Here is a 57,671-nt window from a genome sequence, read left to right as displayed (position 1 = left end):
CAGCCGGGTGTAGCCGCGGGCGGCAGCCAGGGCTTCCAGCTCGGCCAGCACCAGCCTGCCCAGACCACGACGGCGGTGGGCCGAGTGCGTCCAGATCCGCTTCAGTTCCGCGGTGGTTTCGTCATACCGGCGGAACGCGCCGCCGGCGATCGACTTGCCGTCCTCCTGGATGACCAGGAGGGCTCCGTGCGGTCCCTCGAATTCCGCGGCGGTGTAGCGGTTCAGTTCCTCTGCGGCAGCCGTGCGGCCGAACAGGTCCCCGTAGCGGGTGTCGTATTCGACGGCGAGCTCGTCCAGGAGCGGCCGGACGCGCGGATCGTGCATGGGCAGGTTGAGGACCACCAGGCTGGCGGGATCAAGCGGCCTGGGACGAAGGTGTGGTTCTGCGGTCACTGGTTATTCCTTGTCACTGGTCGTTATTGTTGCCGGTCAGTTCTGTCCGGCGGCGGCTGGTTCCGGAGTCATGGCGGCCGGGGCAGACACATCCCCGGCAGCCACGCCGCGGGCAATGCGGAGGATGGTCCGGGCCAGGGCATCGTTCTCGCGGAACGGCGCGGCGTTCGTGTTGGGCCGGGCAAAGGCGCCCGCGCCCCAGCCCGATGTTCCCGGGCCGACGCCGAAAAGGGTGGTGTGCGGCTTGCCGCCGGCCCCCACCAGCTGGTGCTGCGGGGACACCAGGAGTTTCCCGGTGGAGTGGATGCCGTCGGAGGTCAGCAGCTGCTGCTCGCTGCCCAGGCCGCTCCCGTGCAGGGAGGCGAGCACGGGGTTCAGCGAGCGGGCCACGGACGTGGCCGGCAGCCGCGCCTCGATCAGGGCCTTCGCCGTGACGGTCACCCCGGACTGGGCGGACGAAGCAACAAAAAGCCCGGTGGCCTCATCGGCGGAGACCTGGAGGCCGGGACCCAGGAACTGCAGCAGGCCGGCCCGGTGCAGCGCCAGGACCTGGCGGAGCCGGTGCGGCGGCGGACCGGAGTCCACGAAGCTGAAGAAGCCGTGCCACCAGCCGTGGATGACCTGCTGCGAGCGTGCGTTCAGCCGCTCGGGCGGGACTACGCGCCCCACCTCCATATAGACGTGCAGCAGGGCCAGGAACAGGGCAAGGGTTTCGGGGTGGTCAGGGCTGTCCCGCAGAGCCAGGTCCTGCTCGATGTATCCGGCCACCGCGTCCTGGACTTCCGCGTGATCGCTGAAGCGGCGGCCGTCGAAGGGGCGGTCCAGCCGCTCCAGGTCCAGGTGCAGGCCGGCGTCAGGGACCGCTGCGGCCACCAGGTCTTTCCGCCCGGGGCTGTACCAGTCCAGTCCCGCATAGGCGGAGGTGAACCCGTCCCAGCCCATGGCGGCGCGTTCAGGGCTTCCGGTCAGAAGCTCGCGGTAATAGTAGTAGCCGGCTTCCTTGGCGATCAGGGGCCAGAGATGCCGGTGGAAGTCCAGCTCGCCATGCTGCTGCAGCAGCGCATCCACGGCGGCGGCCGTAAAGAACCGCAACGGCCCGGGAGCCTGCCCCCGGAGGGCAGCGGAAATCTTGGAGTGGTACGGCACTCCCCGCCGGGAGCCGGCCCACAGCACCGGTTCCCGTCCGGACGGAAGGTAGCGCAGCCCGCCGTCGGACGTTTCCTGGAACCTGCCGCCGCGCCCTTCCATCAGGAGGACCAGCAGGTCCACGAACGCCAGGCCCATCCCGGCGACGATGACGTCCTGTCCGGGGGCAATGGGGGAGTAGTCGACGTCGGTGGTGTAGCTGGGTGCCGCGTGGCAGCCGCCGTGCCGGGCGGCGAAGTCCGTGAAGCCGGCGGACACGGCGTCCGGGAGGGAATCGGTGTGGCCCAGGGCGGTCACCACGATGTCCGCGTGCAGGGTCCGGCCGTTGGCCAGCCCAACCTGGTGGCCGCCGCCTTTCAGTTCCGTAATGCCCACTGCGGTGGTCCGGTGGACCGTGACGCTGCGGCCCAGGGACCTGGCGGCGCGGCGGAAGAACCACTCCAGGTACTGGCTCTGCAGCTGGCGGGTGGGAAAGGTGGTGCCGGTCAGGGACCGCAGCTGGTCCCACAGCGGCTGGGGAAAATCCGGGACGTCGATGATGGAGGCGTCCAGGACGCCGGCGGCCCATTCGGCCAGCGCCGGGCCCGGTGCGGCGGGGCCCTGGCAGTCCACCGACTGGTCCGTGAACATGGTGATGTCCGCGGCCATGGAGTTGAGGAGGAGCCCGGGGTCCTGGTCGTACCGCCAGATGCGGCCCGAGCCCGGGATGTGCGGCTCCACCACGTGGATCTGCAGCGGCCCGGCGAAGACGTCCGGCCGGTTGGCGGCGATCCGTTCCAGCACACCCGCCGTGCGCGGCCCGCCGCCGATGAAGACGATGGCCGGGATGGTGGCTGGCATGGGCTCTCCTGACGGCAAGTGGGTGCGGGGACGGCGCGGAAGTGGCCGTCGGAGTGCCCATGCTAGGCAGCCGTGACGACGGCGGTCGAGCACCTGGTCACGGCCGTTAACTCCGCGTCACGGCGCGTTAAGGGACGCAAAAAACCGACTCATGACGCCGTGCGAAGCCCCGTGAAGTATTGCAACCATGCGCCTTGCTGGCCCGTTTCGGCCGGTCCTAGATTTGCAGCCAGCACCCCGGGGCGAGCCGCCCCGACGCCGGGCAGTCCGGCTCCAGTCCAGGAATGAGAAGTGAGGTGGCCCCGTGAGTTCAGCAACCAGGGTGGCGCAGTCAAAGCAGCCGCAACCGGCACAGCCGCAGCCGGCACAGCCCGCGGCAGCGTCACCGGCAGCGCCACCGGGCAGGGCCGGCGTCCCGGAACGGGTCCCCGCGGACTATTCGTCGTACCGCGTGGTGGCCGCCAAGCATCCGTGGCGCTGGGTGGGGACTGCCGTCGTCGCCCTGGGTGTCCTGGCCGTGGCCTGGTCGCTGGCCACCAACCCGCGCTGGGAGTGGGGCGTGGTGGCGCAGTGGTTCACGGCCCAGTCCGTGGTCAACGGCCTGGTGGAAACGCTGAAGCTGACCGCCATCTCCGGCGTCCTCGGATTTGTGCTCGGCTTCATCCTGGCGCTGATGCGGCTCTCGGCGTCGCCGCTGCTGGTCTCCGTGTCCTGGACGTTCTCCTGGATCTTCCGGTCCACGCCGCTGCTGGTGCAGATGCTCCTTTGGTACAACCTGGGCTACTTGTACGAGAAAATCAGCCTGGGGATCCCGTTCACGGACGTCCGGTTCTTCGAGGTCCAGACCACCACACTGATCAGCCAGTTTGCGGCAGCAGTGCTGGGCCTGACCCTGAACCAGGCCGCCTACTCGGCCGAAATCATCCGCGGCGGCATCCTGTCCGTGGACCAGGGACAGCTGGAGGCCGCGGCCGCCCTGGGCATCCCGGCCTGGCGTCGCTCCACGCGGATCGTGCTGCCGCAGGCCATGCGCGCCATCCTGCCCACCGCGTTCAACGAGATCATCGGCCTGGTCAAGGGCACCTCGATCGTCTACGTGCTGGCCTACTCGGAGCTGTTCTACACCGTCCAGGTCATCTACAACCGCACCCAGCAGGTCCTGCCGCTGCTGCTGGTGGCCACGCTCTGGTACATCGTGATCACCTCCGTGCTGAGCGTCTTCCAGTACTACATCGAACGGCACTACTCCAGGGGCGCGGTGCGGAGCCTGCCGCTGACGCCCCTGCAGAAGGCCCGTAAATTCTTCGCCACCCACGCGGCGGTGCCCAACCGGAGGAACCCCTGATGACTGAGACCCTTACCGCCCCCACAGCCACCCGCGGCCTGGTGGAAATCACCGGCGTCCGCAAATCCTTCGGCGCCACCGAAGTCCTCAAAGGCGTCAGCCTCACCGTGGAACCGGGCGGGGTGGCCGTGATCGTAGGCCCCTCCGGCTCCGGAAAATCCACCCTGCTGCGCACCATAAACCACCTGGAAAAGGTGGACGGCGGCCACATCACCATCGACGGACAGCTGGTGGGCTACAGACTCCGCGGCGACCGCCTGCACGAGCTGCGGGAAAAGGAGATCCTGAAACAGCGCACCGACATCGGCATGGTGTTCCAGAACTTCAACTTGTTCCCGCACCTCACCGCCCTGGAGAACGTGGCGGAAGCACCCGTCGTGGCGCAGGGGCGGTCCAGGGAGGAGGCCCGCCGCCGCGGCCTGGAACTCCTGGACCGGGTGGGGCTCAAGGACCGGGCCGACGCCTACCCCCGCCAGCTCTCCGGTGGCCAGCAGCAGCGCGTGGCCATCGCCCGGGCCCTGGCCCTGGACCCCAAGATCCTGCTGTTCGACGAGCCCACCTCCGCCCTGGATCCCGAGCTGGTCAACGAAGTGCTGGACGTCATCCGCGAACTGGCCACCTCCGGCACCACGCTGATCATCGTCACGCACGAGATGGGCTTTGCCCGCGACGTGGCGGACACCGTGGTGTTCATGGACCAGGGCCAGATCGTGGAACAGGGCACCCCCAAGGAAATTTTCAGCAACCCCCAGGAACCGCGCACCCGGAGCTTCTTCTCCAAGGTGCTGGAACCGGCCTTCAACATCTAAGGACCACCCCATGGCTTTCCCCACCCGCGGCCTCCGCCGCAGCCGCGCCCTTGCGGCGCGTCCCGCCGTCATACTCCTCGGCACCGCACTCCTTGGCGCCGCCGCGCTCGCCGGCTGCGCCGACCCCGGCGCCTCCGCCGCCGGCAACGCCAGCGGTGGAGCGCAGACGACGGCGGCACGCAACGGCGTGGTCTACAACACCTCACCGGACCAGCAGCGGATCCGGGGCGAGAAGGACGCGGCGCTCGCCGCCAAGGTCCCCGGGCTGATCGGCAAGGACGGCAAGCTGACGGTGGCCACCACCGCCGGGTCCATCCCGCTGTCCTTCCACGCCACCGACGACAAGACGCCGATCGGCTCCGAACTGGACATCGCCCAGCTGGTGGCGGACAAGCTGGGCCTGGAGCTGGACGTGCAGGTGACGTCCTGGGAGAACTGGCCGCTGAAGACCCAGTCCGGCGACTTTGAGGCTGTGTTCTCCAACGTGGGCGTGAACAAGGACCGGGTGAAGCTGTTCGACTTCGCCAGCTACCGGGCCGCGTACATGGGTTTCGAGGCCAAAAAGTCCTCCACCTATGACATCAAGGGCGCGGACGACATCTCCGGCCTGAAGATCTCCGTGGGGTCCGGGACCAACCAGGAGAAGATCCTGCTGGCGTGGAACAAGGAGCTCGAGGGCAAAGGCAAGGCGCCGGCCACGCTGCAGTACTACTCCTCCGACGCGGACACCATCCTGGCGCTGTCCTCCGGCCGGACGGACCTGAACATCGCCCCCTACCCGTCCACCGTGTACCGCGAGAACACCCGGGACGACCTGAAGGTGGTGGGCAAGGTCAACGCCGGCTGGCCCTCTGAGACCCTGGTGGCCGCCACCACCCTGCGCGGCAACGGGCTGGCACCGGTCATTTCCGAGGCCCTCAATGCCGTCATCAAGGACGGCTCCTACGGCAAGGTGCTGGAGCGCTGGGGCCTGTCCGAGGAAGCGCTGCCGGAATCCAAGACCATCACCGAAGAGAACTTCGCGGCCACGCAGGCATCGGCCGGCGCGGCCCCGTCAGGGAAGGCATCATGACCGCACAATCCACCGGAACCGCCCTCGAATCCTTCGACGCCGACTGGCAGGAATGGCACGCCGCCCACGAACAGCACCGCGCCCACCCGCACGGCTTCCTGGCGGTGACCCACCTGCACTGGCTGGGCAGCGAACCCGCCCGGCTGGAAGGCGCCCCGGGCACCTGGAGCGTGGCGGCCGACGCCGTCCGCGTCCTTTTGGAGCCGGGCGACAGCCTGCAGCAGGACGGCAGGGAGCTGAACACTGCGTCCGGGGCCACCGTTGAGCTTGGCCCCATCGAGGAGCGCGGCGGCATCAACCTGGTGTCCGGCGAGACCGTCATTGAGCTGGCCAAGCGCGGCGGCGAATACATCGTCCGGCCCCGTCATCCGGAAAACCCGCTGTTGCAGGCCTACCAGGGCACGCCCGCCTACTCGCCCGATGCCGCGTATGCCGTGCGCGGAACCTATGTGCCGTTCGAGGCGCCGAGGTCCACCACGGTGGGCGCCGCCGTCGAGGGCATCCAGCATGTGTATGAGGCGCCGGGCGAGATCCGCTTCAAGCTGGCCGGCCGGGAGCTGGCGCTGACCGCATTCAACGGCCACGCCCCCGGCGCCCTGTCCGTGCTGTTCACAGACCTGACCTCCGGCAAGACCACTTATGCCGCCAACCGCTCGCTGTCCGTGGTGCCGGCCGCAGACGGGTCCGTGCTGCTGGACTTCAACCGGGCCGTGAACCTGCCGTGCGCGTACACGGACCTGGCCACCTGCCCGCTGCCGCCGGCGGAAAACCGGCTGCCGGTGGCCATCGAGGCCGGCGAAAAGATTCCCTACGAACGTCAGGACCAGCAGTGAGCATCTCTTCAACCCGCCAGGGAGGGTTCCTTGCCCTTGAGCTCGACGGCGCCGGCTGGGACGGCGCGCACCTCACCCGGGCCGTGCTGGCAGCAGAGTCCGCGGGCTTCCATGCAGCAACCTTCACCGACGCACCCGCTCCGGGCCGCGCCAACGCGCTGCAGCGGGCGGCCCTCGCCGGGCCCGCCACCCGGACCATCGCGCTGGTACCCGAGGTGGACACCGTCTACACCGAGCCGTTCCACATCTCCACCCAGCTGGCCAGCCTGGACTACGTGTCCGGCGGCCGGGCCGGGTGGATCGTGACGGCAGCCGAATCGCCGGAGGCTGCTGCCGCCGTCGGACGCCCGTCCGTGACCGGCGCTGCACTGGGTCAGGAGGCCGCGGCGTCCATCGAGGTGTCCCGGCGGCTGTGGGATTCGTGGGAGGACGACGCCGTGATCCGCGACGTGGCCACCGGCCGGTACATCGACGTGGACAAGCTGCACTATGTCGATTTTGATACTGCGGTCGATTTCGAGACTCGTGCCAATTTTGCCGGCGCCGGCTATTCCGTCAAGGGACCGTCCATCATTCCGCGGCCGCTCCAGGGGCAGCTGCCCGTGCTGGCGCCCGCGTCCCTGCTGGGGGAGGTTCCCGCGGACGCCGTGGATGCCGTGCTGGTGTCCGCACCTGCCGCCGAACTGCTGGCGGCAGAGGTCCGCGATGTGCGGTCCCGGGTGGCTGCCGGCGTTGCAGTGGTCGCCGAGCTCGACGTCGTCCTGGACTCCCGCGGGCAGGCCGCGGCGGGGCGGGTGGCTGGCTTTGGCTCCGGCCGTGCTAACTACGCCGGTTCCGCCGCCGGTCTCACGGACTTCCTCACGGAACTCCTGAAGGAGGCCGACGGCGTGCGCCTGCACCCGGCGTCGCTCTTTGTCGACCTGGAGGAACTGGGCCGCCTGGTCCTGCCGGAACTGCGCCGCCGCGGAGTCCTCCGCCCGGTGGTGCAGGACGGCACCTTCCGCGACCTGCTGGGGCTTTCACGCCCGGTGAGCCGCTACGCCACCGCCGCATCCAACGCCGCTGCGCCCGCCGGCGCGGGAAAGTAAGGGGAACCACCGTGACACAGCACAACCGTGCTAAATCCGACGTCTTTGTGCCGTCGGGCCAGATCCAGTTTGGGGTCTTCTTCCAGGGCGTGAACTCCGGCACCATCTGGAAGGCCGCCGGATCGGGGTCGCAGACGGACTTCGAATCGTTCCGCCGCATCGCCCAGACCGCCGAGCGGGGGCTGTTCGCCGCGTTCTTCCTGGGCGAGGGGCTCCGCCTCCGTGAACACCTGGGCCGCCCGCACGCGCTGGACGTGGTGGGCCGGCCGGACGCGCAGACCATGCTGGCCGCACTGGCCTCGGTGACCCGGAACATCGGGCTGGTGGCCACCCAGAACACCACGTACAACGATCCCGCCGACCTGGCGCACCGGCTCGCGTCGCTGGACCTGATCTCGGGCGGGCGTGCCGCGTGGAACATCGTGACCACTGACAACGCCTGGACCGGGGCCAACTTCCGCCGCGGGGGATACCTGGACCACGCTGACCGGTACAAGCACGCCGAAGCGTTCGTGGAGACGGCCAAGCGGATCTGGGATTCGTGGGAAACCCCGGACGGTCCTGCCCGGCGGGTGGTGCACCAGGGCCAGCACTACACGGTGGACGTGACGCCGCGGCTGCCGCGCAGCGCCCAGTACCGCCCGGTGCTGTTCCAGGCCGGCGACTCGCCCGAGGGCCGCAACTTTGCCGCCCGGCAGGCTGATGTGATTTTCTCCGCGCACCCCAAGTTCGACGACGCCGTGGAGTTCCGCAAGGACCTCGTGGAGCGGTCCCTGGCCGCTGGCCGGGGTGCCAACGCCGTGCAGATCATGCCGGCCAGTGAGTTCATCCTGGCGCCCACCGCTGCGGAGGCGGCGGAGAAGAAGGAGTGGGTGCGGAGCCTGCAGATCGGCCCGCAGCAGGCCATCGCCTACCTGGAGCAGTTCTGGGGCCGCGAGCTGTCGTCGTACGATCCGGACGGACCGCTGCCGGAGATCGATCCGGTGGTGGAGGAAACGTCCGAGACCCGCGGCAGCGGCTTCCACGGCGCCAAGGCGCGGCAGCTGGCGGACCAGTGGCGGGCCGAGGCCAAGGACAAGGGGCTGTCCATCCGGCAGTTCGTCACCTCCCGCACTGCACGGGTGGATTCCACCTTCACGGGTTCGTACGTTGAGGTGGCGGACCAGCTGGCCGAGTTCGCGCGGGTGGGGGCGGTGGACGGATTCAACATCTCGCCGTGGCTCATTCCCTCCGGCCTGGACGACATCGTCAACCACCTGGTGCCGGAGCTGCAGGAACGCGGGGTGTACCCCACGGAGTACCGCGGGAACACCCTGCGGGAAAACCTTGGGCTGGAGACGCCGGTGCGTTCTTCGGATGCGGCTGCTGAGGCGGTCCGGGCGTGATGCGGCTGATGCGGCTGGCTGTTTTGGCTGGAAGGGACGACGACGGCGGCAACGTGGGTGCCGTCGTCGACCCTTCCGCGGGGGCCGGTTCCGTTGTGGCTGGTTCGTCCGGGACCGTCAGCCTGCAGCTGACGCTGTGGGAGCAGTGGATCTAGGGCCTGTTGCCGCCCTGCCTCGCAATGCCCGGGCTGACGGCGTGGCCCCAGGGCTGGGGCGCTAGTCGGTTTCCGGGCTCTGGCAGTAGAAGCAGGTGCCGGCGTCGCAGTCTTCCGCTGTGTCCTGTTCCGTTTGGCGCTCACTCATTCCGGGTCCTTTCCGTAAGGGTTGTGAAGTAGTCCCCCTTGCAAGGGTTTGCCCGGGACCCCTGCCGGGATCCCGGGCAAACACCGGGGGTGGTGGCCTGCCGGCCGGGTCAGTGTGCCAGGGCCGGTTCGGCCAGCTGCACCTTTTCCGCTTCGGTGGGCACGAAGCCCGCCTGGAGCTCGGAGCGGAGCTTGCCCATGTCCAGCTCACCCTGCCACTTGGCGATGGCCACGCAGGAGACGATGTTGCAGACCGTGCTGGTGAGGGCGCGGGCCTCGCTCATGAAGCGGTCGATGCCAACGATGAGGGCCACGCCGGCCACCGGGAGGGTGGGCATGACCGTCAGGGTCGCCACCAGGGCCACGAAACCACTGCCGGTGACGCCGGCCGCACCCTTGGAGGTCAGCAGCATCATGCCGAGCATCAGCAGGATCTGGCCCCAGCTGAGGTGGATGTCGCAGGCCTGGGCGATGAACATCGAGGCCAGGGTGAGGTAGATGGCCGTTCCGGTCAGGTTGAAGGAGTAGCCGGTGGGGACCACCAGGCCCACAACGCTGCGGTCACAGCCGATCCGCTCGAGCTTGGACAGCAGGCGCGGCAGGACCGGTTCGCTGGAGGACGTGGCCAGGACGATCAGGAACTCATCCTTGAAGTAGCGCAGGATCTGCCACAGGCTGAAGCCGGTCACCTTGGCCAGGATGCCCAGGCCGACCACCACGAAGACGATGCAGGCGGCGTAGAAGGCAAGGATCAGCATGCCGAGGTTTCCGATGGAGTGGGCGCCGTACTTGCCAACGGTGAAGGCCATGGCCCCGAAGGCTCCCAGCGGAGCCACCTTCATGATGTAGCCGAACATGATGAAGAGCAGCTTGTTGAAGCTGTTGACCACGTTCAGGGCCAGCTGGCCCGGTGCGCCGAGCTTGCTGAAGGCAAAGCCGCACAGCATTGCAATGACCAGCACGGGCAGGACCTCACCGTCGGCGAAGGCGCCAACGAAGGTGGTGGGGATGATGCTGAGGATGAAGTCCACGGGGTTGCTGCTGGGCAGTTGCGTGGTGTACTTCTGCGCCACCGAGGAGTCCAGGTGCGTGGGATCGATGTGCATCCCGGCGCCGGGCTGGAACAGCGTCACCGCGGCCAGGCCCAGGGCCAGGGCGAGTGCCGTCAGCGCGTAGAAGAGGCCAAGCGAACGGATCAGGGTGGGGCCCACCTTCTTGGTGTCCCGCAGCGAGGTGATGCCTCCGACGATGGTGCAGAACACGATGGGGGCGATCATGAACTTCACGAGTTTCACGAAGCCGTCGCCGATGGGCTTGAGCGATGCACCGAGGTCGGGCCACAGTGCGCCCACAACGACGCCGAGGGCGACTCCGATGAGTACCTGGACATACAGGTGTCCGAGGATGGATTTGATCTTCATTGAACAACTTCCTGGTTGGTGCGGCCCCTTAATGATGGGGCAAAGAGATAGGGGTGTTAGGCAGACAGCTCGGCGGCCGGGGCCACGTCGATATCTGCGGTGGCGATGTGGCGGGCTGCCCGGTGGAGGGCCACTTCGCTGACGGCGCCGGTGTCATCGGTGATGATTTCGGCGGTGATCACGCCGGCGGGCGTCCCGACCCGCAGCAAGCGGGGAGTTCCGGTGCCGGTGGAGGGTGATTGGCCTGCTGCGTTGGCTACGACCGATGACTGCAGCGAGGATGCAAGGGCAACTGCCACGGCTGAGGTCAGGCCGATGGCCGGGTGGGGTGCGAGCATGGACAGCATCCGCACCCGCACGTCGTGGCTGCCGGCGGTGATGGTTGTTCCGTCCGCGGCGATGTAGTCGCCGGCTGGCGCCACAACCCCGACTTTCGGAACAGCGTTCTGCGGCGGATCCTCAGGCTTCCGCAGCCCCATGATGAGGCCGGCTGATGCCCGTGCCGCGATGAGGTCCGGCAGCTGGGCGGTGAGGTTGTCCGTCATTGAGGAAAGATCGACGCCGGCCTGGTCGGCTGCGAGGAGCACGGCAGGGGCGCCGGCGTCCACCATCGTTGCGCCCAGGGTCCTGCCGTTGACCTGGAGTTGGTCCACGGTGTTGCCGGTAGGCAGGAGTGCACCGGTGTTCTGGCCCCAGGGGCCGTGGAACGAGAGGCTGACGGGAACACCGGCGGCGCTGCTGCCCGGAACCCGTGCCAGTCCGGACTTGGGAATGTGGCCGCCGGGAGTTGGAACCGCTCCGCTGAGCACGGCGCCGGAAGTGACGTGGCGCATGCGGACCTTGGTCATGCCGTCCCGGGCGGGAACGATGCCGGTCTGGACGGCGAACAGGGCAATGGCGGTGGCGCAGTTGCCGCAGTTGGAACCCAGCTCAACGGTGGGGTCACCGATCCCCACCTGGGCGAAAAGGTAGTCGAGGTCTGCCTCGGCACCAGGGGTTGCCCAGATGACTGCAGCCTTTGACGTGGTGGACGTTCCGCCCCCGACGCCGTCCAGCTGCCGCGCATCCGCCGCGCCGAAAGCGGCTGACAGCAGTGCGGGGATTTCCTCGCGGGTGGGGGCGTGGAGGGCCACGTCCCTGGCATCGAAGAGCCAGCACTTGCTGGTGCCGCCCCGGTACCAATGTCCTTTGAGTCCCACTGTATTTCTCCCTCGTAACTTGCAGGTGCTCTACTTCACAGCACCTTGTACTTCTACGATCCGGGATGGGAGCCTTCAGCACAATCGCAAATAAATGGACGACTATCTACTTTTGCTAAACTCAGTGCATGGCAATCCTCGATCTCCACCGGCTCCATGTGCTCCGTGAGGTGGGCCGTTCCGGCTCCCTGACCTCGGCTGCTGCCGCCCTTTCCTTCACCACCTCGGCGGTGTCGCAGCAGATAGCCAAACTCGAGCAGGAGATGGGCGTGGTCCTCATCGAGCGCCATCCCCGGGGCGTGGTCCTGACCGAGGCGGGGCACGCCCTGCTGCACTACGCCGACGACATCGACAGGACCGTTGAAGCCGCCCGCGCCGAAATGGGGGAGTTCGCGGGCCTTCGGCGGGGCCAGCTCCGGCTTGGGACCTTTCCCACCGGCGGGGCCTCCCTGATGCCCGACGTTGTGCTGGCGTTCCGCGCCCGCCACCCGGAGGTTGCAGTGACGGTTGTCAGTGCCCGCCGGGACGGCCTGCTGGAACGGCTGCGGCGGCGGGAAATCGAACTGACGCTGCTGTGGGACTATCCCTGGCAGCAGATCGAGGACCCTGACCTGGCCCTGGTCAGGCTGATGAACGATCCAACAGTGCTGCTGGTACCGCGGGAGCACCCCATTGCCAAACTGGGCTCGGTCCGCATCGGCGCCTTGAGCGACCAGGAATGGGTGGTGCGCGACGAGCACCCCGTGGCCGATGTCCTCAGCCGGGTATGCCGCGACGCCGGGTTCGAACCGCGGATCGCCTTCGCCGCCAACGATTACCAGGAGACACAGGGCATGGTGGCGGCCGGTATCGGGATCGCCCTGGCACCCAGGCTGGCGCTGACGGCCCTGCGCCCCGACGTCGTGGCGGTCCCGCTCGCCGGATCGCCGAAGCGCCGGATCCTCCTGGCCCACCTGGCAAACCGGCGGCTCAGCCCCGCGGCGCAGCAGGCAACCAAGGTGTTCCGTTCCATCGCCAAGGGCGCGGCTTCCTGACAAAGGAGGGTGCCGCCGTCGTACGGTGCCTTTCCTGACGCCTACCGGGCCAGGGGCCCGGCAACCAGCGCCCGGGCAAGGTCCATGAATTCGGCGTGGGTCACCGGAGCGGGGCCTGCCGTCGAGGCAGCTGCCGTGTGGGTGTTCCGGGCGACGGCGAAGCTGTCGCTGACGAAGCGCCGGTGCACAATGACGCTCCCGATCGCCGGCAGGACCAGCAGGAACTGGCCGTAGTTGCCCGCGGCCAGGAAAGCCCCCTGCCACTGTGGGCCGGATTCCCGGGGGAGCCACCACAGGTAGCCGTAGTCGCAGGTGCCAAAACCGGTGGCCGGCGCCATGTCTGCGCGCCTGACATGGGTGGCCACGCTGTCCCTGACCCACTCCCGGGGGACATGCTGCCGTCCCTCCCACTGGCCGCCGGCAGCCATCAGCATCCCGATCTTGGCCAGGTCCCGAGCGGAGAGGAAGAGGTGGTAGGCAGGGAAGGCGGACTTTCGGGCGTCCCCGAGCATTCGCTGGCGTGTGGGGTCGTAGTCGTCGAACCCCAGCGGACCGGCCAGGTGCTTCTGGAACGCTTCGAAGACGGTCAGGCCGCTGGCCTTCTCGAAGATCGCGCCGGCGGCGTTGAAGTCCCAGTTGTTGTAGAGGAAATACTGCCCCGGTGCTTTTGTGCCACGTGAAGGGAAGACATCCTCGTCACTGCCCGGGCTGGAGGGCGGATGGTAGACGCCCGAACGCGACGTCAACAGGTCACGGAGCCGGGCCGTCCGCTCGATGGGCAGCAGGCCGCCAATATCATCAACACCGAACTCATCGAGTGTGGCGTCGAGGCTGACCGTGCCGGCGTCCACCTGGATTCCGAAAAGGATCGAGAGCAGGCTTTTGCGCACGGAGGCGACGTAACTGGCGCGGGTGGTGTCGCCGAGTTCAAGGATGGTCCTGCCGTCCTGGCGGACCAGCAGGGACGAGGTGTTCCGGGGCACCGGAAGTGCGGGGACGTGGACGGCGGTCACGGGGCTCCTGGTGGTGGGTGAATGAAAAAAGCCCGGGGACCCGGCGGAGGCCGGGTCCCCGGGCACGGGATTGCGGGGTTACTTGGTGTAGCCGAAGACCTGGTTCCACTTGGCAAGGTCGTCCTTGCCGTAGGTCACGGCGTCGGTGTTCTGCATGCGGTAGACCTTGCCGGAATCGACGGCGGGGAGCGTCACGCCCATGATGGTAGGCGGTGCCACGTCGGTGCGGACCGGGTATTCACCGATCTGCGCAAAGACCTGCTGGCCCTGCTTGGAAAGGTTGTAGTTCATGAAGACCTTCGCGGCTTCCACGTTCGTGGCGGTGCCCGTCATGCCCAGGTAATAGTCGTACGAGACGAGTCCTTCCTCGGGGACGATGAACTTGACCGGGGCCTTGTCCTGGACGGCCGAGATGTTGGTGCCGCTGATGGTGACCGTGCCCACGGCAACTTCACCGCGGGCCAGCGCCGTGGCTTCAGCACCCAGGGAGTCGTAGATCTTGGGCTTCTGCGCAGCGTACTTGGCGAAGTAGTCGCCGCCCATCTTGGTTTCCATGAACCTGTTCAGCGCAGCGGTGCTGCCGCCCGAGCCGCCCTGGACGATGCCCAGCTTGCCCTGCCACTTGCCGCCGACGGCATCCGCCCAGGACTTGGGGGCATCGGCTTCCTTCACCAGCTGGGTGTTGTAGCCCAGGGTGTAGACGGAGTTGAACATGCGGGTGAACTGGCCGCCGTCCACGGAAACGTCCTTGAGGGCCGAGGCGCCGGGTACGTCATAGGCCTTCCAGACCTTGGCGTCCTCCATGGACTTGGCAATCCGGTAGTCGGAGGTGCGGATGACGTCGGCGCTGAGCTTGCCGGCGCCCTGTTCGGAGAGAACGCGTTCGGAGAGCTTGTTCGGGGTGAGCCGGACGACGTTGACCTTGATGCCGGTGTCCTTGGTGAAGGCGTCAACCAGCGCGCTTTCAGAGGAATCGGTGTAGCCGGAGTAGAGGGACAGGGTCTGGGTCTTGGCCTTCTCGTAGGTGTCCTTGTCCGCGATGGATTCGCCGTTGATCACCAGTCCGTTATCGGTGTTCACAGCTGCGGTGGCAGTGACCACGCCGGCACTCTGGGCGGGGCTTCCGCACCCGGCCAGGCTGAGGGCGAGCAGCACTCCGGCTGCAGTGAAGGCGGGAAGTTTGGACGCTAACTTCATTGTGGGTGTCCCTTTCAAAGGTGGGTGAGGTCAGTTCTTGGTCTTGCGTTCGCCGCCGACTTTTTGGGCGATGACGGCGAGGATTCCGATGACGAGGCAGTACAGGACGCTGACGGCGGCAGCTGCCTGGCTCTGGCCGTTGTCGAAGTTGTCGAACACGAGGATGGACAGGATCCGGGTGTTCGAGGTGAAGAGGAAGATGGAGGCGCTGAGCTCACGCATGGACAGCATGAGGAACAGCAGGAACGAGGACATGATGCCGACGCGCATCAGGGGCAGGGTGACGTCCAGGACGGACCTGGTCCGTCCGGCGCCGAGCATGACCGCGCTGTCCTCGAGGTCCTGGTCCATCTGGAGCATCGATGCGGAGACGCCGCGGTAGCCCTGGGGCATGAACACTGCAACGCAGGCGACGGCGAGGATCGCCAGGGTGCCGTAGATGGGCAGGGGCAGCAGCAGCCAGGTCCAGAGCAGTCCGATGCCCATCACGATGGCGGGGACGGCAAGGGGGGTCATGGCGACCAGTTCGATCAGCCGTCCCACCTTGGACTTGGTGCGGTAGCGGATGTACGAGGCGATGAAGCTGAGGGTGGTGCCGGCGAATGCCGCGATCAGGGCCACCAGGACGCTGTTCTTGAGGGCGAGCTGGAAATCGTTGGATCCGAGGACTTCGATCAGCTTGGCGAAGCTGAGGGAATTGGCCTCCAGCAGCTGCGACATCGAGGACACGAAGGGGGTGGCCTGCATGGACGCGGCGAGCAGTGCGAGCATGGGCAGGACGACGGACACGGCGAAGTAGGCCAGGGCCAGGATGGTGAAGGGCCAGCGCATCTTGCGCAGCGGCACCTGCCGGGGACGGTTGCCCTTGCCGGTCATGGTGGTGAATTTGCGCTTGTTGATGATGCGCTGCTGGATGAGGGTCACGGCCATCAGCGCAACGGTCAGGATCACGGCGACGCTGGCAGCCTGGTTGCTCTTGGCCGGAGTGGCACTCATGAGGCGGTAGATATAGGTGGGCAGCGTGTCCACGCCGGCGGGGTTGCCGATGACCTGGGCCACGGGGAAGTTCTCCATGGTCAGGGCGAAGACCAGGACGGCGGAGCCCAGGATGGCCGGCAGGGCCAGGGGCAGGGTGACGGTCCGCAGCATGGTGCGCAGCGGAGCCCCGTGGACGGTCGCTGCCTCTTCGAGGTCGGCGTTCATCATCGACAGCGAGCTGTGCAGCAGCAGGAAGGCGTACGGGGCGTAGAAGATTCCCAGCACGAACACCAGGCCCGGGAGGCTGTAGATGTTGATGGCGGCGTCAATGCCCAGGTCGCGGAGGAAGATGTTGATGTAGCCGGCGCTGGGCGAGCAGAGCAGGGACCAGGCCAGGGCGCCCACCAGGGCGGGGATGAACATCGGCGCCATGCCGATAAAGAAGATGAACTTCCGCCACGGTGCATCGGAGCGGGCGCACACGAAGGCCAGGAATGCGCCGATCAGCAGGGCGATAAGTGCCGAGCCTGCGCCGACCATGAGCGAGTTGACCAGGGCCCCGAGTGCTTCCGGGGTGGCCAGCAGCGCCAGGTTGGACAGCGTCAGGCCGCCCAGGGAGATGCTGCCCGGCCGGGGAACGCTGTCCGAGAACGCGGCGAGCAGGACCAGGGCAAGGGGGAGGACGATGAGGACGCCGAGGATCACCAGGACGATCAGGCCCGGCGTGTTCTTCCGGAGGCCGGCAAGGGTCCGGGCAGAGCGGTAGTTCCGGGGTTCGGGCTTCGGCGCCAGGCGGGCCTCGACGCGGCTGGCCGCCTCGGTGGTCTTGAGGCTCATGCGAGGACCTCAGCCGGCAAGATCTGGACTTCGCGGGGGTTGACGGTGACCCACACGCGGTCCCCCACCTTGTGCTGTTCGCCGCGCCTCAGCCCGCCCAGTGCGTCCAGTTCGGGCCCGGATTCCAGCTGGATCGCGTACCGGATGTCGTTCCCCTGGAAGCCCGCCACGCGTACCGTCCCCGGCCACGAGTTGGGGTGTTCGGTGGGCATGGCGGTGATCTGCAGGTCCTCGGCCCGGATGCAGACCTTGGGGGATGCGCCCGCATCACTGGCCTGCTGCGCCGACTGAATGGTGAGCTCACTGTTGGCGATGCGTGCCGTGGTGGCGCCGGTGGCCGTGCCCTCCGGGGTGCAGTCCATGATGTTGGAAACACCCAGGAAGTGGGCGATCGAGGCGCTGGCGGGTGCCTCGTACATGTGCTGCGGGGCGCCCATCTGCACAATCCGGCCGCCCTGGAGCAGGGCGATGCGGTCTGCCAGGGCGAAGGCTTCGTGCTGGTCGTGGGTGACGTACACGCAGGTGAGCCCCAACTGGAGCTGGATCTCACGCAGTTCAACCCGGAGCCGGTCACGCAGGCGGGCGTCAAGGTTGGAGAGCGGTTCGTCGAGCATGAGCACGCTGGGCCGCATGACCAGGCTGCGTGCCAGGGCCACGCGCTGCATCTGGCCACCGCTGAGCAGGCTGGCGCCGCGGTCGGCGTAGGGCTCCAGGCCGACCAGCGTGAGCGCCTCCCTGACGCGCTCATCGATTTCGCTCTTGGAGAGCTTCTTCTGCTTGAGCGAATAGGCAACGTTCTGGGCAACCGTCATGTGCGGCCATACCGCGTAGGACTGGAAGACCATGCCGACGTTGCGCTTGTTCGGGGGCAGGTTGATGCCCTTTTCGGAGTCGAAGACCACAACGTCGTCGATGATGATCCGCCCCGAGGTGGGCTCCTCCAGGCCGGCGATGCAGCGCATCGTGCTGGTCTTGCCGCAGCCCGACTGGCCCAGGAGGACCAGTGCCTCGCCGTCTTCAATGTCGAGGTTGAGGTTTTCGATGGCAGTGAAGCTTCCGTACTTCAGCTGCAGGTTTTGAATGCTGATTTTCATGGCTGATTCCTTGGGCTGGGTTTTTCCTGTAGGGGTTTCTTCAGTCACTTGGCACCAGGATGGTGCTTTCGCTGATGACGCGGGCCGAGCGTTGAAAGGAGACTTCAGCGGGATCGGCGGCATCCAATGCCAGCGCCGTCTTGCCTTTCAGTAAGTGGATAAAGAGTCCGGCCTCCGCCGCCGGAACCACGTTGCGCTGCACCACGCTGCCTGCGGTCCCCGAAGCAGCCGCGACGGCGACCGCGCTGGTGAGGCCGATGGCGGGGTGCAGCGCGCTCATCGAGATCATCCGGGCCGAAACGCCGGTTGCGCCTGCGGGCGGAGGGCCCACGACGCCAACCTTCGGAATGGAGCTGAGGTTCTGCGGCAGCCCCATCCTGCGGGCGGCCGCAGCGCGCAACTGCGGAGCGATCCGGACCAGCGCCTCCAAGGCTTCCTCGCTGGCGGTTGCGTCCAGCCCCAGGTCCTGTGCGGCAAAGAGTGCAGCCGGGGCGCCCGCGTCGATCAGTGTCGCCTGGTACCGCTTCCCGTCGACCTCGATGTCATCCGTGGCGTTGCCTGTGGGGAACTGTGCACCGTAGCTGGACCAGGAGGACTTCTGGAAGATGACGTCGATGGGGACGCCGGGGTAGTGCTGGCCGTCGAGGCGCCGCCCGCCGTAGGCCGGTACCTGCGCCCCCGGTGTGGGGATCTCGCAGACGAGGCGCAGCCCGGTCACGGTGTTCAGGATGGGGACCCGGGTGACTTCCCCGGTGGGAGCGACCAGCCCGGCATGGAGCGCGTAGAGGCCCAGCGCTGTTGCGCAGTTGCCGCAGTTGCTGGCCCACTCGACTGCCGGCTTGTCGATGGCCACCTGGGCGAACCGGTAGCGGACCGTTCCGTCCCGGTCGGTGCCGGCCACGGTAATCGCCTTGCTGGTGGTCGACGAGGCGCCGCCTACTCCGTCGATCTGGCGGAGATCCGGCGAACCGAAGGTGCGGATGAGGAGACGGTCCGTCTCCAGGGCGTCAGCCGGAAGGTCCTCGTCCCGGAATATCCAGCACTTGCTGGTGCCGCCACGGACGAGGGTGGCCGGCACCGGGGTGACCGGGAGGGTGCCGGCGTGCGGCTCTTCCCTGAATAGAAGCGTCATTGGTTCTCCTGAAAAACCCCGGGCTACCGTGTGCAGCCGCCGGATGAATGTTCAAAGCTGAGCAAACCAGAATCCGGTAATTACCCTGCTGTATGGCGTTGGTCACAAACGGTATACCGTTCATATAACTTAAGCAACAGTCTTCAAAAGATGAATACCGAAAGGGGAGTGTGGGTGCCTGGTGCTTTTGGGGAGAGTGTGCGAAATATCGCCACGGTGTTCACAGCCCGCCGGAACGGTATGCAGTGCGCTAGAATTGCGGCTAAAGGTATGGCGCCGGCGCGTCCTGCCGCTTGTTTGCCTGAAGACCGGAGGCCGCCCGTGGCGTCGCAACCAGAGACAAGCCCCTACCTGATGATCAGGAACGCCATCATCTCGCAGGAGCTGCCTCCCCGTGCCCAGCTCGTTGAAAGCGCCCTGGCTAAGAAGTACAACGTCTCCCGGACGCCCATCAGGGAAGCCTTGCGGCGCCTCGAAACCGAGGGGCTCGTGGAGCGCTACGGTTCACGCATGCAGGTGCGGGAGTACCGCCCGGAGGAGATGCTGGACCTCTATGAGGTGCGGACCTTCCTGGAGGAGGCGGCCGCAAAAACTGCGGCTCTCCGGCACACGGACATGGACCTGATGCTGATCGACCGCGCGCACCAGGCCATGGTCACCCTTGATTTCGATGCTGCCACTCCGGCTGAACTGGCCGCCGCCAACCGCACCTTCCATGAGCGCATCTGGGCCGCCAGCCACAGCGCCGCCCTCCTTGACCTGCTCGACCGGATCCTGGTCCACTTCATCCGCTACCCCGGCACCACGCTCTCCACCAAGGAGCGCTGGGACCGCGTGCTGAAGGAGCACGAGGAGCTGCTGGTTGCCATCCGCGCACGGAACGCGGAGGAAGCCGGCCGCATCGCCAGCGCCCACATGGACGAAGCAAAGAACATCCGCATCCAGATGTACATCGACGCCCAGGAAATCAGCCACCCGCGCCTGGGGTAGCCACCACCTCCGGCACTCACCCTCTCCTGCCATGCCCCCAAGCATGTGCCGCCAGCCCATTGCATGCGACGGCATACTTATGTATACAATCGTGTACAGCGATGGAGCTGAGGAGATTGATGATGATCAAGAGCGACGTTTTGGTAGTGGGCGGCGGCAACGCCGGATTTGCGGCAGCACTTGCAGCCGCCGAGCGTGGACGCAAAGTTGTCCTGCTGGAAAAGGCGCGGGAAGCCGCCTCGGGCGGCAACAGCTTCTACACCGCCGGTGCCACGCGCATCTCCCACGACGGGCTCCAGGAGCTCATCGAATTCGTGGAACCGGATGAGCGGCACGCCGCCAGCGAAGTCCCCGCGTACACCGCTGCCGAATACCTTGCCGATCTGTCCAAGGTCTCTGAAGGGCGCAACGACCCCGAACTGTCCGCGGTCCTGGTCAACGAAAGCAACCCGACCTTGCGCTGGCTTCAGGGCATGGGACTCAAATACCGCCTGATGTACGAACGCCAGGCGTACCGGACCCAGGACGGCGGGTATCTGTTCTGGGGCGGACTGCACGTGGGCAACGTGGGCGGCGGCAAGGGACTCATGGCCGACCACCGCGCCGCCGCGGAGCGCATGGGCGTGGAGGTCATCTACGACTGCGCAGCCACCGGCCTCATCCAGGAGGACGGCCGCGTGCGCGGCGTCCGGTACCGCACGTCAACCGGGGAAGGCGAGCTCCGGGCCGAGTCGGTCATCCTCGCCTCGGGAGGTTTTGAAGCCTCACCTGAACTGCGCCGCCAACACCTGGGGGAGGGCTGGCAGAACGCGAAAGTACGCGGCACGCCGGGCAACACGGGGGAGATGATCCTGGCCGCCCTCGACGCCGGGGCGGCCAGGGGCGGCGACTGGTCCACGTGCCACAGCGTGGCCTGGGACGCCTGGCACCCGGAGAACGAGAGCAACCTGGCGCTCACCAACCAGCTCACCCGCGGCGGGTACCCGCTGGGCATCGTGGTGAACAGCGACGGGAAGCGGTTCGTGGACGAGGGCGCCGACTACCGCAACTACACCTACGCGAAGTACGGCCGGGACATCCTTGCCCAGCCGGGCTCGGCCGCCTTCCAGATCTTTGACGCTTCTTCCCGCCCCATGCTGCGCGCCGAGGAGTACGACATGCCGGGCGTCTCGGTGGTCACCGCTCCAACCCTCGCCGAGCTGGCCCAAAAGGCCGGTATCAGCCCCGAGGGTTTGGAGGAGACGGTGCACAACTTCAATGCTTCGATCACCGGCAGCTCGCCCTTCGACCCCAACGTCAAGGACGGACGCCGGGCCGACACCCAGCCGCCGAAGAGCAACTGGGCCCGCAGCATCGCCACCGGCCCGTTCTACGCTTTCCCGGTGACCTGCGGCATCACCTTCACCTTCGGTGGCCTCAAGACGGACACCTGGGGCCGCGTGCTCACCGAAGACGCGGAGCCGCTCGAAGGGCTGTATGCCTGCGGGGAAGCGCTGGGCGGACTGTTCAGCGGAAACTACCCCGGCGGCTCCGGGCTTGCGGCGGGCGCCGTCTTCGGCCGCCGTGCCGGCTCCATCGCCTAGGCAACCCAGCAGCCCCCACCAGCAACGGAAAAGAGGAAAAGTGGCCAGTCCCATCCACCAGCGGCTTCGCGAGGATGTTCTCGCGAGTGTCTTTGCGCCTGACGAGCCGCTCACGGAGGCGAAGCTCACTGAGCGGTACGGGGCATCCCGGACACCTGTGCGGGAGGCGCTGCAGCGGCTGGAACAGGACGGGCTGGTGGAACGGCGCGGCAAGGCGGTGGTGGTCCGTACGCATTCAGCCGAGGAGATCATCGACATCTACGAGTCGAGGATCATCCTGGAGCAGGCCGCCGCGGCCAAGGCTGCCGTCAAGGCAACCGCCCTGGACCGCCAGCTGCTCACGGGGCTGCTGGCGCAGATGCAGCAGCTGGATCCCAATGATGGCCGGGCGCTCGCGGAAACCAACCGCGCCTTCCATGCCCAGCTGTGGCACGCCACCCACAGCCCGTCGCTGATCGGACTGCTGGAACGCCTTGACCAGCAGGTGCGCCGGTACACCCTCACCACCCTGACCTACCCGGGGCGGTGGCCGGTGGTGCTGGCGGACTACGCCGAGCTGCTGGCCGCAATCGGGGACGGCGACTCCGAACGTGCGGGTGAGATCGCCGCCCGCCACATGTCCGACGCCTTGAACATCAGGCTGAAGATGTACGCCGACGATCCCAGGACGCTCTAGGCCGCCGGCGACCGCGGGCGTCCGCACCAGACCCGCCGGCAGATGCTCCTGCATACTCCATCGCAACAGGAAACCCGAGGGGCAGGCTCCAATGGGCCTGCCCCGCCTCGCTTTTCCGGCGCCTTGTGCGCCGGGCCGGCTTCGCTGGAACGGACGACGACGACGGCGGCGGGCGAGTGCCGCCGTCGTACTATCTGCGGGGCTGGTTTCCTGCGGGGAAGCGCGCGTCCGGACGCACAGGAACGGCACAGCAGCAACCGGCCCACGGCATAGCCCCGTGCGGTTTCCTTGCATCATGACCACTTCACGCACACCCCGCCAGCCCGACCTTGACCAGCCGCACCCCGACCACGACCGGGGGCTGGAGTTCGACTTGAACACCCTGGTAAGCCGCAGGTCCCTGGGACTGTTCCTGGGCGCAGGCGGTGCTGTGGCCGCGCTCGCCGCCTGCACGCCGGCCGGAACCTCTGGCTCTGTCTCCCAGGCATCAAGCACGGCGGCGGCCGCCACATCCTCCGCGTCTGCCACGACCACTGACTCCGCCGTCACTCCGACGCTGACCCGGGCCATCGCCGAGTGCGGCGTGGAAATCCCGCAGGAGACCGCAGGCCCCTATCCGGGGGATGGCTCCAACGGGCCGAATGTCCTGGAGGCATCCGGGGTGGTGCGGAAGGGCATCACGTCGAGCTTCGGGACTGCCTCCGCAAAGGCGGAGGGCGTTCCGCTGACCTTCATCCTGACCCTCCTGGACAACGCCAAGGGCTGCACCCCGATGGCCGGTGCCGCGGTGTACGCCTGGCACTGCGACCGGGACGGAAAATACTCGATGTACGACTCGAGCCTGAAGAACGAGAACTACCTGCGCGGCGTGCAGGAAGCCGACGCCAACGGGCAGGTCACGTTTACGTCGATCTTCCCGGCCGCCTACTCCGGGCGCTGGCCGCACATCCACTTCGAAGTGTTTGAGTCCATGAACAATGCCACCGCCGCCGGGCAGGTATTGGCCGTCTCCCAGATCGCGCTGCCGCAGGCGGCCTGCGACGACGTGTACGCCACCCCCGGGTACGAGCGCAGCGTCGCGAACATGACCCGCACAACGCTCAAGTCGGACAACGTGTTCGGGAACGACGGCGGCATCTACCAGCTGGCAACGATGACCGGTTCCGCCGCTGCCGGCTACACAGCGGGACTCAACGTGACAATCTAGGCTGCCGCAGCTCCCCGGTTCCAGGCAACTGCCTCCGGTTTCGTCATGTGGGCCTGGTAGTAAGGGACAATCGAGAGGTCAACACCTGAGGAGCGTGCGGATCGATGGGGCTGGGTATGGGGCGCACCCGCGGGAGCGTGGCTGTTGCCTGCCTGCGTTTGTTCGTTGCCTCGCTCTGCGCAGCGGCGGTGTTGGCCAGCGGTGCTGGCAGTGCGGTGGCCCCTTCCCTGCTGCAGCCCCATGACCGGGTTTCCAGCCAGCCGCGGGTGGTGCCGATGCCACCGCCATTGTCGGACGTGCTGGATCAGCCGGCCGCTGTCCCGGGTGGCTACCCGATGGCCTTGACGGCCCAGGTGGGAAACCACCACGTCCACGCGTCCTGGACCTACGTTGACGGGCTGCCCGCCTTCAACGCCCAGATTGACTCGTGGCTGCTGGGACTCCTGGATGCCGTGGCTCCGGCGGGTGGCCGCTACCGGCCCGCGATGGCACTGAATGCCAGCCAGCGCCAGGGCCGGGAAATGGTCATCTCGGCCAAACCTGTCCAGGCCAAGGGTAGTGTGCTCGTGGTCCGTCAAAGAGTGTCGGACACCGGGCCGGAGGGAGTCAGCGCGATGGCGTCCGCCACCGTTTATGTCGACCTGGCCTCCGGCGCGGTCCGGAGCGGAACCGACCTGCTGAGGCCTGAGTCCATCCCCGCCATCCAAGCACGCGCGGCGGGCATCCCTGCCGACATCGCGGCCCGCGCCCCTCAAGGAATCCCGACCGACCTTGTCCTCAGTCCGGAAGGCGAACTGACCGTCTCCGCAGGGCAGCCCGGCATGACCGGCCGGGAGGTGACGGCCACGATGAATGCCGCGGACACGGCTGCTGCCCTCAGCGATTACGGCCGCCAGGTGCTGGGGCAGCTGAACGCCGCCGCAGCACCGCGCCCGGCCAGCGCCCCGGCCCACAGGCACGTGAACTGCGATATTGTCCCGTGCGCTGCACTGACCTACGACGACGGGCCCGACCCCCGCACCACGCCCCAGTTGCTGGACATCCTGAAGGCCAACGACGCGCAGGCCACGTTCTTCATGACCGGGTCCAACACCACCGCCAACCCGGCCACCGCCAGGCAGGTTGCCGAGGCCGGGTACGCAATCGGCAACCACACCTTCAGCCACCCCTACCTGACCAAGCTGTCCCCGCCCGCGATCAGGAAAGAGATGGACCGGACGGATGCCGCGATCCTGGCCGCCACGGGTTCCACTCCCACCATGATGCGTCCGCCGTACGGTGCGGCCGATGCCGCGGCCCAGGCGGCTGTGGGCAAACCATTGATGATCTGGGCCGTGGACTCGCTGGACTGGCAGAGCAAGAATCCGGCGGCCTTCGTGCCCAAGGTGCTGAAGGAGATCACGCCCGGCGCGATGGTGCTCATGCATGACGTCCAGCCCTCGACAATATCCGGGCAGCAGGAACTGATTGCGGGCCTGCAGGGGCAGGGCTACAAGCTGGTGTCCGTCCCCCAGCTCTTCGAGGGGATTCCGCTGCTGCCCGGGCACGTTTACCGGTCCCGGCCGGCGCGGCCGTAGGGCTGCGGCGGCCGGGCTGGCTGCTCAAGCCGGCTTTTGCCGCGAACCACCGGTGGGCGATGGCGCGCGGTCAGGAGGCGCTGGCCCTGGAACTGCGCCGACGCCGGCCAGGCGCCGACCCAGCCAAAATCCCGCCGCCCACTGGGCCCACGTTCGCACGCCTGTCCCGCTGGCGGCGGAAGGCGACACAGGCCTGACGTACCGGGCTGCCTTTGCTGGAAGGTTCGACGACGGCAGCGGGTGATTTCCGCCGTCGACCATTGCTGCGGGTGCTTTTCTCCGGGGCCATCAGCCTGCAGCTGACGGTACGGGGGAGTCCTTCCAGGGCTGGACCCTGCAGGCCTTTAGCGCGCGACCGGGGCGGTAACGGGCGCGCAGCTGTTGCGCGGCAGGTAGTCCGCTTTGACTTCGATGCGGCGGGCACCCTCCGGGAGCTTCCCCTGCATCCGTCCGAGCACCAGTTCGATGGCGTGAACGGCGAGCATGTCGAGCGGCTGGCGGATGACGCTCAGCGGGGGAGAGGTGAGCTCAGTCCAGGGATTGTCGTCAAAGACAATAAGCGAAAGCTGATCGGGGATGTCAGTGCCCATTTGGACGAGCCTGCGGACTGAACTTTGCACCTGTGCCGTGTTGGCAACGATGAGTGCTGTTGGCGGCTGGCGCATCGCAAGCAGCGATCCTACGGCGTCCCCGCCCGCGTCCCCGCGAAAAGGTACGTCACGTATCAGCGTGGGGTCTACTGGCAGGGAGGCGTTCCGGTGTGCAGCCCTGTAGCCGTTCAACCTCGCACTCCCGGTGGAGGTGGTAAGCGGGCCCGTGATCAGCCCGATCCGGGTATGGCCCAGGCTGATGAGATGCTCGGTTGAGCGTTGTCCCGAGTCAAAGTTTTCGATGCTGACAACATCGACATCTTCGAGTTCTTCGATGGCCCGGTCGATGAAGACGACATTGACGCCGAGGTCGCGCAGGCGCCTCCATTTTTCGATGTTGCCCCCGGTGGGAGTGGCAATGACGCCACTGACCGACCGGTCGAGCAACGTATCCAGGGAGTCCGCCTCCAGGTGCGGATCCTCCTGCGTGGTCATCAACACCACCTGCACGCCATGGCTGCGTGCCTCCCAGACGATCCTGTCCGCCAGGCGGGCGAAGAACGGATTGGAGAGATCGGTGACCACCAGGCCGATGGTGAGTGCATGCCCGGCGCTGAGTTCACGCGCTGCCGCCCTGGGCCGGTAACCCAATTCATCGATGACCCTCAAGACCTCTTGCCTCTTTGCGGGTGCGACCGGTCCCGACTCCGGGTTCAGTACCCGTGAGACCACAGAGACGGATACTCCCGCAGCAGACGCTACGTCGCGAATGGTAGGCGCTTTGCGCACCGCTCCTCCTTGAGACACAAGACCTTCGTGGTTATGACCTACGCGATTTCTTTCAGCCGTTTGATTCATGACGCCGGGCTGGAAGGTGATCGTTGACACAGCTTATCAGCAGCTGGTACAAAAGTGGAACCGGTTCCACTCCGGACGGTTTTCCCATAAAACGCGACAAAGAAGTTGTGCCATCCGGCAAGCCGGAGGTGCTTTTCTTTGGCCAAGCACCCCCTAGAGAGATTCCCGTGAACCTTCATAAACTCCTCAGCGAGCGTGAGCAGCAGTCCCGTCCCATCCGCGTTGGACTGATCGGCGCCGGCCGCTACGGGACCATGTACCTGGCGCAGGCCAACAACATCCCCGGCATCCACGTTGTTGCCATTGCCGACATCAACGTCAAGCGGGCGCAGGGGGCCTTCGAGCTGGTGGACTGGCCTGCCTCCCAGGTAGCTCCCGATATCGCTACGGCGCTGAAGGACCGCTCCACCGCCATCGTCGCCAACGCTGACGAACTGTTCGACGTGGACATCGACGTCATTGTCGAAGCCACCGGTAACCCGATCGTCGGCATCAAGCACGCCCTGAAAGCAATCGAAACCAAGAAGCACATCATCATGGTGACCGTCGAAGCTGATGCCCTTGCCGGCCCTGCGCTGGCCAAGCGGGCCGAGGAAGCAGGCGTGGTCTACTCCATGGCCTACGGGGACCAGCCGGCCCTCATCATGGAGCTCGTCGACTGGGCCCGCACCAGCGGCTTTGATGTGGTTTGCGCCGGCAAGGGCGCAAAATACCTGGAGCACTACCACGAGATGAACCCGGACAACGTCTGGGAGAACTGGGAGTTCTCCAAGGAATTGACCGACTCCGGCCAGCTCAACCCCTACATGCACACCTCGTTCCGCGACGGCACCAAGGCCGCCATCGAAATGGCGGCGGTGGCCAACGGCGCGGGGCTGGCCCCCTCCGATTCCGGCCTGAGCTTTACACCGGGCAACGTTGAAGAGATCGCCACCATCTGCCGCCCGGCCGCCGTCGGTGGATCCCTGGCCCACGAAGGAAGCGTCGACGTCATGTCCAGCGTCAACCGCGACGGCAGCTGGATCAGCCACAACACCCAGGAGGGCGTCTTCGTCGTCGTCAAGGCAACCAACAACTACGTTTCCGGCTGCTTCAACGAATACCCCTGGCACCCGGACCCCACCGGCCAGTACGCCGCCCTGTACCGCCCCTACCACTACGTAGGCCTCGAACTGAACATGTCCATCGCCAACGCAGCCCTCCGCGGCATCCCCACCGGCGGGCCCGTCGGCTTCTATGGCGATGTGGTCGCTACCGCCAAGAAAGACCTCAAGGCCGGTGAATTCCTCGACGGCGAAGGCGGCTTCACGGTGTGGGGCAAGCTGGTTTCCGCCAAGCACTCGGTCTCCACCGGCGCCCTCCCCGTCGCCCTGGCCCACCACGTGGAGCTGCGTAACGATGTGCCCAAGGGAGCGATCGTTGGTTGGGACGATGTCATCATTGATGACTCCCTGTCCCAAGCGCTGGAACTCCGCCGCGAAACCGAAGCGCTGATTTCCGCCCCCGTCACCGTCTCCTGAACCAGTACCACCGCATCCTTCCAATGAAGAAAGGCATCGAATGAACCTCAAGACCCGCGCCATCACCGGGGTACTGGCAACCAGCCTGGCCGCCGCCCTGCTGTCCGGCTGTGCAGGCGGAACCCCGGCCGGCCAAAGCGCCCCGGTGGCCAAGATCCAGCTCTCCATCCCCGATCCGCTGACGTCCTCCGTCGGCGTCACCGCCCAGCACTTCGCCGACCAGGTCAAGAAGACCTCCAACGGTTCCGTCCAGGTCACCGTGGTACCCAACGGCACGAGCTTCAGCGGGGACCAGAATGCCGCCGTGACCCGGCTGCAGGGCGGATCACTCGACGGACTCATCCTGTCCACCTCCGTCTACGCCTCGGTGGTCCCGGAAATGAACGGCATCAGCATCCCCTACCTCTTCTCGGACACCAAGGAAGAGGCAAAGTTCCTGGCCGGAGAACCTGGAAAGGTCCTGAAGGACAAGCTGGCGGCAAAGGACACCGTGGCACTCGCCTTCCTGACCCGGACCGGCCGTGAGATCACCAACTCCGTGCGCCCGATTGAACAGCCTTCCGACCTGAAAGGGCTGAAGATCCGGGTGCCGGGCAACACCCTGTGGACCGACTTCTTTGGCAAGCTGGGCGCAAGCCCCACCACCATGGCCTTCTCGGAAGTCTTTACCGGCCTGCAGACCGGAACGATCGACGGCCAGGAAAACCCGATTGAGGTCCCTTGGACGAACAAGTTCTCCGAGGTGCAGAAATACGTCTCAATGACCAACCACATCAACGACGCCTGGGTCCTGGCACTGTCATCGAAGAAGTGGGATTCCCTCACGGAGGACCAGAAGAAGGCACTCACCGCCGCTTCAGAGGAAACGGCAACCTTCAAAACCGGTTATGACGAGGAACAGTCCAAGAAGCAGCTGGATGAGCTGGCGGCCAAGGGCATGAAGGCCAACGAGCTCAGCGCGTCCGGGCTCGCCGAGTTCAAGGCGACCTCCCAAAGCCTCTACCCGGAGTTCTCCAAGCTCATCGGCAAGGAGTTCTTCGATCAGGCCATCGCCTTCGCCGGCAAGAAGTAGCAAGGACGGGTGGGAGCCCACAAGGCGGCTCCCACCCGTACCACCACCCCACTCCCCACACACACACACACATCCCGCTCTCAATGTCGACAGTCTGGAAAACCATGAAACCCACCGTTGCTCCCCAGGACTACGAGGAAGTCCTTCCCCTCGAAGCGGAGGAAATCCTTCACCACGACCACGTGCCAGACCGCTGGAGCGGCGCAGCTTGGCTCGACAAGACGCTCGAAGGGATTGTGGGAGCGGCGATTCTCGCGGAGCTCGTGGTCATCCTCCTGAACATCACCGTCCGCCTCATTACCGGTGATTCCGTGCTTTGGACACAGGAAGTGTCCGAGATTGCCCTGCTGACCATTGCCTTCATCGGCGGCGCCATCGCCTACCCGAAGGGCGCGCACATGTCCGTCCAGGCGCTCATCATGCGCCTGCCCGCATCCTGGAAGCCGTACCTCGCCGCGCTGGTCGACTGGCTCGTCTTTGTCATGAGCGCCGGCGCGCTCGCCCTGTTCGTGCCCACCCTCGTCCAGCAGGTCGAGGAAAAGACACCGATCCTTCAACTCCCCGTGTTCTGGGTCAACCTGCCCTTCTCGGTGGGCATGGTCCTCATCGCCTGGTTTGCCCTGGTCAAACTTCGGCGCCAGGCCTGGCGACCCGCCGTCGTCGGTGCCGGAATCGCAGCCGCCGTCGTCGCCGTCGTCCTGATCTCCCCGCCGCTGTTCTACTACGCCTCACCGAACGTCCTGCTCGTGGTGGTCCTCGTGGCCCTGTTCGGCCTGCTGTTCCTGGGACTGCCCATTGCGTTTGTCCTGGCCCTCGCCTCCGGCATCTACCTGTACCTCGGCGGCATTTCCGACGTAAGCGCCATCCCCATCGGCATGGCATCCGGAGCCAAGGGATTCGTCCTGCTGGCCATCCCGTTCTTCATCCTGGCCGGCACGGTCATGAACTCGGCCGGCCTCACCCTGCCGCTGGCCAAGCTCGTCGATGCACTGATCGGCCATCTCCGCGGCGGCCTGCTGCAGGTGGTGGTGGTCACCATGTACATCTTCTCCGGTATCTCCGGCTCCAAGGTCGCCGATGTCGCAGCAGTGGGCACCACCATGCGCGGCATGCTCGAAGAGCGTAAGTACCCGCGTGGAGAAGTGGTCGCCGTGCTGTCGGCGTCGGCCATCATGGGCGAAACCATCCCGCCCAGCATCGTCCTGCTCATCCTGGGCTCCATCACCACCATCTCGACCACCACCCTCTTCCTTGCAGGCTTCGTGCCGGCAGCCTTCCTCGCCCTGGTGGTCATGGCGCTGGTCTTCCTGAGGGCGCGCAAGCAGGGAGGCGTCCCAAGCGCCAAGGCCACGTGGCGGGCCCGGGGCTCAGCCACCTTCTTCGCCCTGCCGACGCTCCTGCTGCCCGTAGGTATGGTGGTGGGGATCCTCAGCGGATTCGCCACCCCCACGGAAGTTTCCTCGGTCGCCGTCGCCTACGCCTTCGTGCTCGCGGCAGCCTACCGCCGCGGCAGCAGGCGCCTGATGGGGGACACCCTGCGTGAAACAACCACGACGGCGGGCATGGTGCTGTTCATCATCGCCGCGGCGTCGCCCCTGGCGCAGACTCTCGCCTTGGCCGGCGTTTCGCAGCAGATCCACGACCTGATGTCCGGGCTGGGCGATTCCCCCATCCTGTTCATGCTCTTCACGGTGGTGCTGCTGATCATCATGGGCCAGCTCCTCGAAGGCCTGCCAGCGGTGCTCATCTTCGCGCCCCTGCTGCTGCCGATCGCCACCGACTTCGGCGTCAACCCCGTGCAGTACGCCATGGTCCTCATCATCTCCATGGGCATCGGATCCTTCGCCCCGCCGGCAGGGGTTGGCTTCTACGTCGCCTGCGCCACCGCCCGCGAAACCGTGGAAAACAGCCTCAAACACTTCTGGCCCTACCTGGTGGCGGTGTTCGTCGGCCTCCTCGTCCTCGCCGCCGTGCCCTGGTTCAGCACCTTCCTTCCCGCCCTCGCCGGCCTGATCCCCTTCTAACCCATGACAGAAACCAGACGTCCCTCAGCGCTCGATCCCGGTGTCTCCGTCTCGCTGCTCGGCACCGGCCCCATGGGAGCCCCCATCGCCCGGAACATTATCAACGCCGGGGTACACCTGACGCTCTGGAACCGCACGCTCCAGAAAGCCGAAGCCATTGAAGGGGGGACAGTAGCGCTCCGGCCGGCGGAGGCCGCGGCGGATGTTGTCCTCACCGTTCTGCCGGACCTGCCCCAGGTCGAAGCACTCCTGGCGGGCGAGGACGGCCTGCTCGCGGGGTGGGCGCGGGCAGGCGTGGCTGAACCTGTCCTGGTCATCCACGGCACCGTGTCCCCCACCGCCGTCGCCGCCTTCGCAGCCCACTGCAAGTCCCGTTACGGGGTGGTGGTCATCGACGCACCGCTCAGCGGCGGGACCATCGGAGCGGAGCAGGGGCGGCTGAGCATCATGACCGGCGGCCCCCGGAGTTCGGTCGAGTGGCTGACGCCGCTTTTCAAGCTCTACGGCTCCACGGTCATGTGGTTCGGGGAGGCCGGCGCCGGGGCCATCGTGAAAGCCTGCAACCAGATCGTGGTGGCCGCCACGGTCACCGCCCTGTCGGAATCAATGGCGCTGGCGAAGGCGTCCGGCCTGGACTTGGAAAAGGTCCAGGCCATCCTCAAGGGCGGCCTGGCCAACTCTGAAGTCCTCCAGCAAAAAGGCGAACGCTGGGTTTCAGGGGACTTCCACGGTGGCGGTTCGGCCAAAAACCAGCTCAAAGACCTGCGCTTTGTCACGGAGGCGGCCGCGGATGCCGGACTCTCACTGCCTGTCGCCAACACCCTCACATCGGCATTCCAGACAATGGTCACCGAGGGCCTCGGGGACCTTGACCACACAGGCATTTACCTGAGCATCACCAGCAATCGAGTAAAGGAACCATCATGACCATCGTCGTCACTGCAGTCTTCACGCCCAACGACGGCGCCCGCGACCAGGTTGTCGCGGCCCTCAAGCCCGCCATCGCCGAGGTCCACGAAGAACCCGGATGCCTCCTGTACGCCATCCACGATGCGCCCAACGGCCAGATCGTCATGATTGAGAAATGGGAGAGCGCCGAGCTGCTCGACGCCCACGGAGTGGGGGACGCCGTCAAGCGGCTCAACGCCTCACTCGAAGGACTCCTGGCCGAACCCGTCGAGGTCACCCGCCTGACGCCCATTCCCGCCGGCACTGCCCGGCAGGGCGCCCTGTAATGCCCCAGAGCATCGTGGTGATGGGCGTCTCCGGTGCAGGGAAATCCTCCGTGGGCCAGGCGCTCGCCACCCGGCTCGGCGCCAGTTTCGTCGATGGCGACACCCTGCATCCGGAAGCAAACGTCAAGAAAATGGCTTCGGGCGTTCCCCTCACGGATGAGGACCGATGGCCGTGGCTGCACCTGGTGGGTACCAAGCTGTCCGCCAGCACCGAAAAAGCAACCATTGTTGCCTGCTCAGCACTGAAGCGAAGCTACCGGGACGCCATCCGGACGGCCGCGCCTGCCACCACGTTCATCCTGCTGAAAGCCGACAGGCCGGCACTGCAGGACCGCCTCACCCAACGCCCCGGGCATTTCATGCCGGCCTCGCTGCTCACGTCCCAGCTGGAAACCCTGGAGGAGCTGCAGACCGACGAATCCGGCCTGATGGTCGAGTCAACAGGGGGCATCGACCCAACCGTCGAACGCATCCGACGATTGCTGGAGCAATCAGCAGCGGACTGAGTCTCCCCTTGCTGGAAGGTACGACGACGGCGGCAGGTGCGTGCCGCCGTCGTTCCTTGTTGCGGGGGTGCTTTCCTCGGGGACGGTCAGCCTGCAGCTGACGGTGTGGGGGAGTCCTGCCGCTGGGTGACACGCTGGATGAACTCGACCGTCTCGCGCTCTGTCTCTGCGCGGGTGGTGGGTTCGTTGTGCACCTCATGCCGGACGCCGGGGAAGACGCGGGTGCGGACGTCCGCGTGGCCTGAATCGGCAAGGCGGTTTGCCACGTGGTAGGCGCCTTCGCCGTAGTTGGTCACGGGGTCCTGGTCGCCGGCGAGGATCAGCACGGGGAGGTCCGCGGGGAGCTGTTTGTACCAGTCGTCCGAGGTGACCTGATCGTAGAGGTCAACGAAGCCCTGCAGGAACCGCGCGCTCAGCGGTGCGCCGAAGTTGTTGAAGGGGTCCCTCCCGTGGTCGGCGACGACGTCGGCGTCCAGCGCCACCCAGGCTGTGGGGCCGGCGTTTTCGCCGAGGCGGCCCAGGAAACCGTCGAACAACTGGCCCACCAGTTCCTCAGGCGCGGGCTCCGCCGCACTCTCGCCGGAGGCAAGCCGCGCCAGTTCCGGCCGGTTGATTCTTTTCTCGATGCCCCGCATTTGGGCGGCGATTCCGCAGAGGATCAAGCCGGAAAGCTGGGCCTGGGGATCGATGGCCATGCCGCGCGCGATCATGGAGCCCCAGCTGTGGCCGAACACCACGTAGGGGAGTTGGGGGAGCGCCTCTTTGGCCTTGGCCTGGAGGGTGACCTCGTCGGCAACCACCACGCTGGCGGCGTCCTCGCCGGCATCGCCCCAGGTGCCCTGCTGCATCGCCGTGCGCCCGTGCCCGGAATGGTCGCCTGCCACCACGATGAATCCCGCGTCCACCAGGGTGGAGATGAGGTGGAGGTAGCGGCGGGAGTGCTCGCCGAGACCGTGGATGAGCTGCACGATGGCCTTGGGTTGGCCGATGGGCTCGTAGACCCACGCCTGGATTTTGTCGCGGTCGTTGGCGGACGTGAATTCGATTTCCTGCAATGACATGTATTCCTCCTGTGGCGGCGCCGTTGCTTGCCCGTGGTGAGCCTAACCACAAGGCCGTCATGTGCGTCAATGCTTGCTGGTTCATTTAAGGGGCTTCCGCCTAGTCTGAAACCAGCCCCGTCCGCCGCTTTGAAGGAAGCCGATGCCGCACCCCAACCGTCCCCTGCGCAAGCTGGGGTTTCTGACCATTGGTTTGTTTGATCCGGCAAACCCGGCTGCGGGCCACGAGTCCACGTTGCAGATCATCGAGCTGGGGGAGCGGCTGGGGTTCGACAGTGCTTGGCTGCGCCACCGCCACCTGCAGTTCGGGATTTCTTCCCCTGTTGCCGTGATGGCGGCGGCGAGCCAGCGCACCTCGTACATTGAGCTTGGCACTGCCGTGACGCCGCTGGGCTGGGAAAACCCGCTGCGCCTGGCCGAGGACCTGGCCACCGTGGACCTGCTGGCAGGTGGACGCATCAACCCAGGCGTAAGCGTTGGGGAGCCGATGCAGTACGACACGGTGAAGCATGAGCTGTACCCGGACACCGCGGACGTGGAGGACTTCAGCTACGCGCGGGTGGGGCGGTTTGCGCGGTTGGTTGCCGGGGAGCCGGTGCGGGAATTCTCCGGCAAGCAGGGCGTGGTGGAGGAGTTCTCCAACCGGTTGGAGCCGCACTCGCCAGGACTGCGGAGCCGTCTTTGGTACGGGGCCGGCAGTACGAAGTCGGCGGTGTGGGCGGGTTCGAATGGGTTCAATCTGCTCTCCAGCAGCGTGATCTTCCCGGACAAGAACCAGGACCCGGACTTCGCCTTGGTCCAGCAGTCGCAGATCCGGGCGTTCCGCGAGGCTGCTGCTGGCGCGGGGCATGCGCAGGCGCGGGTTTCGCAGGGCCTGGTGGTGATCCCGACTGACTCGGCGACTCCTGCCCAGCGGGAGAAGTACCAGCGGTATGTCGACGAACGCACTCCGCGCGCGGCTGCTCCGCAGGGGCCGCGGGGCATGATGTTCGCTGCTGATCTCATTGGTACCAGTGAGGAGATCGCGGAGCAGCTGTACGCGCATGCAGGGTTCCAGGAGGTGGATGAGGTGGCGTTCGCACTACCCTTCAGCTTCGACCACGAGGATTACGTCCAGATCTTGACGGATATGGCAGGGAAGCTGGGGCCGGCTCTGGGTTGGACGGCGGGCGGCGAGGTGCCGACGTCATAGCACGTGGGCACCGCCGCAGGTGACGTCCGCATGGGAGAAGCAACTTCTCACGATCGCGCGCGTACGTAGCCCCGCCCTCCTTAGCAGAGGACTCGGCGGGGGCTCAGACCTGTCAGATTTGAACCTAAGACTGTTACACGGATCCGTGTAGTACGTATCTTTCGGACCCCAATCTGACGCTCAGTACACCCAAACCTGACGTCAGGTTTGGGTGTAGCTCGGCCTGACTGGATTTCCTGGGAAGCCATCCGGCAGCACCACTAGACGATCCGAAGGAAAGGGGAGGACGGCCCACGAAGGCGGTCAAACCCAAAAGAGATGATCGGCTTCTGCCTTGACGGTGTTGGTGATGCTGCCAACGCCTTGCACCGTCACGGTGACGGTGTCACCGTCTTTGAGGAACAGTTGCGGGTGTCGGCGGTATCCGACGCCGGCTGGTGTGCCGGTGAGGATGACGTCCCCTGGTTCCAATGTGGTGAATTCGGAGATGGTGGCGATGAGTGTGGGGATGCTGAAGATCAGGTGGGAGAGATCCGCTTTTTGGACGACTTCCCCGTTCAGGGTGGTGCTTATGCCGGCCTTGCTGATGTCGGTTTCTGCGGGTGTGACGATGTGCGGGCCGAGCGGGGTGGTGTTGTCCCAGATCTTGCCCTGCAGCCATTGGTGAGACTTGTTCTGGTAGTCGCGCATGCTGACGTCGTTGGAGACGCAGTAGCCAAGGATGTGGTCCATGGCGTTCTGTTCGACGATGCGGCGGCCTGTCTTGCCGATGATGACGGCGAGTTCGCCCTCGAAGTCGACCTGGGTGGATTCCGGGGGAAGGATGATGTCGTCGGCAGGTCCTATGAGGGTGGATGTGTACTTGGGGAAGAGGACGGGAAAGGTGGCTGTGCTGGTGTCGTCGGCATGGTCTTTGTAGTTCAGGCCCACGCAGATGATCTTGCCGGCCTTTGGTGACGCCGCCCGCAGGGTGACTTCGGATAGGGGAACCCGTGATTCCCTCAGGCGGGCGGCACTGGCAAGGAGATCGGCGGATGTTTCCGGTCCGATGTCGGTGAGCCCGGCCAGCGGGATGAGGTGTTCGCCATGAACTTCGCCAAGGTAGTTGTGACCCTTGTATCGGTAGTTTGCGTAGGCCATTCGTTCTCTCTTCAGATCTTGGTTGCTGATTACGGCGGTGGGCGGATGTGCCGGACGGTGGTAGTTGTTCATCAGCGGCATCCTTGCCGCTTCGGCCCCTTTGGGCGCAGGCGCTAACCTGCCGGCTGCACACCGAAGGCCACGGCGAGCTTCATGATCTTCTCGGCGCGGCCAAGGCGGGGCAGGTCGGAGCCGTCACGGATGACGCGGCCGTTGGCTTCGAAGTCGTTCATGAAGTCGGTGGCCCANACGGCGAGCTTCATGATCTTCTCGGCGCGGCCAAGGCGGGGCAGGTCGGAGCCGTCACGGATGACGCGGCCGTTGGCTTCGAAGTCGTTCATGAAGTCGGTGGCCCACGCGACGTCCGACGGCGTGGGGCTGATGACCTCGTTGATCACCGGCGTCTGGTCRATGGCCAGGCAMAGCTTGCCGGTCATSCCCATCATCACGGTGATGCCGGTCTGCTCGCGCAGGATGGGGTGGTTGGTGCCCACGGTGGGGCCGTCRATGGGGCCCGGCAGGTTGCCCACCCGGCTGGCGACCACGAGCTTGGCSCGSGGGTAGGCCATGGCCTCCGGGGTGGCGGCCATGCCGGTATCGCGGCGGAAGTCGCCGGAACCGAAGGCCAGGCGGAACGCACCCTGGGCCTTGGCGATATGGTTGGCTTCCTCGATACCGAGCGCGGATTCCACCAACGGGATCACGGGGGTCTTGCCGTCCATGCGGTGGAAGCTCTCGGTGACCTGGTCCGCGGATTCGGTCTTGGCGAGCATGACGCCCAGCAGGCCCGGGGTGCCGCGCAGCCCGGCAAGGTCATCAGCCCAGAACGGGCTGGTGGCGTCATTGATCCTCACCCAGGCCTTGCCGCCGCCGGTCAGCCAGTCGATCACGTTGGNCGCGCAGCCCGGCAAGGTCATCAGCCCAGAACGGGCTGGTGGCGTCATTGATCCTCACCCAGGCCTTGCCGCCGCCGGTCAGCCAGTCGATCACGTTGGTCCGGGCCTGGTCCTTCTGGGAAGGGTCCACCGCATCCTCAATATCCAGGATGATCGAATCGGCGCGGGAAACGGCCGACTGGTCGAAAAGCTCCGGCTTCATGGCATTGACCAACAGCCAGGAACGGGCGATCTCTGCGGGAATATTGCGTTCCGGGATGACGCCCGGGAGCACATTGCTTAGCACTGGGGTGGAGTAGGAGGTGTCTTCGGTGCTTCGGGGCATGTAGGTGCGCTGCGTCATGGGTCTCCGTACTGGGTCAGTTATGTGATGGTGCTGTTGATGTCATCCGGTAGCAGATCCCGTCTTCGGCTTCTTCCGGGTGGGCCCACACCTCGATCCCGTGCGCAGCTTCGTACATGGTGCGTGGTTGGGCGGCGTCGCCTGCGATCCAGAGCGCTGTGGAGTCTGCCATGGCGTCATCCACGGTTCCGGTGCGGATGAGTTGGCCGTGCTGGCGGATCTGGACGGTCGCTCCGATGAGCCGTCGCCAGTGGAGGTGCTGGCGGAGCATAATGCGCTCTTCGAAGGCGGGTGTGCGCCCGTTGCTGGGGCCGGTCGAGGGGGTCATGATGCGGTCAGGGCTGCGGCCACTGCTTTGCCCAGTTCCTTGGTGGTGGCATTGCCCCCCATGTCGGGTGTGAGGGCTTCGGGTCCGCGGGCAAGGACGGTTTCCATGGCAGTGGTGATGGCGGCCGCTGCTTCGGGTTCTCCCAGGTGGTCAAGCATCATGGCGGCGCACCAGATTTGGCCGATGGGGTTGGCGATGCCCTTGCCGGCGATGTCCGGCGCGGATCCGTGGACGGGTTCGAAGAGGCTGGGGAATTTGCGTTCGGGGTTGATGTTTCCGCTGGGGGCGATGCCGATGGTTCCGGTGCAGGCCGGGCCTAGGTCGGAGAGGATGTCCCCAAAGAGGTTGCTGGCTACGACGACGTCGAACCAGTCGGGGTGCATGACGAAGTTAGCGGCCAGGATGTCGATGTGGTACTTGTCCACCTTCAGATCGGAGAAGCCTCTGGCCATTTCCTGCACACGTTCGTCCCAGTAGGGCATGGTGATGGAGATGCCGTTGCTCTTGGTGGCGGAGGTGAGGTGCTTCTTGGGCCGGCTCTGGGCGAGGTCGAAGGCGTATTTGAGGATGCGGTCCACGCCGGTGCGGGTCATGACGGTTTCCTGAACTACGGTTTCCCGGTCGGTGCCTTCGAAGATCTTTCCGCCGATGCTGGAGTATTCGCCTTCGGTGTTTTCCCGTACGACGTAGAAGTCGACGTCGCCCGGGACCCGGCCGGCCAAAGGGCTCGGCACGCCGGGCAAGAGCCGTACGGGGCGGAGGCTGACGTATTGGTCGAAGTGGCGGCGGAACTGCAGGAGGCTTCCCCACAGGGAGATGTGGTCCGGGACGACTTCGGGCCAGCCGACGGCGCCGAAGAAGATGGAATCGAACTGGTTTAGTTCCTCAAACCACCCGTCGGGGAGCATCTTGCCGTGCCGGGTGTAGTAGTCGGCGGAGGCATAGTCCAAGTGTTCGTATTGGAGGTTGAGGTCGAAGGCTGAGGCTGCGGCGTTCAGGACGCGCAGCCCTTCCGGTACGACTTCGGTGCCGATTCCGTCGCCGGGAATGACTGCGATGCGGTGGGGTTTCGACATCAAGGGACCTTCTTACTGTTTGCTCGATGGGGGGTTAGTGGTTGACCTGGTGTGCCGGTTCGCGGTGTTCGAGGACGTCGATGACGGCGTGTGCGGCTGCGAGCCCTGCCCGGGCACGGGCTTCGACGGTTTGCCCGGCGAGGTGGGACGTGATGACCACGTTGTCCAGGCCGCGGAGGGGGCTGTCGTCGGGGAGGGGCTCGCTTTCGAGAACGTCCAAGGCAGCTGCGGCGATGGTGCCGTCGGACAGTGCTTTGGCCAATGCGTCTTCATCCACGAGTGAGCCCCGCGCGGTGTTGATGAGCACGGCAGTGGGTTTCATTGCGTGCAGCCGGGACGCGTCGATGAGTTTGCCGGTGCTTTGGCCTCCACGGGTATGCAGGGAGAGGTAGTCGGCGTTGCGGATGACGGTGTCGAGATCGCTGAACAGTACCGTGGCGTTATCAGGGTCGGGGTGGGCGGTGCTGACCAGGACGTTCATGCCGAGGGCTGCGCCGAGGTTCGCGGTGGCCCGTCCGCTGGGCCCGTAGCCGATGATGCCCAAGGTGGATCCCCGGAGTTCGTGGCCGGCTTCTCTGGGCCAACGTCCTTGGCGGACAGCATTCGTAACCTCTGTGACGCGGCGTGCAGCCATGATGATCAGCCCGATGGTCAGTTCGGCGACCGAGTGATGGTTTGTCCCGGGGGCGGTGCAGACCCTGATTCCGCGGGCGGAGGCGGCCTCGACGTCTATGGAGTCGTATCCGACGCCACTGCGGGCGATGACTTTGAGGGAGGATGCATCAGCGAGCATGTCGGCGGTGACCGGTTCGCTGGCGAGGATCGCGCCTGCGATGTGGTCGAACAGTGAGCGGCGTTCCTCAAGGGGCCGCGGCCCCGTCGACGGTGAGTAGACGGGTTCAAGTCCGTGGTCGCGCAGGAGCCGGTCGACGGCATCTCCTGTGTGGAGGTAGTCGGTGGTGATGAGTATGCGCGGGGCCATGGTGTGGAGTTCCTCGTCGATGTAGCGGTGGGTTGTTCTGTGTGCAGTGCACACGGGCCAGGGCCGCCGCGGGGTGGGCGGCGGCCCTGACAGGGTTTAGTGGGCGTTGGCGGTCTCGGCTTCCGGTGCTTTTACGTCGAGTTCCTTCTTCTTGCCTGATGCGCGCAGTACCTCGCGGGCTTGCTCGGGATCGAAGTCCTTTTCCCATTTGCCGATGACGACTGCGGCCATGGCGTTGCCCAGGACGTTGATGAACACCCGTCCTTCGTTCAGGAGGCGGTCAATGCCGACGATGAGGGCCAGGGCGGCCAGTGGGATTCCGCCCACAGAGCTCAGGGTGCTGGCCAGGACGATGAATGCGCCGCCGGCAATGCCCGCGGTGCCCTTGCTGGTGAGCATCATGACACCGACCATGACCAGTTGCTGTTCCCAGGAGAGGTCCATGCCCACGGCCTGGGCGAGGAACACCGAGGCCATGGTCAGGTAAACGGCGGATCCGTCGAGGTTGAAGGAGAATCCGGCCGGAATGACAATGCCGACGGTCGATTTTCCAACGCCGAGGTTCTCCAGCTTCTTGATGAGCTGGGGCAGGACGGCCTCGCTTGAGCAGGTGCTCAGGGCGATCAGGAGTTCAGCCTTGAAGTAACGCATGACAGTGAAGATGTTCATGCCGCAGGCCCGGGCAATGGCTCCCAGAACAACAAGGACATAGACGATGCAGGTTCCGGTGAACAGCAGAACGAGGATGCCCAGTTGCTGCAGACTCTGGGTGCCATAGTTGGCCACGACTGCCGCGAGGGCGCCGAAGGTGCCGATTGGGGCAAGGCGCATGACCCACCCGACGATCTTGAAAATCACGGTGGACAGGGCCTGAATGCCCTTGGTGATGAACGCGCCGGACTCGCCCGAGACATTGAGTGCGGCACCGAACACGATCGAGACCATGAGCGCGGCGATGATGGTGTGTCCGGTAAGGGCGCCGAAGAGGGACTCGGGAATGATGCTGTTGACGAATGCCAGTCCGTCGAAGCCCTTGCTGGCCGCCGCGGGAACTTTGCTCGCGTCCAGCTTGGAAGGATCAATGTTCATGCCTGCGCCGGGCTGGAAGACGTTGGCGACCACCAGACCAATCAGCATCGAGACCAGGGACAGGACGATGAAATAGCCCAGTGCCTTGACACCGATACGGCCGGCTTTGCGCAGGCTGTCCATGGATGCGATGCCGAGTGAAACGACGCAGAACACCACGGGGATAACGATCATCTTGACCAGTGCGATGAACCAGTCACTGAGGTGGGTGAGCTGCTTGGCCACCGAGGGCAGGAGGAAGCCGACGGCGATGCCCAGGACGGCGCCCAGGACGACTTGGAACCAGAGTTCACCAAGCAGCCGGCCGAAACGGGACCTCTGTTTGGGCGGGGAGGAATGCTGTGGGTTCTTGATGGTGTGGGACGACATCCAGGGTGCTCCTTTGCACGCTTCAGACTTGGGGTTGGGGAAAGAGTGGTGCGGTCCCGGGCAGTTCTGCTGCCCGGGACCGGGCACGAAGAGCCGGTTTACTCGTGCAGGCCGCGCAGGACCTTGTAGAACTCGGCCTTGCCTTCGAGGCCGATGCCGGGCAGATCGCCGGGGGCCACGCGGCTGTTGACGACGACCGCGTCGTCGGTGAAGCCGCCGGTGGGCTGGAATTCGCCGGGGTAGGACTCGTTGCCGCCGAGCTTGAGGGCTGCGGCGATGTGCAGGGAGAACTGGTGTCCGCCGTGCGGGATGCAGCGGCGGGATGACCATCCATGCTGGGCCAGCATGTCCTGGATCCGGCGGTATTCGGTGAGGCCGTAGCTCAGGGCGGGGTCGACCTGGATGAAGTCGCGGTCCGGGCGCATGCCGCCGTAACGAACCAGGTTCCGTGCGTCCTGGAGGGAGAACAGGTTCTCGCCGGTCGCGATGGGGTTCCGGTAGTGCTCGGAAAGGGTGGCGTTCAGGGCGTAGTCCAGCGGGTCGCCGACCTCCTCGTACCAGAACAGGCCGTACTTATCGATGGCCTTTCCGTATTCCAGGGCGGTGTCCAGGTCGAACTTGCCGTTCACGTCCACCATGAGGCGGGAGGCGTCGCCGTCGAGGACCTCGATCACGGCTTCGATGCGGCGGAGGTCTTCGGCCAGGTCGGCTCCGCCGATCTTCATCTTGACGATGTTGTAGCCCTGGTCGAGGAAGCCGCGCATTTCGTTCTGCAGGTCTTCCAGCGTCTTGCCGGGGGCGTAGTAGCCGCCGGCGGCGTAGACGAAGACGTCCTTGTCCGGGTTGCCGTCGCCGTAGTGGTCAGAGATCCACCGGTACAGGGGGACACCGGCGATCTTGGCGGCCAGGTCGTGCAGGGCCATGTCGGCTACACCCACGGCAACGGAGCGTTCGCCGTGGCCGCCGGGCTTTTCGTTGGACATCATGATGTCCCATGCCTTTTCCGGCGAGAGTTCGCCGTTCTCATCCAAGAGGTCCTCGGCAGGAGCGTCGAGCAGGCGCGGCAGGATGCGGTCCTGCAGGATGCCCGTGGCGTTGTAGCGGCCATTGGAATTGAATCCGTAGCCGACCAGCGGCTTGCCGTCAACAAACACGTCGCTGACCAGGGCAATGATGGTGCAGTCCATCTTGGTGAAGTCAATGAACGCGTTCCGGATGGAGGAACTGATGGGGATGGTGCCTACGTGGGCGGAAACGATTTTCATCTTTGAATCTCTCTGGGATCGGAACTTATTTCTTATAAGACCAACACCCGAGACTAGCCCAAGCGTCGCATCACCTGCAGTACTTGGAGGCAAATATCTTATAAGACGTTGAATCGAGGTTAGCTTGCCCGTGACCGGGAGCACAAGCCCAGTGAGCAGATTTCTTATAAGATGTTTTCGCGCGGGGCTATACTAAGGGGAACGGGCGACTCCCGGCAGATTTGGAGCGACAGATGAGTACCAACGTCTTTTCGAGTAAGGGCAGCCTGGCGTACAGCGAACTACGCCAGATGATCCTCTCCGGCGCCTTAGCCCCCGGCTCGCGCATTTCCCAATACGAGTTGGCCGAGAACATGCAGATGAGCATCACACCCCTTCGTGAAGCCATCCGCCGGCTCTCGAGCGAGGGCCTGATCACGATGGACACCCACCGCGACTCGAAGGTTGCCGACATGAGCGCCGCCGAAGCCCGCGAGCTGCTTGAAGTCCGCCTCTCCCTGGAGCCGTCCGCAACGGAACTCGCCGCCTACCGCCGGACCGACGCTGATGTTGCCCTCATCCGGGCGGCCGCCGAAAAACTGCTCCCTGTCACACGCGTGTGGGGCGAGGACGCCATCATCGCTCATCGCGACTTCCACCGCGCCGTCTACACCGCTTCTCACAACGCGACCCTGATCAAGCTCCTGGATGACCTCTGGGACAAGTCCGACCGCTACCGGCGCATCGGCCTGGAGCTGCCTTCCGCTGACGAGCCCCGCACCATCGACCTGAACCAGCACCACCAAATCCTTGAACTCGTGACCGCAGGAGACGGGCCCGGAGCGGCGGAACTCGCTCGTACCCACATCGCCAACAGCCTCACAGCATCGGTGACCGGCGCCCTGCAGGAGCGAGAGAACGAATCCTCATCCGACCTTGAGAGAACCGCCTAAACTCCGCCGGCTTTTGGGGTACGGTCCTCCGCGTTCGCAGCGCCACCTGGCGCGACATTCAGCGCCGTGAGTCACACGCTCCTTTCGTTGCTGACTGAGGTCAGGACGGGGCGTACTTCTGTCGACTGCTGGGCCTGCTGGGCTTGAAAACAGGCTTCTGCCGTGCTGAAATCGATATCAGTGATGTCGATCACGATGTCTCTGGTCTCTGACCGGAGGCCTCCCCGGAACCCTTGTGGCACCTGATGCCGCGCCAATTTTAGTGAGGAAAATAATGGTCCCGAAAAGGAAATGTCTTGACTTAGGAGTGTTGTTAGCGTTAACTGCAGCCTCGACCCTGGCCGCTTCAACTCTGCCGGCAATGGCAGCGGAGAACACTCCTCCGGGTTCTCCATCCTTGGAGGTAACCCAAGTCATTTATCCCACTCTTGATACTGACGTCCGCGGCACCAGTACTACGCCAACTCACTGGCTGAAAACCCTGGAGGTTGCCAACGCGGGCACACCGGACAGCAGTGAGTCCCGGTCCGCCTACTTGAAGTTCGACGTGAAGTCGGGCATCCCCGGAACTCTTACTGCTGCCCGCCTGGAAATGACACTAAAAGGCGCCGTATCGGCCGGTTCAACCACCTTGACAACTGGATTCGTTGCCAATGACAGTTGGGCGCCAACGCGCGAGCGGGCCGAGCAGCCACAGTTTGAGATGACTGGCGCGACGAAGCTGCCGTCGACGGACATCCCCGGCACAAGTTCGTCGCTGCAGAACAGCGGCGGCAGCACGACGTATTCAGCAGAAGTGGGAGAAGCCGCGGCAACCGAGCGTACAGGCGACGGGACTCTCAGCCTCCGAGTATCTGCAGATCAGGTTGAACCAGGAAAGGTGCTGAGCTTCATTTCTGATGACGGAGGTGTTGGTGTCCAGCGGCCGCATCTGGTGCTCACCACCGTCTTGACAGACCCCAAGGAGATAGCGGACTTCAAACAGGCGGAACGGGATTTGGCCTCCGCCAGGTCTTTGCTGGAGAAAAGCAAAGTAGCCACGAGCAACCTTCCCCTACAAACCCGGGGGCTTTCCCCTGAGTCGGTGACCTGGTCATCTTGGGACACCGACATAATCACCGATGGCGGAGAAGTGACGCGACCACAAAAAGAAATTGGCGATGCCCACGTAAAACTGGACGTTTCCGTCACTCACGGCGCAGTGAAAATGAGGGACAGGTTCGAAGTCGAGGTGCCGGCTCGGGAAGTGGCGGAAGAACCCAGACCCACCCCCGCCAAGGTCGACACCGTTGAGCTCGAGTCCACTGTAAAAACCTTGATTGCAGACCGTTGGTCAAACGACTTCACTCACGTCGAATACCCCAGTCAGAACATCGCTAATGAAGTCCTGGTTCATCCCGGCGAGTCCATACAGTCGGCTGTTGATACGCTGGCGGCCCAAGGCGGGGGAGTGGTGCGACTTACTGAGGGCATCCACACCGTTGCTGCAAAGATCAACCTCAAGAACATCATCACCATCGTCGGTGCAGGGCGCGACCACACTGTCATCCGGTACCAGGGAACGGGGGCGGCCATCGGAACTGCCCAGCGGACTTTGACCGACGTCGTAGTCAAGGACCTCACGATTGCTGGCGAACGCGGCACTGCGAATCTCAGCCATGGAGTGCTCCTCGAAGGCGTCGACCCGGTCGCTTCCCGCCATAGCCGTATCGCGCTGCAGAACCTGACGGTGAAGGACTTCACCGTCCATGGAGTGCACATGAAGCGATCCAGCAACATCATCATGTCCAACACCAAAGTGCATCACAACGGCGAAGCCAACGGGCTGTACCACAACGTCTACTGGCTCTTCGACAACAACATCCTGCAGTCCGACGTGGACATGTCCAACCCCATCAGGGGTAAGGGCGCTAAATACACCTCAACAAGCAACGTCATCGTTCAGCGCGCCCAGATCCGCAACTCAACAGTCAACGGGGTGCAGGCAGACGGCGCAAATGACAACAAGATCCTTTTCCACAAGTTCGATATCACCGGATCGGGAAAGACCGCTCTGTGGTTCATCGCGGAAATTTTCAGCAACCCGAACCAGTACACCGAAGATCCGCTGAACGCGCCCCGCGACGTGATCATAAACGAGTCAAAAATCACCGGGAACAAGAGAGGCGGGGTATGGAAGATCGCTTCGAATGTCCAGGTAATCAACAGCACCTTCGCCAATTGGGACAGCGACTTGTTGCTCATGAAGAGTTACCCAACGTTCGAGAACACCACGTTCACCCATCCTCCCCAGTATTTCACCGATCCCGCTAAAGTACCGCTCTTCTAAGGCCAACGGCGTCCTAAGCTGTAAGCCGTGCAGGTCTGGTTCCCGCCCAGCGGCGGGAACCAGACCTGTTCCTATACACACTTGCTGGGCAAACCTTCCCCCGGGGCAAAGCCTGGTGAAAATGCTGCCAAATCCTAGTCCTGCAGGAGCCGTAGCGCGCCCATGGCGGGTTCCGCGGTGAGGATGCGTACGTCGGTGAGTCCCGCATCAGCAAGTGCCGATGTGAAGGCCACCTGGACGGGCTCGGCGTTCATGCCGATGCCACCGCCAAGGACAACCGGGCCCGGTATTCCAAGTTGGCCGGCAGCATCCTTTGCCATACTTGCCAGGCTGCGGCCAGCCTGCTGCAGCAGCGCAGTGCTTGCTTCGTGGCCTCTGGCTGCGGCCGTAAGGACATGCCTGGCTTGTCCCGCCCAAAAATGGCGGCCGTGATGCGGTGAATGGAAAAGGGCTATCAGTTGTTCGGGCGCCTTGAGCCCACATCCGGTAAGCAGCAGTTCCGTCAAAGGATCGACAGGCAAGCGGTTGTTCATCCGGCGGAGGCTGTGGCGCACAGCTTCCCGTCCGAGCCAGTAGCCGCTGCCTTCGTCTCCGAGGAGGTAACCCCATCCGCCGATGCGCGCCTCGCGGCCTTCCTGATTGCATCCCCAGACGGCCGATCCGGTTCCGGCGATCACGGCGATCCCTGTATCGAAGCCTCCCGCCGCGAGGATAAGGCGGGAATCATGAACGATGTGTATCGCCGCAGTTCTTACCAGGGGCCGAATGAGCTCTTCAAGCCTCCGGGCATCCTCAGGGGTGTCAATGCCGCCTGCGCCTGCTACTACGTGGGTCACGTCAGAGCCGATCTGGGCGAAGAGCTCTTCAAGCTGAGCGCCAGCCGCCTCCGCGGAAACATTCTGCACATTGGCGCTGCCGACTGTCCTTTCAGCAGCGACCTCGCCACGCACGAATCGAATTCCGTGTGTTTTGCTGCCCCCAATATCCAGCCCTACAAGAACAGTCATACTGCGGCCTTTCCAACGGTGACAGCGAACGCGACGAAGGGCGGGCTTGCCCCGCCGGCAGCCTGCAGTGTGAGCGATTGGGCATTGGCGGGCACGAAGGCGCTCTCACCAGCGCTCAACTTAAGGCTTGCCCCCGGGATGGAGACGTCGCCCTGCCCTTCAATTGCCAGAACCAGGACGGGGCCATTCTGGTTCAAGGGCACGGCCCCGGCCTGGGCATTGGCCTTTATCCGCTCCACCTGAAATTCCCGAAATGGAGGAACCCAGCGTTTGATTCCAGCGGCGGGCTCCTGGGCCTGCAGTCTCGGGGTGTCCATGGTGCGGAAATCGACTGTCTTCAGGAACTCCGCCACGTCGACGTGTTTGGAGGTTAAGCCGCCCCTTAGGACGTTGTCGGAGGAGGCCATCACCTCGAAGCCCACACCAGCAAGGTAAGCGTGGACGTTTCCGGCAGGCAGGTAAATGGCTTCACCTGGCTGCAGCGAGACGTGATTGAGCAGCAGGGAGATGAGAACCCCGGGGTCTCCGGGATAAGCCCTTCCAAGTCCGACGAGCGCGCTGAACTCTGCCCTGACTGAGGGGAGTCCCGCGAGCAGTTCAACGGACGCGGCAACCGCTTCGGCGACTAAGTGATCACCGGCAAGAAGGTAGGAAAGGCCTTCGCGCAGGCCAGTGTCCTCTTCGCCGAGTAGTTCTGCTGTGATCCGGATTGGTTCCGGCGTCGAAGCCCCGCGGTGTGAGAAGTGGCTACCAAGCTCCAGGAGGAGTTCGCGGGCAACTGCGGGGGAGCGAAAACCACAAAGAGCGTCGAAGGGCGACAGCGCGACGATCATTTCAGGTTTGTGATGTGCGTCCTTGTAGTTTCGATGCTCTGACGAGAGGGGAAGGCCAACCTCGTTCTCTGCCTTGAAACCGTCTCGTGCCTGTTCCAGGTTGGGGTGAACCTGAAGGGACAGCGGTGAACCAGCGGCGAGTATTTTGGCCAGAAAGGGCAGCCGACCGCTGAAGACCTCCGCGGTTTGGGATCCGAGGAGGGCGGTCGGGCTGCTGCTGATCAACTCGTCCAGTGGGAGGATGCTTCCATCGGGCGCCTCGGCGATTGAGGGGGAGCCAGGATGGGCGCCGATCCACATCTCGGCTTCGGGGGAACCTGAAGGCGCCCGGCGGAAGAGGTCGGCCATGGCAGTAACCGATCCCCAGGAATACGGGCGAACGGGGTTGTCTAGTTTGAACATGGGTCTCCAAAGGCATGCGGGACCTTCATACCGGGGGTGAAGGCACGCAGAAGTGGCGCGTCCCCAATATGGGACGCGAGGTGGGTTGTGAATCAGATCCGGCGGGCGGCGGGCGGCGGGGCAGTGGATTCGCGGATGACGAGCACAGGCGCGGCGATACTGTCCGAAACGTCTTGATCTCCGGACATCTTCTTGAGCAGAAGCTCGAAAGCCCGCGCACCAACATCGCCAAATCCGGGTTCCACCGTGGAGAGGGCTGGAATAGTGAATTCTGTAAAGGGCTGATTGTCCCAACCCATGAGCGAAACATCTTCCGGCACCCGCACTCCGCGCTCGTGCAGGGCCCGCAGCGCCGCGTGTGCCAGTCCGTCGTTGGAGCAGAAGACGGCCGTGATCGATTTGTCGTCGGCGATCTTCAGGCCCTGTTCATAGCCTGTCTTGGGCGAACGACTCGCCGGCAGGACCGGTGGGGGTTCAACGCCGGCTTCTTTCAGTGCATCCAGCCACCCTTGGTATCGCCCTGAGAACTGCGACAGCGGGAACAATCCTAGGTGGTGCACCGTGGCGTGACCAAGGCCCAGCAGGTGTCGGGTGACCTCAAGTCCGGCGGCATATTCGTCGATGAAGGCATAGGGGAAACCCGGCTGCCCTTGAGAAAAACCAGAAGCTGCCACCGCTGGCAAGTCCTCTGGGAGATGTCTCAGGACCTGAGCCCCGGCCGGATCGAAGTCAATGACCAAAGCGCCTGCAACCTCTTGCTCAAGCACCGGGGCGAGGGCCGCCTTCGCGTCCTCCGGATCTGCAGATTTCACCGCCGATATGACGACCGAGTATCCCGCCTCCTGCGCAGCGCGTTCTACACCGGCGATCGTGCGGGTGTAGCCGTAGTGTTCGGTGCTCCCGGCAAGGATGGCAATCATCTTCCGTGCACCAGATTTCAGCGCCCGGGCAAGCGAACTCGGCCGAAACTGCAGTTCCTCGATGGCTGCGAGCACCCGCTGCCGTCGCTCTTCGCTTACCGGAATGTTCCCAGTCAGGACGCGGGAAACAGTTGGGACCGACACGCCAGCCAGCCTGGCAACGTCAGCAATGACAGGTTTCCTCTGGTCTTTGGTGATCCGGATCCTCGAACCAGACCCATCCGCGTCCCGGCGCAACGGGTCCAACGCACGGCTGTCCGCCATCAGGGCCTCTTCCTTTCGAAGGCACCAACACCGCCGACCCGAAACCCGGATGTCTGTCCAAGTCCGACCGCTGCGGCGCCAGCGTCTGTGCTGGCCTGTTTCATCCACGTCCCATCGCTCATACTGCGCATCCGGGAGGATTTGCAGATTCCATCATAAAGAAATTTCAAACTGTGACTTGCGCCTCTGATATCGATATCATACTGTTTATTCATGAGGTCGTCCACGGAGGACGGCACCACAAGGAGAACTTTTCATGGCACACAGGTGTGCGCGCTTCGTTCCGGTACAAGCAGCCGCAGCACTCCAAATTGAGCCTTGGACCGCAGTTTTCTATCCCCGTTCCGGGTCGGCAACTTTTGCCGCCCACACCCACGGCTGGGGGCGAATTGTTGAGAACCCGGGGTCTTGTGCTTCCGGGAACCAGACCAGAAAGCAGCGCCACATGAAACTATCAGCCTCGTCTCTTGGGGCGCCGGACGTCGATGCAGACCAGCTGCTGCGCTGGCTGACCGAGTCCGGCGTCAATGGGCTGGAGCTCCGCGTCGGGGATGGGCAGATCGCCGGAACGGACATGGAGCCCGCCCGTCGCCGGCAACTGAGGGACAAGATCGACGCTGCCGGCGTGGAACTCACCGGGCTCGCCAGCTACGTCCACATCGCCCAGGCCGGGCAGGACGCTCAGATCGAAAGTGAACTGGTCGCCGCTCTGGAACTTGCCAGCGATCTCGGCGCCCCCTTTGTTCGCGTTTTTCCGGGTGCGCCCGCCGAAGACCGCGGCTACATGGCCGCGCCGGGGTTGCTTGAAGCGCGGGCTACGGTGAACGAACGTGCTGCACGCCGGCTCTCTCGCGTAGCGGGAACAGCTGCGCGTCTCGGTGTCCTGCCGGTTATTGAAACTCACGATTCGCACCCGACCGGCCGTGACATCGCCGCCATTGCCGCCCTCGTGGATGGGCCGGTGGGAGTTGTGTGGGACCTGATGCACCCATGGCGGGTAGGAGAGTCCCTGATGGAAACGTGGGCCGCTCTCGGGCCTTGGCTCAGTCAAGGACTCGGTTCCGTGCAGATCAAGGATGCGGCCCTTCCTGAGGACAGGACCCCCGTTCTCATCGGCGATGGAACACTGCCCTGTGAAGCATTTAGAGATCTTCTGGTCAGGCGTGGATACAGCGGAACCGTGACCCTGGAGCTTGAAGCCGCCTGGTATCCGGCAGCCCCACCGCTGCCGGAGGCTCTCGCCTCCGCCCGGTTGTGGTCTGACCGGGAAACTTCGAAGGTAGTCAAGCGATGACGTTGGTAATCCCCGCAGCTCAGGCCGACAGGACCGCAGCCCGTCCACGGGTCGCACTCGCAATGCAGGACGGAAACCTGCGAGATGCCCTGTTCTCCGAGAAGCTCAGGCACCGGCTCACGGCAGTTTCAGACTGTGATTTCAGCCTTGTCATCAACGATTTCAACGCTGTCCCGGACACAGTGCTTCAGGACGTGGATGTTCTGCTGACAGGCTGGTTTTCCCCCAGGATTGATCAAACGGTCCTCGACCGGATGCCCCGCCTTCGGCTCGTCGCCCACGCAGGAGGCAGTGTGAAGGACCATGTGGACCCGGCCTGCTGGAGCCGGCCCATCAGGGTGACCACTGCTGCGATCGCCAACGCTGTCCCCGTCGCCGAATTTACGCTGGCCCAAATCCTCTTGGCCGGTAAATCCGTTCTCGCTGCAACGCAGCTGTACCGTGAACGCCAAGAACGGATCGACCGGGAAATCGAGTTCCCGGGAACGGGCAATTACGACAAAGTCATCGGGATTGTGGGCGCATCTACGATCGGACGGCTGGTCATCGACCGGCTCAAGCCGTTCGACCTCAGCGTGCTGCTCTACGATCCGACCATCGGCGAGTCGGAAGCGCAGAAACTGGGTGTGCGGAAAGTCGGGCTTGAAGAACTGATGAAGCTTAGCGATGTCGTCTCTCTGCACGCCCCGGTCCTGCCTGAAACCGTGCGGATGGTGGGACAAAAAGAACTGGCTGCAATGCGCACCGGGACAACCCTGATCAACACGGCACGCGGTGACCTCGTTGACCACGACGCTCTGAGACGGGAACTGATGGCGCAGCGCCTCACCGCCGTGCTGGATGTGACCAGTCCTGAGCCGCTGGAACCCGGAGACCCGTTGTTTGAACTTCCCAACGTACAACTCACCCCGCACATAGCTGGGTCGATGGGCACCGAACTGCATCGCATGACCGCATTCGCCGTGCATGAAATCGAGCGCCTTGCCGCCGGCAAACCTGCCCGCCACCCCGTCCACCTTCAGGATCTGGTGCGCTCGGCATGAAGTGCCAACAAGACGCGGGGTCCAGTGCACTCAACAGATGCCGACCACCTTTTTACATCCGTAAGAACTGACCAGCCAACGACAACTTGCCTGGTTCGGCGCACCCAATGCACACCATAACGAGCACTGCCGGTAACGCCAATAGACACCCATGAACAGCCCAAGAAGCCAATCTCACCGCATACAGCAGGGTTCGTGGAAGAGCCCAACCCAACACATAGGAGTGACAATGAAGACCACCATCACACGCCGCGCAGCTTTTGCTGCTGCGGTCGTCCTCGCCGGCACCTTGGCCGGCTGCTCAGGGACGGCCGGCACGCAGGCACCCACAGCTTCTGCCATTGCAGTGCCTGATAAGTGGACTGGCGGGAACGTCACCTTGACCCTCTGGAACGACAACGCGGCAATGAAGGGTGCAGCGGACCTTTTCAACGCCCAGCACGCGGACCAGGGAATCAAAATCGAATTCTCACCCAACACAGATCTGGCGAAGTCAGTCCGCAATGCCCACTCCGCCGGAAATCCCCCGGACATCTTTGCCACTCAAACCGCGGACCTGGCAGGCTACATCGCCGAAGACATCGCGACAGACCTCGCCCCCTACTTCCCCAGCATCGAAAAGGACTACGCGAAGGCAACTCTTGACGCTGTGAGCCTGGGTGGCAGCAAGTACGGCATCCCGGCGTCGGACATCCCCACCTTCACGCTTTTCAACAAGGAGGTGTTTGATCAGAACGGGATCGCCCTGCCCACCACATACGAGGACTTCCTTGAGGCAGGCAAAAAACTCAAAACCAAGGGCATTTCCGTCTTCAACGTCGCAGGTGAAGATCCCACAACCTACACCTACATGGCGTGGGAAGCCGGGGCGAAGTGGTGGGAGCTGAAGGACGACGGCTGGAACGTCAATATCGACACCCCGGAAACCCGCCGCGCGGCCGAATACTTCGATGAAGCCTTCTCAAACGGCCTCTTCAGCAAGATCTCCTACGCCGAGTACTCGGCGATGATGCAGGAATACAACACCAACAAGATCGCCGCCCGCCAGCTCTCAACCTGGCAGACCAAGGGTATGCAGGCGAACCTTACCACTGGTCTGGGTAAGTGGGTTCCGGCACCCAACCTTGCCTGGAAGGGACAGGACACTGTGAATGCGGCCTTCACCCGCGTCTACGCCGTGGACTCGAAGACAAAGAACAAAGATGCCGCAGTCTTTGCAGCGCACTGGCTCTCTACCAATGCTGATTCTGTTGCCGCCCTGGCCAGCCCTCAGACCGGGCTTGGCTGGTTCCCTGCCGTCGCGGATCCCTCGCCCTACATCGCCACCTCTGCCCCCAAGGCCCTCCTGGGCGACAACATCAACCAGTGGGACCCTGTCGTGAAGAAGGCCGTTCAAACCCGAGCCACGGACTGGACCTGGGACCTGACTACGCCGGTGCCTTCACCAAACTCCAGGACCTCTGGGGCAAAGCAGTAGCAGGGCAGATCAAGGCAACGGAAATCGCCCCGCAGCTGCAGGCCTGGGTTGTGGATGACATGAAGAAGCAGGGATACACCGTACTGAACCACTGATTCGCCGGGACTTGAAGGTGTGGTCCGCGACGGACTCCCTACGGACCACACCACCTGTCACAGGCAGACAGAACCCGCTTGAAACTGGAGAACATCATGGCCCTCGCAGCCAGCAAAGAAAAGATTCCACCCTCGACGACTGGCAACGCAGCCCCGCGGCCCCGCGCCATGGGATGGCAGCGCCTCAGCGGACTGAAGGGATTCGGTTTCACCGTCCCGTTCTTCGCCGGGTTCCTGCTTGTGTTCGTCGCCCCCTTCATCTACGCCCTCGTGCAGGCATTCTTCGCCGTCCGGCGATCCGGAAACGGACTGGGAGGCTCCTTCCTCGCCTTCGTAGGAGCCGACAACTTCATCAGAGGATTCACCGACGAACAATTCTGGTCCTCCATGGCCAGAGTCGGTGTCTTCGCCCTGGTCCAGATCCCCATCATGCTGTTCCTGAGCCTTCTCATGGCACTGTTCCTGGACATGATGACCGGCAAAGCAGCACGCTTCTTCCGCGTCGGTCTTCTCGTCCCGTACATGATCCCGGCCATTGTCGCCACCTTGGTATGGCTGTACCTGTACTCGCCGCGCCTCGGCCCCCTCACCAAAATCGGTCAAGCGTTCGGGACAGACGTCAACTTCTTCTCACCTGAACTGCTCTGGGTCTCCATCGGAAATCTGCTCACTTGGGCCGGCATCGGATACAACATGCTGATCCTGTACGGTGCTTTGCGGTCCGTGCCCCGGGACCTCTTCGAGGCCGCCCGCCTGGACGGTGCCGGAGAATTGCGGATCGCCTGGTCCATCAAGATCCCCTACGTCCGCTCATCCCTGGTCCTGACAGGCATGCTGTCAATCATCCACATGCTGCAAATTTTCGCCGAGCCCTTGGTCTTCCGCGTCAGCTCACCGGAAACAGTCACAGCCAGCTTCACCCCGATCATGATGATCTACAACCTGGCATTCACTGAAGGCAACTACCAATATGCGGCGGCGCTGTCGGTCATCCTCGCGCTTGTCGTCGGTCTCAGTTCCGCCCTCTTCTACCGCCTAACGAACAGGAGGTCAGCGTGAACGCGCTGCTCTCGAACACAGCCCAGGACCGGCGGGAACGTCCGGCCACACCAAAAGCCCCGAAGCGAACCACCCGCATCCGGAATCTGGAAGATGACGCGGGCGACGCCCGGCAGTCCCGGCGCACACGCCTGCTGGTACTCATTGGACTGGCCCTCTTCACCATCTACTCGGTTGCACCGATCTGGTGGCTCATCGTCAACTCGACAAAAAACACTCGCGACCTGCTCCTGAGTAACGGCCTGTGGTTCGCCGACTGGAACCTGGGCAAAAACCTGACCGATATCTTCTCGTACGAAAACGGGATCTTCCTGCGCTGGACCGCCAACTCCATCATCTATGCAGGCGTCGGGGCCGCCGTCGGCACGCTCGTAGCATTGGCCGCAGGATACGGGCTGGCCCGGTTTTCCTTCCCGGGACGGTCGCTGTCCATGGGGCTGGTCATCGCGTCCTTCCTGGTGCCCTACAGCATGCTCACCCTGCCCCTGTACCTCCTCTTTTCCAACATGGGCCTGATCGATTCACCGTGGGCCGTGCTGATTCCAACCTTCATCAACCCCTTCAGCGTCTATCTCGCCAAGGTCTATATCGAAGGCGCAGTCCCGGCCGAGCTCCTGGAGGCGGCACGCATCGACGGGGCCGGCGAGATCCGGATCTTCTTCATGATCGTTCTGCGAATGCTCACCACCGCAGGCGCGACCATCTTCCTGCTCGCCTTCGTCAGTGCATGGAATGGGTTCTTCCTACCCATCACCATGCTGCAGAGCCCGGAGAACTGGAACATGACCTTGGGCCTGTACAACTGGCTGCGGCAAAGCCAGGTCAGCAACGCCAGTGTCTATGACTTCAACACCCTGGTCATCACCGGCTCGCTTCTCTCGGTCATCCCACTGGCCATCGTCATGATCGCCCTGCAGCGGTTCTGGCGCACCGGCGTCTCCCTGGGCGCACTGAAGTAGGGCGCGGCGGGGAACGCGGTTCCCCGCCGCGAACGCCGGCCGGATTGCTGCCGGGACACTCCACGAAGACGTCCCGGCCGCAGCCATGCCCGACCTCACAACGACACGGTTGATGAAGGGAGAGCATGCCCGGAGAGCCCTGCCTCCGCGAAACGTCCATCCCCCTGCCACACCGCTTACCAAAGGAGACCCACGGGTGATCCGCAACCCAGTACTGCCGGGATTCAATCCTGACCCCACGATCGTCCGCGCCGGCGACCGTTATGTCATCGCCACCAGTACCTTCGAATGGTTCCCCGGGGTCCGCTTCCACACTTCAGAGGACTTGGTCACGTGGCAACCGGCCGGGTACGCACTCACCGACCCGACACACCTGGACCTGCGCGGTGTGCCGGACTCCGGGGGTATCTGGGCACCCTCCCTCTACTTTCACGAGGGGCAGTACCGGCTGCTTTTCACAATTGTGCGGACACTGGGCCAGACCAAGGACGTCGATAACTACATCACCAGCGCCCCAGCCATCGATGGGCCCTGGAGCACGCCCGTGTATGTGGGCTCACGTGGTTTTGATGCATCCCTTTTTCACGCCCCGGACGGGCGGCTCTATCTCCTTGGGCTGCGGTGGGACCACCGTATCGGCAACCCCGGATTCGGTGGCATCCAGGTCCAGGAGCTGCACCCCTCCACCTTCGAGCGTCTCGGTTCCGCCCGCGTGGTGCACTCGTCAACCGGGCTCATCGAAGGCCCGAACATGTATTACCGCAACGGGTGGTATTACCTGCTTCTAGCGGAGGGCGGCACCGGCTGGAACCATGGCATACGAATCGCCCGCTCCCGCGACCTGTGGGGGCCGTACGAGGAAGACCCGGTTCCCGTCCTGACCACCAGGGACCTGGACCCGCTCGACGTAGCGAGAAAGGGTGAGTCCGGGCCCTCCGGCGGCCTGCATAAGGCCGGCCACGGCGAGCTTGTCTCGACCCCCGACGGTGAGTGGTACCTCGTTCATCTCGCGTCCCGGCCGTTGGAAGCAGCGGAAGGCGCGGTCTGCCCGCTCGGCCGCGAAACGTGCCTGCAGCCGGTCACTTGGACAGAAGACGGATGGTTGCGGCTTGCCCACGGCGGCTTCCTTCCGGCGCTGGCAGTCCATGCTCCCGCTGCTCTTCCGGGGCGTACAACCGCACTCCCCGCAGCGACCGAAGAAGTCCTTTCTCCGCAGACCCTCACTACGGGCTGGCAGACTCTGCGTGTCCCAGCTGACGAGTCCTGGCTGAAGTGGTCAATGAACCCTGGACACAGCCTCCGCATTACCGGCCGGGAAAGCCTGCGTTCGACACATACCCAATCACTGGTCGCGCACCCGCTCACTTCCGTCTTTGCACGGTTGAGGGCCACGGTGGATGCCGCCCCGACGGCGCCGGCACATCAGGCCGGTGTCGTTGCCTATTACGACACAACCAGCCACGTCTTTTGGCACCTCACGGCCTCCGACGAAGGACGAAGACTGCTGGCCATGGAGCGCAGAAACGCAACCTCCGCCTCACGTGCCGTCCTGGACTTCGACCCTGGCCCCGCCGGACCGGTCCATCTGCAGATCGCCTTCGAAGGAGCGAGCGTGCGCGCATATGCCTCACTGGACGGATCGTCATGGACACCCTTCGACCTCCCAGTGGATATCAGCGAGCTGAGTGACGATCACGCCGGACTGTTGCGGTTCACGGGCGCTTTCGCCGGCGTTGCCACGGTAGACGTAGCTGAACACGCTTGGACCGCAGAATTCAGCGATGTCTCGTTGGTGACGTCACAACCGCAGCTGCCTGACGGTCGACTGCCAGCGGTCGAAGCTGTTCCTGCCGGGCAGGCCTCCAGCTAAGAGGGACTTTTCATATTCAACAGCTTGACATTGTCAGTTCTCGATTCAACCTCCAGCGTCCAGGGCTGTTCTGTCGAATTGGAGCACCAAGTGGCGGGGCAGGACCGCAGCATTTGCAGTTGTAGCGGTGGACCCAGCATCCGGCAGGACCTTCGTCCTGATGTCACATGCAACTGATGCGCTCCCGACCCTGCGTGCCGGGGCGAGTGACGAAGTCCGGCGACCCAACATCGCCGCGAATGAGCTGCATCAAGTCGTTGTTTACCTGTCGACCGTGCACTGCCCGATGGCCAAAGAGGGACAGTCTTCAATCAAGACACACAAGTGTGCCTCAGGAGCGGGCGCCCCGCGTTTTCTTGAAGGTGGTAATCCTCCAACTCACAATGTAAAAGAAAAATTGACTGTGACTTGAATCTCTGAAATCGATATCATAGAGTGGTCAGCATCTGAGGGCAGTTCAGCCCGCATCGTCGCCCTATCCCTTGATTTG

49 protein-coding genes and 1 pseudogene (1 of these 50 only partly in view) are annotated in these 57,671 nt (G+C 64.6%); 28 read left to right on the top strand and 22 right to left on the bottom strand.

Translation table 11 applies throughout. The features are described from left to right. Both ASG79_RS14385 and ASG79_RS14380 read right to left on the bottom strand, forming a co-directional pair. Positions 1-393 carry the 5' portion of a GNAT family N-acetyltransferase gene (locus ASG79_RS14385; protein ID WP_056392039.1) on the bottom strand. It extends 159 nt beyond the left edge of the window, so the window shows 393 of its 552 coding nt (coding positions 1-393); its start codon is at positions 391-393; its stop codon lies beyond the left edge, outside the window. A gap of 36 nt (positions 394-429) precedes the next feature. After that, on the bottom strand, positions 430-2,379 hold the full coding sequence (locus ASG79_RS14380; RefSeq protein WP_056392037.1) for an FAD/NAD(P)-binding protein: 1,950 nt from the start codon (positions 2,377-2,379) through the stop codon (positions 430-432). A 322-nt stretch (positions 2,380-2,701) separates the two neighbouring features. Between ASG79_RS14380 and ASG79_RS14375 the strand changes: the two genes are divergently transcribed. The 7 genes from ASG79_RS14375 to ASG79_RS23550 are packed head-to-tail and all read left to right on the top strand — an operon-like array spanning position 2,702 to position 9,066. After that, positions 2,702-3,724, top strand: coding sequence for an amino acid ABC transporter permease (locus ASG79_RS14375; protein ID WP_377204807.1), 1,023 nt, complete (start codon positions 2,702-2,704; stop codon positions 3,722-3,724). Next, positions 3,724-4,533 (top strand): amino acid ABC transporter ATP-binding protein, encoded by an 810-nt coding sequence (locus ASG79_RS14370; RefSeq protein WP_018772070.1) that lies wholly within the window; start codon positions 3,724-3,726, stop codon positions 4,531-4,533. Before ASG79_RS14375 ends, ASG79_RS14370 begins: the two co-directional genes overlap by 1 nt. Positions 4,534-4,543: 10 nt before the next feature. After that, entirely contained in the window at positions 4,544-5,605 is a 1,062-nt protein-coding gene (locus tag ASG79_RS14365) for a transporter substrate-binding domain-containing protein (protein ID WP_056392033.1), read from the top strand. Further along, positions 5,602-6,438 carry a DUF1684 domain-containing protein gene (locus ASG79_RS14360; RefSeq protein WP_056392031.1) on the top strand — a complete coding sequence of 279 codons (837 nt, stop codon included), beginning with the start codon at positions 5,602-5,604 and terminating at the stop codon, positions 6,436-6,438. Before ASG79_RS14365 ends, ASG79_RS14360 begins: the two co-directional genes overlap by 4 nt. Beyond that, the gene (locus ASG79_RS14355) at positions 6,435-7,526 is read left to right on the top strand and encodes an LLM class flavin-dependent oxidoreductase (RefSeq protein ID WP_056392029.1); all 1,092 of its coding nucleotides are present in this window, start codon (positions 6,435-6,437) and stop codon (positions 7,524-7,526) included. The genes ASG79_RS14360 and ASG79_RS14355 overlap by 4 nt, the downstream gene beginning before the upstream one ends. 11 nt (positions 7,527-7,537) lie before the next feature. Continuing rightward, positions 7,538-8,911, top strand: coding sequence for an NtaA/DmoA family FMN-dependent monooxygenase (locus ASG79_RS14350; protein WP_056392027.1), 1,374 nt, complete (start codon positions 7,538-7,540; stop codon positions 8,909-8,911). Beyond that, entirely contained in the window at positions 8,908-9,066 is a 159-nt protein-coding gene (locus tag ASG79_RS23550) for a hypothetical protein (protein WP_156400211.1), read from the top strand. The genes ASG79_RS14350 and ASG79_RS23550 overlap by 4 nt, the downstream gene beginning before the upstream one ends. A gap of 257 nt (positions 9,067-9,323) precedes the next feature. On the opposite strand, the gene dctA is transcribed toward ASG79_RS23550, so the two are convergent. Together dctA and ASG79_RS14340 are read right to left on the bottom strand one after the other, a co-directional pair. Beyond that, complete coding sequence (dctA, locus tag ASG79_RS14345) at positions 9,324-10,634, bottom strand: C4-dicarboxylate transporter DctA (protein WP_056392025.1); 1,311 nt, start codon at positions 10,632-10,634, stop codon at positions 9,324-9,326. 56 nt (positions 10,635-10,690) lie between these two features. After that, positions 10,691-11,833 carry a PrpF domain-containing protein gene (locus ASG79_RS14340; protein ID WP_018772063.1) on the bottom strand — a complete coding sequence of 381 codons (1,143 nt, stop codon included), beginning with the start codon at positions 11,831-11,833 and terminating at the stop codon, positions 10,691-10,693. A 128-nt stretch (positions 11,834-11,961) separates the two neighbouring features. Here ASG79_RS14340 and ASG79_RS14335 point away from each other — a divergent pair, with 128 nt between their 5' ends. Further along, the gene (locus ASG79_RS14335; protein ID WP_056392023.1) at positions 11,962-12,867 is read left to right on the top strand and encodes a LysR family transcriptional regulator; all 906 of its coding nucleotides are present in this window, start codon (positions 11,962-11,964) and stop codon (positions 12,865-12,867) included. Between the two features lie 41 nt (positions 12,868-12,908). On the opposite strand, the gene ASG79_RS14330 is transcribed toward ASG79_RS14335, so the two are convergent. From ASG79_RS14330 to ASG79_RS14310, 5 genes are all read right to left on the bottom strand, one after another. Then, entirely contained in the window at positions 12,909-13,880 is a 972-nt protein-coding gene (locus tag ASG79_RS14330) for a serine hydrolase domain-containing protein (RefSeq protein WP_056392021.1), read from the bottom strand. A gap of 78 nt (positions 13,881-13,958) precedes the next feature. Next, a complete protein-coding gene (locus tag ASG79_RS14325) occupies positions 13,959-15,077 on the bottom strand; it encodes an ABC transporter substrate-binding protein (protein ID WP_056392020.1) in 1,119 nt (372 codons plus the stop codon). Positions 15,078-15,107: 30 nt separating this feature from the next. After that, a complete protein-coding gene (locus ASG79_RS14320; RefSeq protein ID WP_018772059.1) occupies positions 15,108-16,892 on the bottom strand; it encodes an ABC transporter permease in 1,785 nt (594 codons plus the stop codon). Then, on the bottom strand, positions 16,889-17,986 hold the full coding sequence (locus ASG79_RS14315; protein ID WP_018772058.1) for an ABC transporter ATP-binding protein: 1,098 nt from the start codon (positions 17,984-17,986) through the stop codon (positions 16,889-16,891). Before ASG79_RS14315 ends, ASG79_RS14320 begins: the two co-directional genes overlap by 4 nt. A gap of 40 nt (positions 17,987-18,026) precedes the next feature. Next, positions 18,027-19,118 carry a PrpF domain-containing protein gene (locus ASG79_RS14310; protein WP_018772057.1) on the bottom strand — a complete coding sequence of 364 codons (1,092 nt, stop codon included), beginning with the start codon at positions 19,116-19,118 and terminating at the stop codon, positions 18,027-18,029. Between the two features lie 321 nt (positions 19,119-19,439). On the opposite strand from ASG79_RS14310, the gene ASG79_RS14305 reads away from it, so the two are divergent. The 5 genes from ASG79_RS14305 to ASG79_RS14285 all read left to right on the top strand — a co-directional run bounded on the left by ASG79_RS14305 (position 19,440) and on the right by ASG79_RS14285 (position 25,151). Next, complete coding sequence (locus tag ASG79_RS14305; protein ID WP_223992974.1) at positions 19,440-20,108, top strand: GntR family transcriptional regulator; 669 nt, start codon at positions 19,440-19,442, stop codon at positions 20,106-20,108. A 119-nt stretch (positions 20,109-20,227) separates the two neighbouring features. Beyond that, positions 20,228-21,691 carry an FAD-dependent tricarballylate dehydrogenase TcuA gene (gene tcuA / locus ASG79_RS14300; RefSeq protein WP_056392018.1) on the top strand — a complete coding sequence of 488 codons (1,464 nt, stop codon included), beginning with the start codon at positions 20,228-20,230 and terminating at the stop codon, positions 21,689-21,691. Between the two features lie 40 nt (positions 21,692-21,731). Continuing rightward, positions 21,732-22,367: a GntR family transcriptional regulator gene (locus ASG79_RS14295; RefSeq protein WP_082581767.1), complete on the top strand. Its 636-nt coding sequence runs from the start codon at positions 21,732-21,734 to the stop codon at positions 22,365-22,367. Between the two features lie 295 nt (positions 22,368-22,662). Then, the gene (locus tag ASG79_RS14290) at positions 22,663-23,574 is read left to right on the top strand and encodes an intradiol ring-cleavage dioxygenase (RefSeq protein ID WP_056392112.1); all 912 of its coding nucleotides are present in this window, start codon (positions 22,663-22,665) and stop codon (positions 23,572-23,574) included. A gap of 116 nt (positions 23,575-23,690) precedes the next feature. Further along, complete coding sequence (locus tag ASG79_RS14285; protein WP_235509814.1) at positions 23,691-25,151, top strand: polysaccharide deacetylase family protein; 1,461 nt, start codon at positions 23,691-23,693, stop codon at positions 25,149-25,151. 344 nt (positions 25,152-25,495) lie between these two features. On the opposite strand, the gene ASG79_RS14280 is transcribed toward ASG79_RS14285, so the two are convergent. After that, the gene (locus tag ASG79_RS14280) at positions 25,496-26,599 is read right to left on the bottom strand and encodes a LacI family DNA-binding transcriptional regulator (RefSeq protein ID WP_235509817.1); all 1,104 of its coding nucleotides are present in this window, start codon (positions 26,597-26,599) and stop codon (positions 25,496-25,498) included. A gap of 167 nt (positions 26,600-26,766) precedes the next feature. Here ASG79_RS14280 and ASG79_RS14275 point away from each other — a divergent pair, with 167 nt between their 5' ends. The 6 genes from ASG79_RS14275 (at position 26,767) to ASG79_RS14250 (ending at position 32,956) form a co-directional block, all read left to right on the top strand. Beyond that, positions 26,767-28,119 carry an NAD(P)H-dependent oxidoreductase gene (locus ASG79_RS14275; protein ID WP_018769920.1) on the top strand — a complete coding sequence of 451 codons (1,353 nt, stop codon included), beginning with the start codon at positions 26,767-26,769 and terminating at the stop codon, positions 28,117-28,119. 40 nt (positions 28,120-28,159) lie between these two features. Next, the gene (locus tag ASG79_RS14270) at positions 28,160-29,191 is read left to right on the top strand and encodes a DctP family TRAP transporter solute-binding subunit (RefSeq protein ID WP_018769921.1); all 1,032 of its coding nucleotides are present in this window, start codon (positions 28,160-28,162) and stop codon (positions 29,189-29,191) included. 104 nt (positions 29,192-29,295) lie between these two features. Further along, entirely contained in the window at positions 29,296-31,215 is a 1,920-nt protein-coding gene (locus tag ASG79_RS14265) for a TRAP transporter large permease subunit (protein ID WP_056392015.1), read from the top strand. A 3-nt stretch (positions 31,216-31,218) separates the two neighbouring features. Beyond that, complete coding sequence (locus ASG79_RS14260; RefSeq protein ID WP_056392013.1) at positions 31,219-32,142, top strand: NAD(P)-dependent oxidoreductase; 924 nt, start codon at positions 31,219-31,221, stop codon at positions 32,140-32,142. Beyond that, on the top strand, positions 32,139-32,450 hold the full coding sequence (locus tag ASG79_RS14255) for a putative quinol monooxygenase (RefSeq protein ID WP_056392011.1): 312 nt from the start codon (positions 32,139-32,141) through the stop codon (positions 32,448-32,450). The genes ASG79_RS14260 and ASG79_RS14255 overlap by 4 nt, the downstream gene beginning before the upstream one ends. Then, positions 32,450-32,956, top strand: a complete 507-nt coding sequence (locus tag ASG79_RS14250) for a gluconokinase (protein ID WP_056392010.1) — start codon at positions 32,450-32,452, stop codon at positions 32,954-32,956. Before ASG79_RS14255 ends, ASG79_RS14250 begins: the two co-directional genes overlap by 1 nt. An 86-nt stretch (positions 32,957-33,042) precedes the next feature. Here the strand turns inward: ASG79_RS14250 and ASG79_RS14245 are convergent, their stop codons facing one another. Continuing rightward, positions 33,043-34,017 (bottom strand): alpha/beta fold hydrolase, encoded by a 975-nt coding sequence (locus ASG79_RS14245; RefSeq protein WP_056392009.1) that lies wholly within the window; start codon positions 34,015-34,017, stop codon positions 33,043-33,045. 142 nt (positions 34,018-34,159) lie between these two features. Here ASG79_RS14245 and ASG79_RS14240 point away from each other — a divergent pair, with 142 nt between their 5' ends. After that, a complete protein-coding gene (locus ASG79_RS14240; RefSeq protein WP_056392008.1) occupies positions 34,160-35,209 on the top strand; it encodes an LLM class flavin-dependent oxidoreductase in 1,050 nt (349 codons plus the stop codon). Between the two features lie 303 nt (positions 35,210-35,512). Here the strand turns inward: ASG79_RS14240 and ASG79_RS14235 are convergent, their stop codons facing one another. The 8 genes and pseudogenes from ASG79_RS14235 to ASG79_RS14205 form a co-directional block, all read right to left on the bottom strand. Further along, on the bottom strand, positions 35,513-36,349 hold the full coding sequence (locus ASG79_RS14235; RefSeq protein ID WP_056392109.1) for a fumarylacetoacetate hydrolase family protein: 837 nt from the start codon (positions 36,347-36,349) through the stop codon (positions 35,513-35,515). Positions 36,350-36,598: 249 nt separating this feature from the next. Beyond that, positions 36,599-37,244, bottom strand: a pseudogene (locus tag ASG79_RS14230) (HpcH/HpaI aldolase/citrate lyase family protein); the annotation flags it as partial. A gap of 1 nt (position 37,245) precedes the next feature. Then, on the bottom strand, positions 37,246-37,588 hold a 343-nt coding region (locus ASG79_RS23540; protein WP_414730915.1), incomplete at its 3' end, for an aldolase/citrate lyase family protein. Between the two features lie 16 nt (positions 37,589-37,604). Then, positions 37,605-37,916: a hypothetical protein gene (locus ASG79_RS14225; RefSeq protein ID WP_056392006.1), complete on the bottom strand. Its 312-nt coding sequence runs from the start codon at positions 37,914-37,916 to the stop codon at positions 37,605-37,607. Beyond that, complete coding sequence (locus ASG79_RS14220; RefSeq protein WP_056392005.1) at positions 37,913-38,992, bottom strand: tartrate dehydrogenase; 1,080 nt, start codon at positions 38,990-38,992, stop codon at positions 37,913-37,915. Before ASG79_RS14220 ends, ASG79_RS14225 begins: the two co-directional genes overlap by 4 nt. 34 nt (positions 38,993-39,026) lie before the next feature. Beyond that, positions 39,027-40,028, bottom strand: a complete 1,002-nt coding sequence (locus ASG79_RS14215; protein WP_235509812.1) for a phosphoglycerate dehydrogenase — start codon at positions 40,026-40,028, stop codon at positions 39,027-39,029. Positions 40,029-40,070: 42 nt separating this feature from the next. Continuing rightward, positions 40,071-41,432, bottom strand: a complete 1,362-nt coding sequence (locus ASG79_RS14210; RefSeq protein ID WP_082581766.1) for a cation:dicarboxylate symporter family transporter — start codon at positions 41,430-41,432, stop codon at positions 40,071-40,073. 98 nt (positions 41,433-41,530) lie between these two features. Continuing rightward, positions 41,531-42,697, bottom strand: coding sequence for a mandelate racemase/muconate lactonizing enzyme family protein (locus tag ASG79_RS14205; protein WP_056392002.1), 1,167 nt, complete (start codon positions 42,695-42,697; stop codon positions 41,531-41,533). Between the two features lie 233 nt (positions 42,698-42,930). Here ASG79_RS14205 and ASG79_RS14200 point away from each other — a divergent pair, with 233 nt between their 5' ends. Further along, a complete protein-coding gene (locus ASG79_RS14200) occupies positions 42,931-43,629 on the top strand; it encodes a GntR family transcriptional regulator (protein WP_056392000.1) in 699 nt (232 codons plus the stop codon). Positions 43,630-43,990: 361 nt separating this feature from the next. Then, on the top strand, positions 43,991-45,958 hold the full coding sequence (locus tag ASG79_RS14195; protein ID WP_156400210.1) for an immunoglobulin-like domain-containing protein: 1,968 nt from the start codon (positions 43,991-43,993) through the stop codon (positions 45,956-45,958). 134 nt (positions 45,959-46,092) lie between these two features. On the opposite strand, the gene ASG79_RS14190 is transcribed toward ASG79_RS14195, so the two are convergent. The 3 genes from ASG79_RS14190 to ASG79_RS14180 form a co-directional block, all read right to left on the bottom strand. Beyond that, positions 46,093-46,965, bottom strand: a complete 873-nt coding sequence (locus ASG79_RS14190; RefSeq protein ID WP_056391997.1) for an N-acetylglucosamine kinase — start codon at positions 46,963-46,965, stop codon at positions 46,093-46,095. Then, positions 46,962-48,200, bottom strand: coding sequence for a mannose-6-phosphate isomerase, class I (manA, locus tag ASG79_RS14185; protein ID WP_056391995.1), 1,239 nt, complete (start codon positions 48,198-48,200; stop codon positions 46,962-46,964). The genes ASG79_RS14190 and manA overlap by 4 nt, the downstream gene beginning before the upstream one ends. Positions 48,201-48,292: 92 nt before the next feature. Beyond that, the gene (locus tag ASG79_RS14180; protein ID WP_056391993.1) at positions 48,293-49,384 is read right to left on the bottom strand and encodes a LacI family DNA-binding transcriptional regulator; all 1,092 of its coding nucleotides are present in this window, start codon (positions 49,382-49,384) and stop codon (positions 48,293-48,295) included. Positions 49,385-49,829: 445 nt separating this feature from the next. On the opposite strand from ASG79_RS14180, the gene ASG79_RS14175 reads away from it, so the two are divergent. From ASG79_RS14175 to ASG79_RS14150, 6 genes are all read left to right on the top strand, one after another. Continuing rightward, positions 49,830-50,678, top strand: coding sequence for a sugar phosphate isomerase/epimerase family protein (locus tag ASG79_RS14175; RefSeq protein WP_056391992.1), 849 nt, complete (start codon positions 49,830-49,832; stop codon positions 50,676-50,678). Then, on the top strand, positions 50,675-51,721 hold the full coding sequence (locus tag ASG79_RS14170; protein ID WP_056391991.1) for a hydroxyacid dehydrogenase: 1,047 nt from the start codon (positions 50,675-50,677) through the stop codon (positions 51,719-51,721). Before ASG79_RS14175 ends, ASG79_RS14170 begins: the two co-directional genes overlap by 4 nt. Positions 51,722-51,950: 229 nt before the next feature. After that, entirely contained in the window at positions 51,951-53,198 is a 1,248-nt protein-coding gene (locus ASG79_RS14165) for an ABC transporter substrate-binding protein (RefSeq protein ID WP_056391989.1), read from the top strand. Between the two features lie 191 nt (positions 53,199-53,389). Further along, the gene (locus ASG79_RS14160) at positions 53,390-54,352 is read left to right on the top strand and encodes a carbohydrate ABC transporter permease (protein WP_235509810.1); all 963 of its coding nucleotides are present in this window, start codon (positions 53,390-53,392) and stop codon (positions 54,350-54,352) included. Then, positions 54,349-55,311, top strand: coding sequence for a carbohydrate ABC transporter permease (locus ASG79_RS14155; RefSeq protein WP_200953176.1), 963 nt, complete (start codon positions 54,349-54,351; stop codon positions 55,309-55,311). The genes ASG79_RS14160 and ASG79_RS14155 overlap by 4 nt, the downstream gene beginning before the upstream one ends. 196 nt (positions 55,312-55,507) lie before the next feature. Next, a complete protein-coding gene (locus tag ASG79_RS14150; RefSeq protein WP_162256827.1) occupies positions 55,508-57,181 on the top strand; it encodes a family 43 glycosylhydrolase in 1,674 nt (557 codons plus the stop codon). Positions 57,182-57,671: the final 490 nt, after the last annotated feature.

Source organism: Arthrobacter sp. Soil761, from assembly GCF_001428325.1.
Lineage (GTDB): Bacteria > Actinomycetota > Actinomycetes > Actinomycetales > Micrococcaceae > Arthrobacter.
Note: the sequence above shows the minus strand (reverse complement) of the source record. Positions and strands in the feature narration are given on the sequence as shown.

What these genes read in the sequence shown, in the direction of transcription:
- tcuA (WP_056392018.1), top strand. Translation starts at nt 20,228, where the DNA reads ATGATGATCAAGAGCGACGTTTTGGTAGTGGGCGGCGGCAACGCCGGA.
- ASG79_RS14280 (WP_235509817.1), bottom strand. Translation starts at nt 26,599, where the DNA reads ATGAATCAAACGGCTGAAAGAAATCGCGTAGGTCATAACCACGAAGGT.
- ASG79_RS14310 (WP_018772057.1), bottom strand. Translation starts at nt 19,118, where the DNA reads ATGACGCTTCTATTCAGGGAAGAGCCGCACGCCGGCACCCTCCCGGTC.
- ASG79_RS14250 (WP_056392010.1), top strand. Translation starts at nt 32,450, where the DNA reads ATGCCCCAGAGCATCGTGGTGATGGGCGTCTCCGGTGCAGGGAAATCC.
- dctA (WP_056392025.1), bottom strand. Translation starts at nt 10,634, where the DNA reads ATGAAGATCAAATCCATCCTCGGACACCTGTATGTCCAGGTACTCATC.
- ASG79_RS14245 (WP_056392009.1), bottom strand. Translation starts at nt 34,017, where the DNA reads ATGTCATTGCAGGAAATCGAATTCACGTCCGCCAACGACCGCGACAAA.
- ASG79_RS14195 (WP_156400210.1), top strand. Translation starts at nt 43,991, where the DNA reads ATGGCAGCGGAGAACACTCCTCCGGGTTCTCCATCCTTGGAGGTAACC.
- ASG79_RS14335 (WP_056392023.1), top strand. Translation starts at nt 11,962, where the DNA reads ATGGCAATCCTCGATCTCCACCGGCTCCATGTGCTCCGTGAGGTGGGC.
- ASG79_RS14200 (WP_056392000.1), top strand. Translation starts at nt 42,931, where the DNA reads ATGAGTACCAACGTCTTTTCGAGTAAGGGCAGCCTGGCGTACAGCGAA.
- manA (WP_056391995.1), bottom strand. Translation starts at nt 48,200, where the DNA reads ATGTTCAAACTAGACAACCCCGTTCGCCCGTATTCCTGGGGATCGGTT.
- ASG79_RS14220 (WP_056392005.1), bottom strand. Translation starts at nt 38,992, where the DNA reads ATGTCGAAACCCCACCGCATCGCAGTCATTCCCGGCGACGGAATCGGC.
- ASG79_RS14260 (WP_056392013.1), top strand. Translation starts at nt 31,219, where the DNA reads ATGACAGAAACCAGACGTCCCTCAGCGCTCGATCCCGGTGTCTCCGTC.
- ASG79_RS14175 (WP_056391992.1), top strand. Translation starts at nt 49,830, where the DNA reads ATGAAACTATCAGCCTCGTCTCTTGGGGCGCCGGACGTCGATGCAGAC.
- ASG79_RS14315 (WP_018772058.1), bottom strand. Translation starts at nt 17,986, where the DNA reads ATGAAAATCAGCATTCAAAACCTGCAGCTGAAGTACGGAAGCTTCACT.
- ASG79_RS14160 (WP_235509810.1), top strand. Translation starts at nt 53,390, where the DNA reads ATGGCCCTCGCAGCCAGCAAAGAAAAGATTCCACCCTCGACGACTGGC.
- ASG79_RS14270 (WP_018769921.1), top strand. Translation starts at nt 28,160, where the DNA reads ATGAACCTCAAGACCCGCGCCATCACCGGGGTACTGGCAACCAGCCTG.
- ASG79_RS14210 (WP_082581766.1), bottom strand. Translation starts at nt 41,432, where the DNA reads ATGTCGTCCCACACCATCAAGAACCCACAGCATTCCTCCCCGCCCAAA.
- ASG79_RS14380 (WP_056392037.1), bottom strand. Translation starts at nt 2,379, where the DNA reads ATGCCAGCCACCATCCCGGCCATCGTCTTCATCGGCGGCGGGCCGCGC.
- ASG79_RS14190 (WP_056391997.1), bottom strand. Translation starts at nt 46,965, where the DNA reads ATGACTGTTCTTGTAGGGCTGGATATTGGGGGCAGCAAAACACACGGA.
- ASG79_RS14360 (WP_056392031.1), top strand. Translation starts at nt 5,602, where the DNA reads ATGACCGCACAATCCACCGGAACCGCCCTCGAATCCTTCGACGCCGAC.
- ASG79_RS14165 (WP_056391989.1), top strand. Translation starts at nt 51,951, where the DNA reads ATGAAGACCACCATCACACGCCGCGCAGCTTTTGCTGCTGCGGTCGTC.
- ASG79_RS14225 (WP_056392006.1), bottom strand. Translation starts at nt 37,916, where the DNA reads ATGACCCCCTCGACCGGCCCCAGCAACGGGCGCACACCCGCCTTCGAA.
- ASG79_RS14170 (WP_056391991.1), top strand. Translation starts at nt 50,675, where the DNA reads ATGACGTTGGTAATCCCCGCAGCTCAGGCCGACAGGACCGCAGCCCGT.
- ASG79_RS14255 (WP_056392011.1), top strand. Translation starts at nt 32,139, where the DNA reads ATGACCATCGTCGTCACTGCAGTCTTCACGCCCAACGACGGCGCCCGC.
- ASG79_RS14370 (WP_018772070.1), top strand. Translation starts at nt 3,724, where the DNA reads ATGACTGAGACCCTTACCGCCCCCACAGCCACCCGCGGCCTGGTGGAA.
- ASG79_RS14365 (WP_056392033.1), top strand. Translation starts at nt 4,544, where the DNA reads ATGGCTTTCCCCACCCGCGGCCTCCGCCGCAGCCGCGCCCTTGCGGCG.
- ASG79_RS14325 (WP_056392020.1), bottom strand. Translation starts at nt 15,077, where the DNA reads ATGAAGTTAGCGTCCAAACTTCCCGCCTTCACTGCAGCCGGAGTGCTG.
- ASG79_RS14290 (WP_056392112.1), top strand. Translation starts at nt 22,663, where the DNA reads ATGACCACTTCACGCACACCCCGCCAGCCCGACCTTGACCAGCCGCAC.
- ASG79_RS14265 (WP_056392015.1), top strand. Translation starts at nt 29,296, where the DNA reads ATGAAACCCACCGTTGCTCCCCAGGACTACGAGGAAGTCCTTCCCCTC.
- ASG79_RS14180 (WP_056391993.1), bottom strand. Translation starts at nt 49,384, where the DNA reads ATGGCGGACAGCCGTGCGTTGGACCCGTTGCGCCGGGACGCGGATGGG.
- ASG79_RS14235 (WP_056392109.1), bottom strand. Translation starts at nt 36,349, where the DNA reads ATGGCCTACGCAAACTACCGATACAAGGGTCACAACTACCTTGGCGAA.
- ASG79_RS14320 (WP_018772059.1), bottom strand. Translation starts at nt 16,892, where the DNA reads ATGAGCCTCAAGACCACCGAGGCGGCCAGCCGCGTCGAGGCCCGCCTG.
- ASG79_RS14285 (WP_235509814.1), top strand. Translation starts at nt 23,691, where the DNA reads ATGGGGCGCACCCGCGGGAGCGTGGCTGTTGCCTGCCTGCGTTTGTTC.
- ASG79_RS14240 (WP_056392008.1), top strand. Translation starts at nt 34,160, where the DNA reads ATGCCGCACCCCAACCGTCCCCTGCGCAAGCTGGGGTTTCTGACCATT.
- ASG79_RS14205 (WP_056392002.1), bottom strand. Translation starts at nt 42,697, where the DNA reads ATGAAAATCGTTTCCGCCCACGTAGGCACCATCCCCATCAGTTCCTCC.